Raw genomic sequence first — 57,671 nt, forward strand, 5'->3', positions numbered from 1 at the left:
TTCTGATAACGATTTTCGATCGAAGTCGACTCTTAACTGACATCGTTTATATTGTTGTGTATTCGGTACTCGAATATCTAAAACATAGTTCCATGTTTTGGGTGCAAATATGCCTTCATTAAATTGTGGGTCGCCTAAAATATGTCGAAATTGATTTTTATCCAAACCGACATCAAGTCGAGCAATATCATTCACTTCATAACGTTTAACTTGTTTTAAATAACTTTTTTTTAAATCTGGAAAATTAACTTGCTGTCCCGTCGACACAACTGTTTCCGCAGCCATAGTCGATAAAGGAACACATAGCATCACACTATAAAGAAAGGTTTTTTTCATAGCAGTTATTCTCATTCATATTCTAATTAAAATGGACAAAACTTGAGGACCTCACTGAGAGGTCTAATCAATCACACCACTAAATCCAATACGTACACTTGGATCCCCTTGTGATGCTGCAGCCATACCTCCTGTAAATGACCAACGCCCATTATCTGCTGTCTTACGCAAGGTGACACCAACCGCATTTTCCCCACCATGGTATGCAGCCCCAGCAGCATAGGTGAATTTCCCTGCTACAAATGGTGCGCCTTCCATTGCCATAGCTGCTGCAATACCTGCGTTTGCCTTTTTCTCTACATCATCAATTCGTCCATTCGTGTTGTAGAATACCTGCTCGATTCGATCTCCTAAATTGGTAATTCTGTCGCCCAAATCAATATCGGCTTGATTGAGTGCGCCTAAAGCATCTCCTACATTATGGTATGTCCCCTTGTTTACATTATAAGTAGGGGCTGTGAATTGTCCGTTTTCATATTTTGCGCCTCCACCTAATGAGGTCGTAATATATTGATTTGAAGTATTCAGTTGTGAGCCATTCACAGCATCTTTAGACGTACTTGATACTTCTCCAGCCGCAACATTGGTAATTTTTTTGTTGCCTGCATTAATACCATTTTGGTCGATCGTGACATCTCCAACTTTGACGGTATTTGCGGTAACTGTATTAGAAGTAACTGAATTAAATTTCACATCATTCGCAGTGGCGACAATAAACTCTTTACCACCTGCGCTGTTCTTGGTCTCCGTCACTGTAATATTTTGACCCGAAACAACTGTCGAATGCTGTCCTGCTTTTTGGTTGATCGAACTAATTGCATCATTAATATTGGTTGCGCCTGTTCCTCCAATATTAACAATAGTGTTACCATCTCCACCTTGGAAAGCTCCATCCCCAATAAGATCATGAAGCTGACTACCATTCACGGCATCCTTACTGTTCTGCGCGATACTTCCATCAGCAACATTTGTTACTTTATTTCCAGCGGCATCAATGCCATTTTTGGTAACGCTTGGTCCACCTGCGATGGTAAGTCCATTATTATTGATGACTGTATCGCCTGTAGTTACACTATCAACTTTAATATCTTTAGCGAGTTCGACACTGACGTTATTTCCGCTATTACTTATATTAATATTTCCGTCTTTATTGCCAAAATCTACAGTATCCTCAGACTTTACTTGACTGCTATTTGCTCCATTGGTTGTTAAGTTCCACCCTTTATTGGCTGTTTGTATACTGTCGCTGACCGCTTTAAGTTGGTCCTCTGTAGCAGCCTGCCCACTGACATAATTATTCGGATCGAAAGTTTTATTGGTTAATCCACCAATGGTTCCTGTTGAGCCATTTACAATGACAGGGTTTGCTCCACCTACAATAATCTGCGTAGGCCCTAGTTGAGTTTGGAACAGACCATTGCTGAGATTAATACTTCCTGCGCCAATCAGACTACTATTGGTTCCATCACTGACTAACGTTCCATCTAAGGTACTGGTATTGGTTTTATTGCCATCTTTTAGCTCAACTTTGCCATCAGTGACCTTACTTTTTCCAACCGTTAAACTACCTGCACTGGTTAGATCAATATTTTTAGATAATTCGACTTGGACTTTTCCACCTGAAACTTTGGTACTGATATTACTATCTGCACCAATCACCTCAATGCTTTCCCCCAACGTCTTGGTTACGGTATTACCATCTTCCGCGGTTAAAGCAAAGCCCGCATTGTTTAAACCTGTTTGGATTTCTTTAAGCTGTTCTTCTGTGGCTGCACGACCTACGGTCGCAAAGTCACCACTGGTTGTGGTTTTATTGGTTAGACCTGTAATCTCACCAGTATTACCATTCACCGTCACAGGATTTCCACCAGTTGCAGGTCCAATTTTCACAACTGGCTCTAGCCCAAAAGTAATGCCATTACGGCCTGTATTGGTAATTTTAATATTGCTATCAGTCGCACTAAAATCAACATTTTCACCAAGAGCAATGGTGTCTTTAGCGCCAGTGTCTGCATTCGCACTGACTGTAAAACCTTTATCGATAATCTGTTTAATTTGACTGCCGTTTACAGCATCCATTGAACTATCTGTAATATCACCCGCAGCAACATTGGTAATTTTATTGGTTCCTGCATTGATACCTGTCACCGTGACACTTGGTGAATTCGGGACTGCACCACCACTTGAGCTGACAAAGGTTAAGCCTTTGCTGTCAATAACCGTCCCCCCAGCATTAACACTATCGAGCTTAATATCTTTGGCAAGTTTTACGGTCAGTTTATTATCCGTACTGTCTGCTACTACTCCAATATTGTTATCCGTCAGATTAGCTCCAACAGACTCTCCACCCACAATACTTAAGCGTTGACCCAATCTCCGATCGACATTTACACCCGCATTGTCACCCACAAATGTAAGCGGCGTTGCCAATTGATCTTCTGTTGCAGCCCGTCCAGACACATAATTAAGTGGATCAAAGGTGGTATTGCTCAAACCTGTAATCGTGCCATTTTTGCCATTAATTGCAATCGTTGCACCACCTGGCAAACCACCAATATTCACAACTTCGGCCAGTTTCAAATCAAGGTCAGCTCCGATATTACTAATCAAGAAGTTATTGTCGCTATTTGAGAAATCTACAGTCGCATCAGGTGCGATATTGGTAAGGCTACTTCCATTTTTATTGGTTGTTAAATTCCATCCTTTATTGGCATTCTGCGCCGTATCATTTACTAATTTAAGTTGTTCTTCTGTCGCTGCTCGTCCAACCGTTGCAAAATCTGCTTCTGTGAGCGTCTTGTTGGTTAATCCTGTTAAAGTCCCTGTTGTACCACTCAGCAATACATTATTAGTCGCATTTTTTAAATTAATATTACTGGCATTACTGGTGTTACTGTTTGCTCCAGAGGTGATCACATTTTGGGTAGATGTGCTTATATTACTGTTATTTACACCATCTCTAATTTCAACCTGACCATCGGTCACTTTGCTTGTTCCGACAGTTAAACTACCTTGTGGGGTAAGATTGATATCCTTCGCCAATTTAAGCTGTAAAGTATCCGTACCATCTGCGACCACACCAATATTGTCATCGGTAAGCACTCCTGTGGCTCCCCCTTTAAGATTGAGTTGCTCTCCTAATTTGCGGTCTACCTTGGTACCACTATCACCTGCAAAACTCAGTGCCGTATCTGCCAAATCTGTAATGGCTTGGTTGGTTTGATAGAGCTGACTGCCATTAATAGCATCTGTACTTGAACGACTAATCCGTCCTGCTGCAACATTTACAATGGTGCGTTCAGACCCAACATCTCCCACACTCACACTCGAAGAGAGTGTCGGAGTACCTGCGAAATTATAGGTTTTGCCATTAATGGTTGTAGATGGTGTCGCTACATAGGCAGCAGAAACTGAGTTATTACCTAAAACCACTGCATTTTCATGCGAAGCCGTTGCAGATTTACCGAATACAGAAGCACCTTTAGCCGTCACAGAAGCACTGTTCCCAATAGCAACTGCATCTTCCTGAAGTGCAGTCGAACTGGTACCTATAGCAATTGAATTTAATGCATTTGCATTGGACTGTTTACCTAATGCAATTGCATTAATGCCATTAGAAGTCGCATTGTTACCTATCGCGGTTGCATCTCGAGCTCGGCTAATGCTGTTTACCCCGAAAGCAATTGCATTTTCACCCGCACTTTCAGCATTTTGCCCAATTGCGGTCGCTTTGGCGGCAAAACTCTTTGATTGTGAACCGATTGCTAAACCATCTTGTGCTGTACTATTTGCATCCGATCCTATAGAGGTGGAACTAATACCCGAAGCTTTAGAGTTATCCCCATAGGCCATACTATCTTCTTCACTTGCATTAGCAAATCGTCCCAACGCTACACCCTGCGCACCACTAGCTTTGGACTGGTATCCAATTGCTGTAGCATTATCTCCTTGTGAAAGTGCTTGACGACCAATCGCAATACCTTGGTTCGCCGTATTCACCTCCGCATCACTCCCGATAACAACGGCATAATCGGACTTGGTACCATCTGCCTCGGAACCTTTCCCAATCACAATAGTATCGATACCTCGGCTTTCACTATTTTTACCAAAGGCAATATTATTTGCACCTGATGCTACCGCAGCATCCCCAATCGCAATCGATGAAATTCCAATTGCTCCAGTTCCTGAACCGATAGCAATCGCTTGCTCTCTGGCTGCAATGACTGAATTTCCCAAAGCAACACTATTGGACGCAGTCGAAGATGTGCTTGCACTTGGCCCAATGGCTAAAGAATTGGTACCTTGGGCACCAGTATTGTTTTCGTTATTTAAATCAGTTGTATTGACAGAAAAATAATGCGGTCCAGCCTCTGCGACTGCATTTTGCAACTGCCCTAAATTCACCGCAGAAGTTAAATCGTTTTCATCTGCTTTCACATTGCGAATAATGGTTCCATCTGTACCGACCAAATTCACCACAGATTTATCTGAGTTATACAACACGGCATCGGGTACGATACCTCCAATTTGTCCACTACCGAGTAAATCAAACGCATCTTGAATGGTGGTTGGTAGTTTACTTGTATTACCCGTTGAAGGATCTATAACATTCACTTGTATGAGTGGAAGTGTTCCATCACTACTAATACTGGCAGGGTTACCACTTGAATCTGTTGCCCCCATAACGCGAATAATATCATTCTGCAATGCTTTAATCTGATTGACGGTCACCGCATCTTGTAGATCTGAACCATCTGCAACATTGATAATGCGACGGAGTGTATTACCACTCCCAACCGATACAACGTTGTATCCTCCCACACCTGCGGATGCATTAGTGATATAGCCATTACCAAATGAATTCACATCCGCAATACTTCCAGCACCTAAGGCGACATCATTTTGTCCAGCTAATGCATCTGACCCTAGAGCAACGCCAAAGGTTCCGTTCACAATAGCGTCATACCCTAAAGCAACACCAGCTTGTGCGACATTGGCACGAGACCCCACAGCAACCCCCAAACTATCTGAGGTTGTTGAGGAGCCAATTGCTACTGAATTTTGTATGGTTGCATTTCTGTCCGTATTACTTTGATAACCAATCGAAATATTTTGATTACCAGATAAATTTGCTCCTGCTGCTGTCCCTAAGGCAATGTTGTAATCCGAACTGGTCGTATTCACACTAGAATTACTACCAGCTCCAACACCTATTGAAATTGCTTGATTACCACCAATATTTTGCCCTGCATTTGCACCTATCGCGATATGTCCATTTCTATCTTCTGTTCCTGAACCAACTGAGCCTGATCCTGCCAAACTACCAATAGAGACACCGTTTGATACACTTGATTTTGCACCATTTCCTAAAGCAATTGCATTGGTACCAGAAGATGTCGTCTGATTACCAATCGCAACACTGGAACCTCCACTCGCAGAAGCAGAGTTCCCTATTGCATTGGCATTTGTAGAAGCTGAAGCTAAAGTTCCGATCGCATTCGCATTCGATCCAAAAGCATTCGCTCCTTTACCGATTGCATTCGCATTGGTTCCTGTTGCCTGAACTGCATCACCAATCGCTACACTAGATGGCCCACCTGCCAATGCTGATGCACCTAATGCAAGACTTTTATCACCCACAGCCATATTGGCGCCATTTTGCAAAGCGGTTAAAAATTGCGTTACTTGGTCTGGAGAAACAGCCACCCCATTAATTTCAGAAATTGTACTGGTATCTGTACCTGTTGCAGTGACAGGAATACCATTGATTGCAATAATTTGAGTATTTGAAACATTATAAGTTGGTGTAAGGGTACGTGCCTGACCACCATTACCAATAGAGGTTGAATTGGTGCCTAAAGCACCCGTTTCCTTACCAAAGGCAATAGAATTGTCATTAAGTGCATTTGCTGTATCCCCAACTGCAATACTGTTCAATCCTGCTGCGTTGGAGAAATGCCCAACTGCAATCGAGGAATCCCCTATTGATTTTGCAATAGGACCAATGGCAACAGAATTCAGCCCTGTCGCTTCTGAATCAGCCAAGGTGGAATTGCTATGAAAATATTTTATTCCCTGCCCACTCTGAAACAGCAAATCATTAATTTGCCCGCCTGTAACAGCATCGCTTGAACCCGCCGAGATATCTCCATCTGCAATATTAGTGAGCTTGTCCCCACCAAGATCTAGACCATTTGCTGTACTAGACACCATGGTATTATTGGTCGTATTGCCAATTTTCACCGTATTAAATTCAGGATTGTCGACTGTTGCGATTGAAATATTAGTGCCTGTATTAGTCACAGCAATATTCTTTCCATTCACAAAATTCACGGTATCAGATGATTTGACAGCGGTTGCACTACCACCATTCGTTTGCAAACTCCAAGTTTGATCTTTTAGCGCATTCAAATCTGCTGCGGATGCTTTGGTGGTCAAACCTGTTGAGGCATCATTCACTTGATTATTCAGAGTATTTAAATTGTTTTGAGTTTGAACTAAATCTGATTGCGCTGCCTTAGTAGCTAATCCAGTACTTGCATTATTCACTTGATTATTTAAAGTATCAAAATCTGTTTGCGACACCTTGGTTGCTAATCCTGTTGAAGTATTATTGACTTGATTATCCAGTGTCGTTAGATCGTTCTGCGTTTGTGTTAATTCACTACCCACTGTTGATAATGATACTCCATTTGCAACAACGTCTCCTGTAGAAGTTAAAGTGCCTGTCAGGGTAGTATCTCCAACTACCGATAAATTGCCATTAATGTTCAAATCATCATTAATATCTTGTGCTAATGCAACACCAGAACTCAACAGTGACAAGATTAAGACAGAGTTTTTAATAGTTTTATTTGTTGAAGATTTTTTCTTACCTTTTGAATTTTCAGAAACTACAATCCAAGTTCCCAAAATACTACTCCACACCAACTTATACACTTTATTCATATTTTTACCTATATTTATAAAACGTTTTTTATTTATTAGAAGAAGCAATTTTTTTATAGATAATAAAATGCACAATTTCTTCACATTTTTCTTTATTGTTTACCAAATGATACAATTTTAAAACAAATTAATAATAATTATCGTTTATCAAAAAAATAAAAATTAAATATAAATCAATATATTAAATAACATTAACCACCCAATTTATAAAACAAATTCTCACATTTAGAGCAATTAAATTAAAAAATAATGATGAAATTAAAGTGCAATACGAACCATAAATTGATTATATTTATCAATTACTTAATAACCAGATAATTTTATATAGCTCACCTAAAAAATAATTTTTTAATTAAAAATCAACAATTAGCAAAACTATTAAATAAAGCAAAAAAAATTTAAATGAGATTGTAAATATATTTGCTTAACACCTATTCCCAGAGTATTTTTAAAAACACTAAAAATAAATAAATTCAAATAAACAATATTAACCAAATGATAAAGTGAGACTATCCACATGATTGAATGGTTACAGAATGAATTAAAGCATAGTCCTGAAATACTCTTATTTTTATCCCTTGCAATTGGTTTTTGGATTGGTCAATTCCAATTTGGAAAATTTCAATTTGGAGGAGTTGCAGGCTCGTTACTTGTCGCAGTTGTATTAAGCCTAATTGGTGTCCCTGTAGACAATGGCGTAAAAGCTATTCTATTTGCCCTATTTATTTATGCTGTCGGTTTTGAAAGTGGTCCCCAGTTTTTTAAATCGCTGGGACCACAATCAATCAAAGAAATCTTACTTGCAGTATTTATGGCAATTAGTGGACTTATTACTGTTTTGCTGATGGCAAAAATGTTTAATCTAGATAAAGGTCTAGCTGCTGGTTTAGCTGCAGGTGGAATGACGCAATCTGCAATTATTGGTACTGCTGGTGATGCCCTATCTCGACTAGACTTACCGCTTGCAGAAATTCAAAAACTTCAAGCGAATGTTGCTATTGGCTATGCTGTCACCTACATTTTTGGATCATTGGGCGCAATTATTATCTGTGTGAATATCTTGCCGAAATTTATGGGTCGAGAAATTCACGATGATGCTCTTAAAGCAGAAGCTGAACGCCTTAAAGGTGCGTTTGAACTCGCACCAGGCCAAGAACTTGCAATGCCTGAAATCGTGGGTCGCATTTACAAAGTCAAACAAGCAGCAGGACAAACGCTAGCAGAAATTGAAAACCAAACACCTAGCCTGACTATTGAGCGGTTGAAACGAAATGATAAATTTATTGATGTGAGCCCTGAACTCACGCTTCAAAATGATGATGTCGTGCTTGTGGTAGGTCGTCGTGCCAGTGTCGTTGCCGCCGCAGATCATATCGGGACCGAACTCCAGTCTTCACAAGGAATGGAAATGGTCATGGAAACCACCGATGTCATTCTTAGAAATTCTAAATATATTGACCGAACACTGGGTGATATTAAAGCTAATACCCCCGCTTATTTAAAACATGGCATTTATGTTCTCGGGATTAAACGTAATGAAGAAACTCAACCCTTAAGTGATGACACGATTCTTCGCCAAGGCGATGTTGTGACAGTTTATGGGACAAAAAGTGATTTAGAACGTTTAATCAAAGAAGCTGGTAAAGCATTACCAGAAAGTCTCAAAACAGACTGGATTTTTCATGGTGCGGGTTTAGTTGTTGGCTTACTGATTGGCTTATTTGTCATTCGAATTGGTGGTGTTCCTCTTACGTTAGGTGCAGGCGGTGGCGCATTATTATCGGGTCTTTTATTTGGCTGGCTACGTAGTCGAAATAAAGTCCACGGCAATATGCCTTTAGCCGCATCACAACTACTTAAAGATTTAGGCTTGGCAGGTTTTGTCGCTGCAGTCGGCTTACAATCAGGTTTACAAGCAATTCAAACCATTAAAGAAAGCGGTCTGTCTTTATTTATGATTGGTATGGTTGTCACGCTAGTACCTTTAATTTTATCCATGCTGTTTGCACGCTATGTGCTTCGTTATGACAACGTTGCAGTTATGGCTGGTGCTCTTTCGGGTGCGCGAAGTGCAAATCCAGCATTCGGTGGAGTATTGGATAAAGCAGGAAACTCTATTCCAACCGTACCATTTGCTATTACTTATGCATTAGCAAATGTATTTCTGACCTTACTCGGACCACTGATTGTGGGTCTGGCTTAAACTTTTTATATCTAAAAACACTTACTCTTCAACATAATTAAGGAGACTTCCCATGGGGAATGTTGATTACTCAAAATATGCAAAACTAAGCCCATTTGAACTTAAAGATGAACTGATTGCACTGGCTTTAAGCCATACAGATCGTATGATGCTCAATGCGGGTCGCGGAAATCCAAACTTTCTTGCAACCGTACCACGCCGTGCTTTTTTTCAGCTTGGTTTATTCTCGGCAACTGAGTCTGAATTTTCATTTTCCTACATGCCAGAAGGGCTAGGTGGTTTTCCTAGAGCCGAAGGGCTACAGTCACGCTTTGATCATTTCGTACTAGAAAATCGTGATAAACCTGGTGTCGTCTTTTTAGGTAAAGCAATTTCCTATGTCCGTGATCAATTGGGTTTAGATCCTGATGCTTTCTTGCTAGAGATGGTTGAAGGTATTCTCGGTTGTAACTACCCCGTACCAGATCGAATGCTTAAAGTCAGTGAAAAAATTATTAAAGAATATGTTTTACGTGAAATGGGTGTTCAAGGAATGCCACAAGAAGGGTTAGATTTGTTTGCCGTTGAAGGTGGTACAGCTGCAATGGCCTATATTTTTAATTCGCTGAAAGAAAATAAAATTATTTCTACTGGAGACCGAATTGCAATTGGTTCTCCAATTTTCACCCCTTATTTAGAAATCCCAAAACTCAATGATTATCAACTTGAAGAAGTGCTGATTGAAGCAGATGCTAACCTTGGCTGGCAGTATCCAGAATCTGAATTACGTAAATTAGAAGACCCCTCTATCAAGGCATTCTTTTTAGTTAACCCAAGCAACCCGCCATCAGTGAAAATGAGTGATGAAGGCTTAGCAATTTTGGCGGATATCGTCAAAAAACGTCCAGACCTGATTATTCTAACAGATGACGTATATGGCACATTTGCAGATAACTTTAAATCCTTATTTGCGATATGCCCAGACAATACAATTTTGGTTTATTCATTCTCGAAATATTTTGGAGCTACGGGTTGGAGACTCGGTGTAATTGCACTCAGTAACAATAATATTTTAGATAAGAAAATTGCGAATCTCTCTAAAAAAGATAAGTTAGAACTCGAAGAACGTTATTCATCTTTGACCACAGATCCATCAAGCATCAAGTTTATTGATCGTCTTGTAGCTGACAGTCGCAATGTCGCCTTAAATCATACTGCGGGATTATCAACGCCGCAGCAAGTTCAAATGGTGCTTTTTGCATTATTTAATATGATGGATTCACGTCAAAGCTACAAAAAAGCGGTGAAATCTGTGGTACGTGAACGTGATGCCACTTTATATCGTCAACTTGGTGTTGAAATTCCACAAGACCCAAATTCTGTCAATTATTACACATTGGTGAATTTGGAAAAAACCGCTCGTACCTTATATGGCGATGAGTTTGCTGAATGGATTATGAAAAATAAGAATCCAACAGAATTATTATTCCGTGTTGCGGATGAAACCGGTGTTGTACTTTTACCTGGTTCTGGCTTCGGCGTTCAACATCCATCTGCTCGAGCATCATTGGCAAATTTAAATGAGTTTCAATATGCGGCCATAGGAACATCTTTACGTAAATTTGCCGAAGAAGCCTATGAGGAATTTAAAAAAGCCAATAAGAAGAAAGCGAAATAGTTTTACTTTTTTCTTCTAAAAAAAGGGCTTAATAAATTTGTTATCAAGCCCTTTTTTAAACTCACTAGAAATTCTCATTAGTAAAAAATATTTTCAAAATATCCCTTTCTACTCTGTACACGACAAATTTCATAGGGCCCTTGTCCTATCAGGCTTTTTCTTTCTTAAAATTGCTAGCACTTTCTTAAATTCTTCTTTTTTTCCAAAACCAATCAAACGTAGAATAGCCATCTGAACATAGTCCAAACCGTAGCGAAATAAACTTACTGAAAGTCGTCCATGCTTCTTTAGTTTTATCGCTTTTTTTCGATCATGTTGCCATTCACCTGTTAAATAGCACCAACAGAAACCGATCGCTAGCACTGCTATCAATTTCTTGACTCGTCTAGGGTCTGTTAAACGAGTATTTTCAAGATTGAATCCACGTCCTTTGAGACAACTAAATAAGGTTTCGATTTCCCAGCGTAATGCATAATCACCAATAGCAGAAGCATTAAACATAGGAGAAACAACAAGTAAAAGTTCTCCATCTTCTAATCGTAGCGCACTAATATACAGTTTCACTCGACCAACCCAAATACGTCGTTTACGACATTCTGTTTGACCAACTTGAAGATGACGAAATAAATCACTAATTTTATGATTCTTGGCTAAGTGATTGGTCACAATAAAGTTTTTTTAACACGTATACAGAAGTTAATGTCATTTTCAATTAACCATGTAAACCATTTCTCACCGATAAATTCTCTGTCTGCGAACACATTCACAATACGATCTTTACCAAAAATGGAGATAAAGCGTTGAATCAAAGCAATACGCTCTTTTGTATCTGAATTTCCACGTTTATTGAGCAATGTCCAAACAATAGGTATCGCTATTCCACGATAGACGATGGCTAACATCAAGATATTGATATCTCGTTTTCCCCATTTCCAGTTGGTTCTATCCAAAGTTAATTGGACTTTATCGAATGAAAATATATTGAAAATTAACTGAGAAATTTGACGATAATCGAAATACTGATCTGCAAAGAAGCGTTGTATACGTCGATAAAATGATTGTGGTAAGCACGTGATGGGTAAGGCTTTAGATGCAGAAGAAAGATTACATGTCTGTTTTACAATTAATGCCAGCATAATCAGTGTAAAACATTTTACACGTGACTTGTTCCACTTTAGATATTTGTTTAAGATGAGATGTAACTCATTGAAATGTGTCATCATATTCGTCGTCAGAAAACAAGTATTATGCCATTATTTCAATGAGTTGTCTTTTTTTGTCGTGTACAAAGCCCTTTCTATAAAAAAACATATTAACAAATTCATTCATCATAGAATTTCTACTCGCCCAAATCTCCTAAAATTGATATGAATAATTGATTAACACACGATGCTGTGCCCAATCTTTGCGCATCATACCGTTAATTTTTTCTCCCAGCTCGCCATGTTTAAATCTTGAGTCGTAATTCAAATAAGAATAGCGAACATCTACATTCTGCATCCAGGGAATTGCATAACTCAATGTTAAATCTAAGAACTGTTCTTTTCCTTCAAGATCACTACTTATATTGCTTTGATGAGCCCCAAAACCATATATATATTTAGCTTCAGTTTTTAAACCTTTAATCTTATCTTTCCAATCGTATTTAAGCCGTAGTGCAATCGCTGTCTCATCATTATTGCTAAAATCAGGGCCTATTGCAGAAGCCGTAGGAAATGGATGGGTACCATGGTCCTGCGTTAGTACATTTTCCCGATCCGAATATGTGGAAAAATTGTCTTCTATCCAAAATCCATCAAATTTGGAAACCGCAAACCCTGCCTCTATGTTATGCCTTAGCCAGTTCAGCTCTAAAAAATATCCACTGCCACGGTTATCAATGTCTTGCCCTTTCACACAATCTAAATCAAATTCAGCACTGCACTTAAATAAGTTACCATCATCACGAGAAAAAAAGGCTCCTCCACTCCAGCGCCATATATGGTCTGCAACTGGTAATTTATATTGAAGAATTGCTCCATATTTTTCTAAGTAATTTTTACTCTTTAAATATTCCGCTGAGATATTTAAATTTTGAATCTGATACGAACCACCAATCAGACCCACATAAGAAATTCGTTCATTACTGTCTGTGACTAATTTTTCAAAAGAATCCATACTACGTGGCTTCCATTGGTCATAATAAGAAATGTACGTTTTCACTTGATCATTGAGTTTAAACTTGGCACTTGCCCCTGAGAATGTGTCAGGAACTGCTCGGTTGGTTGTACTTTTAAGTAGCAAAGAATCGTGCATTTGACGCCCGACTTTAATCTCCCCCATATCTAAGATTTTGGCTTTTAGATACAGTTGTCCTAGCGTGGCAAAATTTTGATCTAATTTTCCATTTGATTGGACTTCTAACAATTGAGTTGTGGGTTTACCAGAGTCAAATATTTTCGTCACAGCATACAAAGATCCATCCATTCCCAACCAGTTTTCCCAATATTTAGAGCGATAATTCAGTTCAACCCCTAAAGCACTTTGTTCATAGCTGACTTTCGAAGGATTGATGTTCGTTACATTTGGATGAGCGGTCCCTTCATCATTCCAATAACGAGTATTCAGTTTTAGTTGCAATGTCCCCAAATCGGATGGCTGTGCGGCATAACTCCATGTACAGAAAAAACAGCCGACCACCCCACATAAAATATATGGATTCATTTAAAGTTCCTTTTTTAGACATGAATGACCTTTTGCCTAACTTCTAGAGTTAGGCAAAATTCACTGTAGAGAATATAAAAGTGATTTAAGGAGAGAGTTTTTCGAGCATTTGTCCTTTGGTTTCAATTGCAAACCAGAACGTGACAAGACCACCAACTAAAGCAACCACGGCCAAAACACTAAAAACATACTGGATGCCATAACCCGACACCACAAGCCCAACCATAAGTGGTCCAATGGCAGAGCCTGCACGTAACCAAGCGGTACTAAACCCTATACCCATAGCTCTTAATCTTGTCGGATATAATTCGGCGGCATATAAGTACAAGGAGAAAGAAATTGTCTGTAAAATTGCGTAGCTTAATGTCGCCAGAACAACAACTTCTGTAGCGGTTTTAGCCCCCAATATAGACAGACTCATTAATGGAATAATCGCCAGAAAGAATGCCACAGTGTACCAAGGGCGACGTCCCACTTTATCAATCATTAATGCACAAATAATCGAAGCAATAACGCCAACACCTGAAGTAATCCAACCGTAACCCAAACTGGTTTGTAATGACAAACCGAAATGCTGTTTATATAGCGAAGGGAGCCATGTCACCATTGCATTGTTCACCATATAGACACAGAACCACATGCCCCAAAGTGTGAATGTGCGTTTCCGGTAAATCCCTCTAAAGAGTTCACGCCAGTCTGTTTTTGCCATAGATTGTGGATTAATTTCCTTCACTATAGGCTCAGGTAAAGCTTTTCCACTTTTTATTGCGCCTTGTTCAAAGAGCGTAACAACTTGGTCGGCTTCTTCAAAACGTCCTTTCGATGCTAACCAGCGTGGTGATTCTTTTAAGAAAAATCGCAAAGGAATGACCAATAACGAAGGAATAAGTCCGACAATAAACATCACTTTCCAGCCATAAATAGGCATTAAGAAATAAGCTGCCATTCCCGCAAACATTAATCCTAAAGGAAATAAAACTTCGTACAATAAGAAAAATTTCCCTCGTTTCTCAGCCCCAATAAATTCATTAATATAGGCACTTGCAACAGGTACCTCACCACCTGTTCCTACACCCTGAAAAAATCGAAAAACTAATAAAGATAAACCACTCCAAGCAAACAAGCAGGCGATGTCCATCGCAACAAAAAGTAGAATAGTAAATGAGAGAACTTTTAATCGACCAACTTTTTCAGCCAATGATCCAAAGAAAACAGCACCAAATAATTGTCCCACATATCCAGCAGCAATAATTGCACCTACATATGCAGGGGTTAAATGCCATTCACTAATCAGTTGAGGTAAAGCGAAGGCAATCGCGAGAACAGTATAGGCATCAAAAAATGTCGCTATACCAATAGTGACCCGCATGAACTGCAATCGTCGTGTCACAGGAATTCGTTCTAGTCTTGCAATAATTTCAGCATTTTTTTGTTGATGATGATGAATTAACTCCATATCCGCTAGATTTGTCATCCTCAATCTCCTTATCAACTACGTTCCTCGTAGTTTCTTTGTTATTCGCTGCAACTGCCTGTCGCCAGCAATGTCGTACTTTTTAATTATTATTTTTAATTCATGTGCGAACTTTGCCTCAGGCAGCGTACATGATAAAAGGGCTAACGTAAAACGTTAGCCCTAATGGTGTTAGGCAACTGCCTGTTTTTCATCCACCTTACCAATACCTGCTAAACGCATCGCTTCATGAATTTCTTGCTCTGCCCCTTCCGCTAGCGGTAACAACGGTGAGCGTACAGTTGCATGGCCTAAAATACCACGTGCAACCAAGGCATGTTTAAGTGCAACTGTACCTTCCATATGTGAACCACGATGGTACACATTGCGTGTTACTGGTAAAAGTTGATCATGAAGCGCACGAGCTTTTGCATAGTCTTTTGCCTTACCTGCTTTAATCATTTCGATTAAAAGCTCAGGTGCAATATTGCCATAACCCACTAACGCACCATCTACATCAAACATCGTGTGTAATAAGTATTCATCATGGCAAGTAAGGATTTGAAGATCAGGGCGTTCACGACGAATAATTGGGATTTCTACATCCCAACGACGCATATTACGCACACCATTTTTCATTGCAAAAACGCCGGGTTGAGCCGAGATATCTAATAAAGTATCTAAGTCATACGTTGCTTTTGTTGCATCTGGGTATTGGAACAAAATAGAAGGTAAACCACTTTGCTCATAAATTGCCTTATAACGGTCTTGCGGTGCACCCTTTTGATAACCAAAACGCAACCAACCATGTGACGGATAAATGAGACCAGCAGCAGCGCCTGCTGCAACTGCACGCTTAGCTTCTTGCGCAGCAACTTCAGTTCCTTCTAGGGTAATACCTGCAATTACTGGAATTTTGTTGTCTACAGACTTCACAAAACTTTCGATAACTTGTTGCTGTTCTTTTTGAGAGAGGAATGTACCTTCCCCTGCATGCCCTAAAACAACTAAACCTTTCACGCCATCAATACTGCCAAGCCAAGAACCTAGTCGTTGGATTGCTGCATGGTCAACTGCACCATCACGAGTAAATGGAGTCACAGGGGCTGGTGTTAAACCACGTAAATCAATGCTCATCTTTTGCATCCTTGTATATCATCAAATTAAAGTTATAAAATTAATATAATTCAATAATTTAATTGAATATTTAAACTTTATGATTAAAGTATAGGCTGTATAAAATTCTTCGAGAATCCGTAATTTCCTTATTTCAGCTATACTGAATTTGTATATCTCACAGGAGTGATTAAATGAATTACATGCAATGGAAATTATTTTTAGATGCAAATGACTTAGGCAGTTTAAGTAAAGTGGCTCAGTTTTATAACACCAGCCAACCGCACATTAGTCGTCAATTACAAGAGTTAGAAGATTTCTGTGGTGGTCGGTTATTTCATCGTACAGGTCGTGGAGTCACCCTTACCGATTTAGGCGCATTCTTACTTCCCAAAATTCGTCATTGGGTCAAACTGACGGAACAATTGCAAAATGATATTCACCATTCCAGTAAAAACTTAATCGGTAAAGTAAGAATTGACAGTATCCCCTCTACAGCACATCCATTACTCACAACGGTGAGCCATCGTCTTAAAAAGGAATATCCTCAAATCGAGCTTTCTGTACGTGAAGGACAAGGCGTGCAATTAGAAAAATGGCTTGAAGAAGGATCGGTAGATTTATCTTTACACTATCGTTTTCATTCATCCTCTCAGAATGGTGATTTATATTTGGCTGAAGTAGAAACTTATTTAGTCGGTAAAAAAGAAGACCCTTTATTAAAAGACCCAAGTATCGATTTCACCCAGTTGGATGGCTTACCTTTAGTGACTTTTTGCCGCCCAAGTAGTTGGGTCACTCATTTAGAAAATATTGCGCGCCAAAAACAAACGACCCTCAACATTGCGTTTGAAGCGGATTCAATCAGTATGCAAATGCACTTAATAGAAAGTGGACATTACTATGGAATTTTAAGTCCTCAAGCGATAAAGAATCATGCTCAAGGTAAAAAGCTGACCGCGGTTAAAATTACTCAACCCAATATTAAGCGCTATTTATCATTATCCATGTCTCCACATACTTACTTAACCCCTCCTTGCAGAAAAGTAATTGAGATAATTAAAGATATATTAAAGTCGGGTGATCTTGATTTTTCTAGTGTAAATGATGATCTATTTAGTTGATAAAAGAACCACTCAACGGAACTTTTCCAATTTGCTAAACATAAGGTAATGGTGCCTGATTACCCGCTTAATCCTCTATTATCTTTTTTGTAAATACGTGGATTATGTAAAAAACTACACATATCTTAAACCTGAATCGGTCTAAATGAACGCCATTGATTAATGTGTATCTAACCTATTTCGAAACATCCAATCTGGACAGCTCTATTTAAATCAACATGATTGTTAGAACACTAAGTCTAACTATTGAATTTAATTTTATTATGTATAATGAATTTTATAAATATTATTTAAGTCATAAATACTGATGCAATCATTATCAACCATCGCATTATATCTTGCAGCAACATTGACATTATGTGCTGCCCTACTTCATTTCATTTGTATTCTTTGGGGGGCAAATGGTTATCGTTTTTTAGGGGCAGGTAAAAGCATGGTCGATATGGTTGAAAGTGGAAAACTATATCCACATTTAATCACTATCGCTGTAGGTTTAATGCTCTTGCTATGCTCAACGTATGCATATTTTGCTGCAAGAGGAATAACCCTATTACCATTTAGTAAACCCATACTCTCAATTTTTGCAGCTATACTTCTTATACGTGGTCTTTCTTTTCCAATTTTGAAATCAAAATTCGTTGGTAATAGTGATTTATTTTGGTATATCAGCTCAGCTTTTTGTTTACTCTTAGGTGGGCTGTATGCAGTAGGTATATCTTTAAGTTGAAAAAGAAAACTAATGTTTTATGTCAGGACAACTATTGTTAGTCTGATAGCGTCCAGAATTTTATGACGTTGTTTCACAAGATGTTTATCTGCTTTTGATCACTGAATAGATTGCGTGTTCTTTCGCTACTAAGTTATTAAATCAGAGCCTTGTACGTTTAATCTACTCATTAATTCCCGATGCATTCATTATTAACCGTAGCTGACAGGCAATGAGCCACACCATAGAGTTTGTCCATGTTTAACAATTGCTGCTTTAAATTTATCTCATTTTTAATATTGTAAAGAATATTTTATAAATGATGATCAACAAGTTTGTGCAACCAAGTTCATCAAAAATATCATTTTAAAATGACTCACCTATTATCATGACTTAAGACTCTCATAAAGAAACCGTATGTTTATACGGTTTCTTTATTCGTATATTTTAAGCGGCAATTTCTTTTTGATTAAGCACTGGACTGTTTCCAATTTGCCAAACATAAGGTAAAGGTGCCTGATTTACCACCCAATCTCCTATCACTTTCTGTTTGTAAATAAGTGGATTATGGGAAGAAACCACACGTGCATTGCGCCAGAATCGGTCTAGTTGCTTTTCTGTTGTACTAGCAGATGCACCGAGTGCATTAAACAGTTCTGTCGTTAAATTTAGCACCAATTCCGAAATGACTACCTGTCCTTGTGAAGATGCGAGTTCAGCAGAGTCATTCGCTTGTAATTCCGTATTTTCATCATTTTGGAAATGACTCAAATACGCTTGATCTAATGCATCAGCAGTGCTTAAAGCAATTGCTTCAGCCGCATATGCCTGTGCAGAGGCTTTGCCAATCACTTGTAAAATTTGTGCATCATTACGAACCAACTCTGCATTGCCATGACTGAAGATGCGGGTACGTTTACGAACTTCATGCGTAAAAACTTCTACCGCATTTTGTGCAATACCAGCCAAAGTCGCTAAATGCACGACTTGATAAAATGCAGTTTGATATTTAAATCTCTCTTGAAATGGCAAGATATGGTCACGAGCAATTTGTACATTATCAATTTTTAATGTTCCACTACCCGTGGTTTTTTGGCCAAAACCATCCCAATCATCAACAATATGAATACCTTCTACCTGTGTTGAAACAGCAGCAATAACGTGCTGATTTGTTGTTTCATCAAAGGCAAATAAATCAATCCAATCTGCGAAAATAGTCCCTGTCGAATAATATTTCTGGCCATTCACGACGAGATTTCCACTTTGTGACTCTGTCACACGCGTGACGACATCACCTATTTCTACGTTGCCTATTTCCGTCCATGCATTTCCTACAAGGTCACCTTTTACAAAGCGCTCAAACCATAAGGTTTGTGGCTCTGTCTTATGGGCATTTAAACGATCTTCCACAAAAGCAAAATGTCCACGCAATGCCTGAACCACATTAGAATCCGCTTTTGCCAGCTCAATTAAGAGTTGGAATAATTGTCTTTGCGACACGCCATCTCCACCAAAAGCGACAGGAACACGTACCGCGCCAAAACCCGCCTGCTTTAACCATTGGATCGGTTCATAAGGCAATATTCGGTTTTTTTCACGCTCTAGTGCACCTTCTGCGATGCGCTGAAAAATAGCACGGAATTTTCCTGCCACTTGCTCGTAATGAGCACCTAAAGACAAGTTTTGATTATTTTGAATAGTCATAATATTTTCCTATTAACTCCATGCATGACGTGGTGGAGGAACATCATTTAAATAATAATTCCCAACAATATTCAGTTTCCAACGGACGGGGTCATGTAAAGTATGTGTACGCGCATTGCGCCAATGACGGTCTAAATTCAGTTCCGATAGTGTTGAACGTGTACCCGAAAGTTCAAATAGTTTATTGGCTGCCAATAAGGCAATCTCTGTGGTCAGCACTTTAGATTCTGCTGTAATTAAAGTTGCTTCAGACACAGTTTCTTCTGTTGGATTCAACAACGCGTGATCAATTGCTTCACCCGCTAAAGCCAAAACAGCTTCTGCTGCACGCAGTTTAATTTTTAACTCACCAATATTGGCAATGGTGTACGGATCTTGAGATGCCTGTTCTAAGCCCGAATCAATCCACGGGCGTGCATGAGCACGGACATACGCAATCGTTTCATCAATTGCACCACGTGCGATGCCAGCATCAATAGCAGATTGAATAAATTGCGAAATTGCCCCTGCTGCGGTTGGACGTTCAAAGGCTTGATGAATTGGTACAATGTATTTTAAATCGACTTGAACATTGTTTAAGTGTACTGAACCACTGACTGTAGTACGCTGACCAAATCCGCTCCAATCATTTACAATCGTCAAGCCTGGCGTATGTTGAGGCACTAATGCAGCAAACGGCTTACCCTCTTCACTTACAGCCACTACAGGTATCCAATGGGCGAGTAATGCGCCTGTGGCAAAAAATTTCTGGCCATTAATAACAGCGTGCCCATCTTTAAATTCAATTTTTGTTGTTAAGTCTGCAACAGTTTTAGAACCTTTTTCAGAAAATGCATTGCCAAAACGTTTTCCCTGCAAAACTTGAACAAAGAAAAAATCTTGCTGCTCCAATGAAGCATCCAAACGAATATGTTCTAAAAACGCCCAATGGTTTTGTGCAATTTGCCCTAAAGATGAATCTGCACTTGAAATAATTTTGACCACTTCTGCAAGCGTTTTATAGCTGACACCCGCACCGCCAAATTGTTTAGGAATAGTAATGCCCCAAAGACCAGAAGCTGAATATTGTTGCACCTCTCGCAAAGGCAATTGTCGCTGATAGTCACGTTGAGAGGCTTCTTTCGCAAATTCGACTGCCAGCGTTTTAGCAACTTGTATGGCTTCTTCATCTGAGCGTATGACATGAGCCAGACGCTCTTGTTGATAAAAATCCCTTGGAATGTTTTGCGCGTCTTCCAATTTTATTTCAATTTTTGAAGTCATTATAAAAACTCAGCGAGATGGTTATAAAACCTAAGCTAGCACTATTTTTTTCTTATATTTATAATTTAATCCGAAAATAAAATCATTTTTTAAAATATAATCCATGGTTTTATTCACATTCAAATTTATATATTTACAAGTTTTAATTTATTTTACCTTTATCACCAAAAATTCAATAAAAACCCCTCATCTTCATAAACATTATTTATGATAAAGATTTATTTTTTTATTATGAAAGTTTGCATATTTTCTTATTAAGATTATTCATTATTTTTGTTAAAAATCTTAAACCAATATGACCAAAAAAATTAGATTTAATGCTTTTGAAATGAATTGTATCGCCCACCAATCACCTGGCTTATGGCGTCATCCGCTAGACCGCTCTACAGAATATAAAGACTTAGAATATTGGACAGATTTAGCCCAAATTTTAGAACGTGGGAAATTTGATGGCATTTTTCTGGCAGATGTCTTGGGAATCTATGATGTCTATCATCAATCCGCTGAACATGCACTGACTGGTGCGGTACAAGTGCCTGTCAATGATCCGCTACAAATTGTTCCCGCGATGGCGGCTGTCACCAAGCACTTGGGATTTGGTGTAACCACCTCTATCTCCTTTGAACATCCCTACCCATTTGCACGCCGTATGAGCACGCTGGATCATCTGACCAAAGGTCGTGCGGGTTGGAATATTGTGACTTCATATTTAGAAAGTGGTTCTAAAAACTTAGGTTTAAAAAATCAGGTCAGCCATGATAATCGTTATGACATAGCCGATGAATACCTTGAAGTTCTGTATAAGCTTTGGGAAGGGTCTTGGGAACAAGACGCTGTGCTTCGTGACAAAGAAAAAGGGATTTTTGCTGACCCTAAAAAAGTGCATCCGATTCATCATGAGGGGGAATATTTTACCGTTCCAGGTATTCATATTTGTGAGCCTTCTCCACAACGGACTCCAGTTCTTTATCAAGCTGGTGCATCACACCGTGGACAAACTTTTGCCTGCCAAAATGCCGAATGTGTTTTTATTTCTGCACCAACCAAAGCGGCAGTAAAAAAACTTGTTCAAGGCATCCGCACTAAACTTGTAGAAAATGGCAAGGATCCTTCTTCAATTTTAATTTACACCATGCTGTCTATTGTTGTAGATGAAACAGATGCAAAAGCTCAAGCTAAATTTAAGGAATATCAACAATATGGAAGTTATCATGGTGGATTAACCCTAGCTTCTGGCTGGTCTGGGGTCGACTTCTCACAATTTAATGCTGCTGATCAGGTTGAATACATTCAAACCAATGCTATTCAATCTATGCTGGACTCCTATGTAAAAGCTGATCCTGATCGTATTTGGACAATTGAAGAAATTGCTAAATTTATTAGTGTGGGTGGTAATGGACCCGTACTCGTCGGCTCACCAACAACTATCGCGGACCGTCTACAAGAGTGGGTAGAAGATACGGGTGTTGATGGTTTTAATCTTGCCTATATCTTGGCGCATAAAACATTTGAAGATGTTGTTGAATTTGTGGTTCCAGAACTTCAGAAACGCGGTGTTTATCAGACTGAATATGCCACTGGAACTTTACGCGACAAACTGTTTGGACAAGGTCCTTTGTTGCCTGAAAATCATAGAGGAGCTAGCTTCCGCTATCATCCACAAAAGAAGAAAGCCGTAATTCAGGCATAAAGCATTGACAATAAATAGTTTAAATTATTCAAAATGCTAATGCTCTATATTGAATCGATCATATTACTGCAGGTTTTCTTAGCATTCACTCTTAGAAACTTAGCCTGCAGTAGCCCATACTCATTTCCATGTCCTTATCATCATAAGTACGCCCCTTTCAACGCCCCGAAAATACTTGGCTTGGTTCCATCTTCAATACAGGGCGCACGCTCAATGCAGCAGCAACCAAGCAGACCAGTATAACAGTCACTGCTCCTAACACAGGGGTAAACCACATCATCCGAAATGGATATCCTGCCATAATTGCCAACTGCCCAATCATGGCACAAAGCCCCAGCCCGAGACCTGTGCCCAGCAGCCCACACAAACCCGCCTGAGCAAATACCATGGTCAAAAGAAGTCTTGGTGTGGCCCCCATCGCACTAAGTACCGCATAATTACGCAGGTTCTCATTCGTAAACATGTAAAGCATAACGCCTGTTACACCAAAGCCGACAGAGATTGCCAAGGTTAGCATTGCCCCAATGTCTCCCACATCTTCAGAGTTCAGCAGAAACCAATGCACAGTATCCGATTTAAACTGTGCAGATGTCCGTGCACGTAAACCTGTGGCTGACTCGATGCGCGCTGCTAAGTCTTCGGGCGCTACCTTCGGTGCAGCGTTGACCAGCACGAATGTGAGCTGACGTCGTTCTGGTGGCAAAATTCGAGTCGCGTTCGAAAAAGTCGTATATAGCAACGGACGTGGTGGAAATCTAGGAAGTCCTTGCGATTGACCGAGAATTCGCAAGCTATGATCATTCAGAAGTAATTCATCACCTGTGGTCAGTTCACGGGTTGGCGCATCAAAATCTATTTTACCTTGTGGCAATTGCTCCGAAATTTGCAATGTGGTTTCCAACTTACCATTGGTTCCTCCTGCATCAATCACCACTGCATCAGGAACTCTCAATAAGCTAGGCATCACCTTATTTTGGATAGTCGGCATGCCGAGCAATGTTGCATCATCAACACCAATCACCTGAAAGGGCTGATAACGCCCATCTGGAAAACGGACATCTGCTGTGGCAAACATGAGGGGGACTGCTGACTGCACCCCTGCTACACTGCGAACTCTTGCCAATGCTTGCAAGGACATATTGGTGGTTTGCTCAACTGAAGTTACCGCAGGTTCCATCACCCATACATCTACAGTACCATTCTCGGAAATAGGTGCGTAACCTCGCGTCATAATTCCAGCAAAGTAGGATGCTGCAAAAGTCACCAAGAACGATGTAAAGGTAATACCAAAGATTAAACCCACATATTTAGCGCGGTCACCCAGCAGCATTTTTAAGGCTATACGTAACATTTTGGTACTCCTTTTTAATGCATGCAGACGGACTGGATCATTACAAAATCTTCGCGGAAGACAGTGTTGCTGTGGATTGCGAAGGCTTACTCTTTGAAGATTTGTCTACTGTGGTCTCAATGAATACATCAACTTGTTGCCCAACATAAATTGGCAAGGTGGTGTGATCAAAACTATAAATGACCTGCAAGGCACGGGTATCGACCCGCTCGGTGCTATCGCCCGTCAGTGAGGTTTTAGGCAGCACATACGGATCCACCCGTTCAAATTTCAGTGTGGTGTGTAAATTTGGATTACCCCGCACAAATGCCACAGCATGTGCCTCTGGCTGGATTCGCCATGCATCATTCTCATCAATGTCAGCACGTACGAATAGCCGATCATCATTACCAATCAACATCGAAGAGTCACTAGGCACACCACCTTGCACGAATGCGCCGATACGAATCTTGTTTTGTAATACTCGTCCATGGATTAAAGCACGTATAGTATAGCGCTCAATATCCATTTGAATTTGCTTAACCTGAGCTTGAGCAGATGCCAACTCAGCTTCAGCAAGCTGGACTGCAAAGCGCCGATTGTTGAGCTCCTCGACGCTAATCGCACGTTTATCCGATAAGCTGTTCGCAAGTTCAAATTGGCTCTTGGCTTGTGCCAAACGCGCTGCAATTTCTTTGATTTTCGCCATTGCAGGTAGAAGTTGGGCTTGAAGTTCACGATCATCAATCTTAAATAACTTATCGCCAACCCTTACCTCGCTGCCTTCGTGTACATACAGTTCAACCACAACACCAGACACAGGCGTGCCGACAACGATATTTCCTGTACTTGCCTCGATAATACCTGCGCCAGCCACATAGCTCGGAAAAGGTGATTTGGGTGACTGAACTACGGGTTGAGATGGAGGTGATTGCCTATTGCCAATCAGTACCATCGTGACAGCAAGCAACAGACCGATCAGTGCGAGTATTGGGAGCAAATATTTACGCATCATTGTACTTTGTCTCCTCGATTTGATTGCTTATATCGGCAATCTTCCCATCATCCATATGCGCGATACGATCAGCAAACTCATAAATACGAGTGTCATGTGTTACCACTACTAGTGCGCGATCTGGAGCTTGTGCCACATTGCGCAAGATCTCCATCATGGCATGTCCCGTGGCATGATCCAAACTACTCGTTGGTTCGTCACAAATAATGATTTTAGGTTCATGCACAAGTGCACGCGCAATTGCTACACGCTGCTGTTGCCCACCACTGAGCTGGCTTGGAAGTGCATCTTCACGTCCCGAAAGTCCAACCTGATCTAGAATGACCCGAGCACGTTGAAGCGCAACTTTACGCTCTTTGCCACTGATTAACAAAGGCACAGCCACATTTTCAGCGGCAGTCAATGAAGCGAGTAAGTTAAAGGTCTGGAAAACAAAACCGATTGAATTTCCTCGAAAACGTGCTCGCTCGGCTGTATCCATATTCTCTAAGTCTTTACCGAGTATCGTGCATATGCCTGCATCTCGTTTTAGGATCCCCCCGATAATTGAAATTAGGGTTGTTTTTCCACAGCCTGAAGGACCAGCCAGAATAAGTAACTCCCCTCGGTAGACATCAAGATTGACACCTCGTAAGGCGGTCACTTTCGTTTCACCAACACCATATTCCTTCATGACACCAGAACACTGGATGAGGACATCCTGACTCGACTTCATTATTTTTGTCCTTATGTCTGGTCGCTGAAAACTCAGTTTAACTTGTCTAATCTCTACGTTGCCTAACCAACAACTTCTTTACCATCGTGAACGCAGCCTATGCGGAAAAATACTTCCTCTAATCAACCTTAATTTTAGGGCTTTGTTATCAATGTCCGCTACGCTTTTGCGAAGAGTTCTAGCAGATCAAGCTATATATTTTAAAGGCTAAAATTTATTCTAATTCATACAATATACTATGGCATAAGCACAGGCTGTAATACCACATAAAACTATGAAAATGATGCTCTTTAGACATATATCTAATGCTATAAAAGGCAATGTACGGATATTAAAAAATAAAGTTGCGCTGAAAAGTATCCCAATTGAGCTTAAACTTTTCGTGATCACCATGTGATTGAAATATTGAGGTGATACAAAAGAATTTTATTTAAATATGATTTTAAAAATACAAATTCGAGGCTTAATTGAAACAAATGAACTCATTGGACATTCCCAATAAATCTTTTTAAATTCAGGCATCTTGAATCTTATTTATTCTTGATGCCTATTTATCTCCACTTTCAAATTATATCGGGTCAATGTGAGTAACCACATCAATCACATTATGGTTTTTGAGGACTTCATTTCTGGCATCTACTGCTATTTTATGTCCTTCTCTTACACTTTGCTCGCCACTGACTTCTAAATGAACATCCACAATAATCATATCACCCATTTTACGGGTTCTGAGTTGATGTAAGCCCAATATACCCTCTTTATTCAATAAGGTTTCTTTAATAGCAGCAATCTCATCTTCATTTGCAGACTTGTCCATCAAATCATGTAAGCCCCTCCAACTAAAGTCGAAACCCATTTTAGCAATCATCAAACCAACAATTAACGCCGCGATTGGATCAAGAATTGGGTACCCCGCAAGATTCCCTATAATCCCTAATGCTACAACAAAAGAAGATGCCGCATCCGAACGTGCGTGCCAAGCATTCGCAATCAATAAACTCGATTTTACTTTTTTGGCAATAGCGAGCATATAACGGAACAATAGTTCCTTACAGATCAATGCGGTTATTGCTATCCAAAGCGCTATGCTATGAACTTGGGGAATTTGCTCAGGATGAAGAATTTTATGGGTTGCCGTCCATAGCATTCCGACCCCAACCGACAGTAAAATTAAACCCAGTATAAAAGATGCTGCATTCTCAAAACGAAGATAACCATAAGGATGAACGTCATCTGGTGCTTTTTTACTATGACGATTGGCCACTAATACAATAAAGTCCGCGACTAAATCACTTAAAGTATGAATACCATCTGCAACTAAACCTTGTGATTTAGAAAACAGACCAATCCAGATCTGCCCAATCGATAAGAAAACATTTACAGCAACACTGATCCATGTTGACTTTGAAGCAGCTTTTGACCTTAACTCAAGATCAATATTTGACTCAATCATAATCTTTTAAGCTCTTGGTTCACTTTTTAAAATAAAGCATACTTTTCAAAACGTTATCTTTAAATACATAATGATGAATTAATGCAGCCAATGCATGAAAGCCTATCAGCACCATGAAAGAATTACCTAGAAATTCATGGATTTCTCCAATTTTTTCAACATCCCATGAATTACTTATGAGAGGTAAACTCATTCCAAAAAACTGATAACTCTCTGTTAAACCTGATAAAGTAACCCAGCCCAATACAGGAATTAAAAACAACAATGAATAAAGCGTGTATTTCACCATCAAAAATAAAGTTCGTTGATATTTACTCATCGGCTTGTTCAGCGGAATATCTTTTCTATAAGTAAAAATCATTATAATTCTGATAAAAAATAGCAAAAATACGGATACCCCAGCGAAAACATGAAGTTCTCCACTTTTTAGATGTACGGTTGGGTCTCCACCTGTGAGATACGCCAACACCACAAGGCAAAGTGTAAGCCAATGCATAATCATTATTGGAAAAGGATATTTATTTTTCATAACAACCCCAAAATTCAAAAATATAAATCGATATTAATACCTTACAAAAGTGACCTTAAATTTAAATTAATTTTTTTAAATATTTAAAAAATCAAATAATAAAAAATACCATCCAGCACCTAATAAAAATAATCATTCTTAATTACATTAATCTTATCCTATAAAATAAACATCAGACTAGACTAAGTTTCAAGGATTCTATTCTGTTTAATTCGAAAATATTTCAGATGTAACTTTTATGTATAAAAATTCAAGAATAAAATGTGCCTACAGTTCTTCTGTTTTATGAAAAAAGGATAAGTAAAATCTGCCTAATCCTACACATCTATTTAAAACGGAAATATATTTCATTAATCCTAAATTTAAAAATCCTACACTTAAGTTTATCTTCAAATAAGCCAAGCTCATTTATTTTTGCTTGAGACAAACTACGACAAGGATCCACCTATTTATATAGTTCACACTAGTACCTTATCCATTTTCGATAACTCATGTCGTTCAGCCGAGCTACACCTTTTCTATTTGTGCAGTCTTTTCTGGTAAATGAATTGTATTGGCATACTGACATGGAATCTTTTGACCACAAAAGTCCATATCATCAACAGCTTTTGTATATATTGAATCTATCATGTCATCTGTGATAATTTGATTCAAAAACACCATAAGCAACTAAATTTATTAAATATTTTCATAAAATTCAGTTTTAAAAAACCAAAAATGAATAGGCACTTGCATTGAAGTCGATTAATCAGTGTACTATTTTTCCCTGTTTAAGCTTATATATCTGAAAATTGTATTGTTCATGCTCTACTGGAAAAATTGGTTCATTCGACAACACTGTTTCACATAAAATTCACTATTAAATGCATATTATCTAATTGAAAGTTTAATTCAGCGTATTTTATCTATTATCAAGATATAGGTGGATCCTTCAGTGGCTATAGAATTTGTTTCCAAATCAAAGTTACCTACTGCGTTTGGCGATTTTGAAATTATAGCGTTTCAAGACCAAAGTACTGGTGAAGAACATATCGCTCTTGCCAAAGGCATGGATACTATTTCTAATCAACCTGTACTCGTCAGAATTCATTCGGAATGCTTAACAGGTGACGCTTTTGGATCACTCAAATGTGATTGTGGCCCCCAATTACATTCAACCATGAAAATGATTAATGATGCAGGTCAAGGTGTGATCTTATACTTGCGCCAAGAAGGTCGCGGCATAGGACTAACCAATAAAATTCGAGCTTACGCCCTTCAAGACCAAGGACATGATACTCTTGACGCCAATTTATTATTAAATTTACCAGCAGATGCTCGTAAATATGATATGTGTACCATTATGTTAGATTATTTAAAAATAAAGAATGTAAAACTCATTACAAATAATCCACTTAAAATTAAATCTTTAACTGATTTAGGAATTAATGTTGTTGAACGTATTCCTTTAAAAGTTGGTTTAAATATCTTTAACAAAGCTTATCTAGAGACAAAGCAAAAACGTATGTCACATCTGTATGATAATAGTGATTTCTAAAAACGATCACTTTCGGTAAAAATCCAGATATAAAGTTCCATCTCCCTTACGGGAGAGGGTTTTATCACATATAATTCTTGATAAATTAACTTTAAATATACGGATTAAAAAAAGGATATTATTTATTTTCTCTAAGTATTTGCGAAAAAGCTGTGACTTTTTCTAAAGTCGCATTCATACCCTTATTAAAAAAAGTATCGACGAGCGCTGAACCGATAACAATAAGTTCTACTTTATTGGCTAATGCTTTAACATGACTCTCATTTTTGATCCCAAAGCCAATTGCAACTGGAATATTAAAAATAGGCTTGATTTCAGCAATCTTTTTCTCAAGATTAGCCAAATTTAAGTCTCCTCCTGTTAAGCCATTTTCTGCAACATGATATAAAAAACCTGTCGCGCGCGTTGAGATTTGCTCTAACCTTTCAACTGGGGTGGTCGGCGCTGTCATTGCAATTAAATGCATATTTTTTTTATTTAACTGCACTTCAAATTTTTCTCGATATCCATATGGAGCATCTAAAATCAATATTCCATCTATAAGATTTTCTGTTTCGACGATAAGTGTCTCGAAACCATATTGCATCATCGGATTTAAATAAGTCATGAAAATTATTGATGTCTGGTCATCATGTAGCCTTATTGCTTTTACCAACTCAATGGTCTGTTTTACCGTTTGACCTGCACCTAAAGCCCTAAGATGCGCTGCCTGAATGATCTCTCCATCTGCCACTGGATCTGAAAATGGAATGCCAACTTCAATAATGTCGGCTCCAGCTTGACCCAATTGACTTAACAAACGACAACTTTCTGCGAAATTAGGATCTCCAGCAGTAAAATAACATACCAGACCACTTCGATTTTCCAGTTTTAATTGCTCTAATTTTTGATCTAGACGGTTCATGCTGTAGCTCCTGCAAGATATTTTTTGACCGTGTTTAAGTCTTTGTCACCTCTGCCGCTTAAATTGACAATAATGATCTGTTCTGGCTGCATTTCTTGAGCAAGTTGAATCGCATACGCAATCGCATGAGAACTCTCAAGAGCAGGAATAATGCCCTCCTGTTGGCTTAAAAGCTGAAATGCATTTACGGCTTCTTGATCGGTTATAGCCGTATATGTCACACGTCCTGTTTCAAACAGAAGGCCATGTTCAGGGCCAACACCAGGATAATCTAAGCCCGCTGATATAGAGTGCCCCTCTAAAATCTGTCCATCTAAATCTTGTAGCAAATAGGTTAAATTGCCATGCAGCACACCAACTTGACCTTTGCAAATAGAGGCGGCATGTTCACCAGTATGTGTTCCTTTTCCCCCAGCCTCAACGGCAAACATTTTGACATTCAGGTCTTCTAGAAAAGGATGCATCAATCCTAATGCATTTGATCCACCACCAACGCAAGCAACCAAAGCATCAGGCAGCTTATGTTCTTTGAGGAGTATTTGGTTTCTGGCTTCTAGACCAATAATTTTTTGAAATTCTCTGACCATAGTCGGATATGGATGAGGACCCGCACCAGTACCTAACAGATAATAGTTTGTATCAACATGACTAATCCAGTCACGTAATGCTTCGTTCATCGCATCTTTTAAAGTCCCACGACCTTTTTGAACACTTCTGACTTCAGCTCCGAGTAATTTCATGCGTTCAACATTCATTTGTTGGCGCTGAATGTCTGTTTCTCCCATAAAAATGGTACATTTCATCTTAAACAGTGCGCAAACAGTTGCTGTTGCAACACCATGTTGTCCAGCACCAGTTTCTGCAATGATTCTGGTTTTCCCCATAAATTTGGCTAATAAGATTTGCCCAACACAATTATTGATCTTATGCGCACCCGTATGGTTCAAATCTTCTCGCTTGAGATATATTCGAGCACCTCCCGCATAAGCTGTTAGGTTTTTTGCATAAAAAAGAGGACTAGGGCGACCAACGAAGTCCGTTAAAATCTGCTGATATTCAGCCCAAAATTCAGGTTTGTGCCGAACAGTATTAAAGGCTTGCTCTAATTCTTGAAGTGCGGGCATTAAGCTTTCTGGCATGTAACATCCGCCAAATTTACCAAAAAATCCCAAGTCATCAGGACCATTACCTGTATAAGGGGTTGTCATCTCATATCTCTTTTACTATCAAAACTTGTTTGATCTTAAAATATTTTCATTTTTCTGATAATTGATATATTTTGAGCTCATGGTGTTAGAAAATTTTACAACATGAAACGCAGAACATTACCTCCCCTTAATGCTTTAAAAGCATTCGAGGCAGTCGCCAGAAATAAAAGTTTCAGCTTAGCTGCGGAAGAATTATGTGTAACCCATAGTGCGATTAGCCATCAAATAAAGCAGTTAGAAGAATGGTTAGATAAAAAATTATTTATTCGACATTCCTCTACCATCTCTCTGACAAAGGATGCAGAAGAATTATCGCTAGTTTGTACGCAACTTTTTAATAATTTAGAACAATGCGTCTTTGAGTTAACAAATAAAACATCAGAGGTAGAAGTTGTAATAGGCGCTTCTCATAGTTTTATGGCAAATTGGCTGATTCCCCGATTAGAAAAAATCGAAATAATCTATCCCAATATTCATATCAAATTAATGACATGTAATGACTTAAAATTGTTAGAAAAAGAGAAGGTTGACATATTTATCAATAGCATAAATGAAAACCATACACTTCCTAACTTTTTGAATAAATATCTTTTATTTCCCGATAACATGGGGCCTATTTGTAATCGTGAAATAAATCCTCTCCATACAAAACATGATCTTTTAAATTATCCATTACTTCATACCCACTCAAATAAAAGTGCATGGCATACATGGTTTGATCAGTCCAAAATTAACTTTTCCCCAAAAGCGAATGATCGTTATTTTGATAGTCTCAATTTGATGATAGAAGCTGCTGTGTCTGGGTTAGGAATTGCCATAGCACCTCAAATTCTAATAGAAAAAGAAATATTAAATGGTAGGGTCATTGCCCCTTTTGGTTTTATCTATTGTGACTATAATTTTTATGCAATGGTCAGAAAAAATAATGAAAATCATGATGTAATGAATATCATTCATTGGTTAATAGCTGAAGAAAAAGGTTAAAAATTATTTTTTGATTTAAAAATTCTATTCAATGAATATTTTTTCGCTTATATCATCATATTTTATTCGCTTAAACCTATTTAAAGTATAAGAATAAACTGTAAAAGTAACCGCACCGAGACAAGTGTTGGTAAATAAAGTTTTTTAGGCTATCGATATTACAATGGCAATAATATTGATAGCCAAGCAATGCCGTGATTAAATTTGTTGGGCTATTCAAATACTCAGATAAATCTAAATACAAACCTGAACATGTCTATCTAAATCTCCTCCAGATAGGACACATCCAATAGAATAAAAAGTAAAATCTCAGTCATTGAGTTTTGTAATTTTCATTAATTTTAGCTGTTTTATTCTGAATTTACTGTCTTTGATCACATCAGACTTTTCAACGAAGTTTCACCCTAATTTCAGCTTAGGACTATCCTTCTGTTTAGAGTTAAACTTGTGAGATATTAATTTCAAGTGAAAAAAAAACCGAACTGTAGAGAGAATATTCAGTTCGGCAAAAGGGTAGCAAATAAATACAATACTTTGATTAATTCTGTGTCGTTACACGCATAATGCCTCGTAATTTGAAAATACGCCTAGAGCTCCACTTTATACTCTCAGCCTGTAGGCCGAGTCGTAGTACCTCGTCATTCTCTTTTGCAAAAAACATATATTAGCTTTAGACAAAAGCTGAACTTCAATTCACTCATCTTGATGCTGTGATTATGATAAACAAATTACATGTGAACTAAGTGTGAAAATAAGATGACGAAATTCAATAATTGACACTTCAGAAAAGGTATTCTGCCAATTTTTCCTTCAAAGCCATTCTTTCGTATCATCCGCCACTGGGGTGCCATTTATCACATGATTAATCATGGCATACGCAATACTGCCTTTAAATGGAATCTCAGGTAAATTATCAAACTTGAAAAATTGAGCATCACTGAGTTCCTCTTCCTGAATCTGAATTTCCCCTGAGTGATATTCTGCTTTGAATGCCATCATCAAATTGCTGGGAAATGGCCATGGCTGACTTGCAAGATATTGAATATTTCTAATCTGAAGCCCAACTTCTTCCAAAGTTTCACGACGTACAGCATCTTCCAAGGTTTCCCCGACTTCAATGAAACCAGCAATCAAACTGTACATCTGAGATTTGTTACGCGCATTTTTTGCTAATAGAATTTCATTTTCACCCCGGGTAATGATGGTAATCACACAAGGATTAACACGCGGATATTGGTTGTAACCACAAGATGGACAGCACATTACATACTGATTCGTAGGTTGAAAGGTTGCATGACCACATTTACTACAAAAACGGTGATTACGATGCCATTCTAATAACTGTACTGCGCGGCTAGCTTCTGCAAATTCGTTTTGGTTCCATACTTGTACCAATTGTCGGATCGGAATCAACTGATAACCTTCTGGCACAGGCTCATCCTCTTTTAAATCCCTTGCAATGATCTTGCCATTTTCTGACAGGTTCAAATCATGCTGAAGACTTTCTACCTGCGGTAATTGAAAATTTTCATCTACCAGCAACTTCTGCTCTCTAAAAATATACGCTTTTGAATGTATGCTCATACAACCCTCAGATTAAAAAAAATCCCATACTAAAAGTGTATGGGATGAAACCAAGGAAGCTTACATGGAGTAACTTCAAGAAGAATACTAGGCACTAAATGTCAGAATTACAATCATAATAATTTGTATCTTTTTGATTAAAATCACAAAATTTTCACACCAACTATGCATCAAGGCATCACTAAAATTAGACTGATAAAATAACTGATGTTTTAGTCTGATCAATGAACTTTACATTCTAGAGAAGGAGTTTTGCTCATTATTTCTTTCAATATAAAAACTTCATCTGCTCCAGTGATAAGCAAATGTTGAATTCTATATAAAGCTTACTTGCTTGATGACTGGATGCAAAATCAATAACTACTTGGACATCTATTCTTATTTTATCTGGACATTTTTTTCTGTTTTAAGGTTAAATGAGACTACATAAAGCCGTGGAGTTTTGATTATTTATTGACCACGGAATATGAAAAATCACTAAAAAGCTGTTCCAGTGCGCTGAACCCTAGAACAGCTTTGACTAAGATATTGATGCTTAAAGGAAAATTTCAAGCATTATGTATAACGTGCATTATGTTAATTTTAGAGAAACTTGAAAATAATTAATCAAATTCCCAAACTAAAGCAAGCTTTGTTCCTAAAATATTTTCTAATTCTTGCATTACTTTTGGACGAAGCTGAGTATCAAACTCTAATTCATCATAATCATCTTCATCAGCATCTTCTGCACTTTCATCTTCATTAATTAACCAATATTTATTAGAACCAGACAAAAAACCCGCTGTTAATGCAAAAGGGCTTTCCACGCTTGAACCATCTTCAAGCGTAATAGAGGCATTATCCCAACCACAAGGAAAATGTTCTGCTTCTGGTACTATTAACTCAAAAAATGATACTGCTTTATCTTTTTGGTCTTGTGATGGTTGATACTCTTGATCTAAAACATAGATGTAAACTTTATGTTCGTGCATTTTTATTTTCCAAAAATTTTGTATATATTTTAATGTAATAGTCTCAGTTTACTTATATAGAACAAGTAAATATTAACTCTAGGATACATAACCTTATTTAGCATCATTTGAAGTTATACAACTTCTGAATGATCATATTTAATATGCTTAATGTGATTCAGTCATACTTGAATTAGCCGAAGATGGTGGGTTAAACACCGCTTGTTTAACGCTAACTAGTACCAGCAATGCAATTAGAAAAACCCAACGTGATATTGGTTTCTCACCTGTATATTTTTCAATTAAACTTGGTTTAATGAGACATGCAAGACTTGCAATAACAAGAACATTAAAAATTATATGAATAATAACCATAATGAAGGACTCAAAGTTTAGAATTATTTAAGCAAAAAGAATGACTTTTTGAGTGATGAGCGTCTCAAATGCTATCATTTTTTTGCTGAAAAAAAAAAGAATTCACGTCTCCTAATAATGATGGACTCTAGTCCCAAAAGCGAACCTTATCCTCCCATTTAACATAATGGTGCTTATACGAAATTGAGTTGTTATTCCCATTTAAAGTGTCCAAGTTAGATACGACTCTCTGTTCATTTGTTTGTGAAATTTGGTGTCCATTAGAAAAAGAATATGCAACTGAATACAACAGCCAATAAAACCCCTTGAAAGAACATAAAAAATATGACTTTGAATTAGGTTCATAATCACAAAATTTCGGGTTTCAATACTCAATTTATAAACAAATTTAAGCTCACTAATTTTTTCTCATCATTGAAGTGATTGAATGGATTTTAAAGATCTTATTAGTTCAGCCTTTTTTGGGAGGCTTAATTTAATTATAGTTTTAACGTTCTTGCATCGATTGGTAGATAAGTAGCATTTTTTGGACAATTTATACGATTTAAAGAAATTTTAAATTATCCCATTGAAAGACTAATACACTAGATTTACGCTGAAATTATTCTAAATTATTGATTTTATAAAAAATATGGTGCGGCCAGCGGGAATCGAACCCACGACCCCAAGCTTCGGAAACTTGTACTCTATCCAACTGAGCTATGGCCGCGCGTGCACATCATAGCAAAAAAATAAAGAAGTGAAAGCAACTATATAGAAATCATGCATTTTTATGCTTAGAGTTTAATCAATGTTCTAAGCATGCAACGCAGTATTCCCTGTAATTTACTTGGTTTATTAATCAAGATCGCTCACAATAGCCACACTCTATATGCTGTGAGAACTTCATGACCGATGCATTACTGATCAGAGATTTGTCCAAAACTTATCGAAATGGCTTTCAAGCCCTGAAAGGGATCAATTTAACCGTCCCAGAAGGCGAGTTTTATGCGCTTTTAGGACCAAACGGTGCAGGCAAATCGACGACCATCGGGATTATTAGTTCTTTAACCAAAAAGACGTGTGGGACAGTCGAAATTTTTGGTCATAATCTTGATACTCACCCATCGCAGGCTAAACAATGTTTAGGTGTTGTACCGCAAGAATTTAACTTTGGGCAGTTTGAAAAAACCTTCGATATTTTAGTCACTCAGGCAGGTTATTACGGTATTCCCCGTAAAATTGCAGAGCAACGTGCTGAACATTATTTAGAAAAGTTAGGGCTTTGGGAAAAACGTAATACCCAAGGTCGAATGTTGTCAGGTGGTATGAAACGCCGATTGATGATTGCGCGTGCCATGATGCATGAACCAAAACTTTTGATTCTGGATGAACCTACTGCGGGTGTCGATATTGAACTGCGTCGTTCGATGTGGGATTTCCTGACTGAAATGAATGAAAATGGTACATCCATCATTCTAACAACACACTATTTAGAAGAAGCTGAAATGTTGTGTCGCCGTATTGCCATTATCGACCGCGGCGTGATTAAAGAAGATACCACGATGAAAGCCTTCCTTAATCAATTACACGAAGAATCCTTTATTTTTGACTTGGCTGAGCCAATTCAACCACTGCATCTTGATATTATTGGTGTTCGCTTCAATTTAATTGATCCTGTCACGCTTGAAGTCACCATGGACAAAGCGCATACCTTAAATCAATTATTCCAGTTACTTGAAGCACAAGGCATTCAAGTGCGTAGTATGCGCAATAAATCCAACCGCCTTGAAGAATTGTTTGTCAGACTTGTGGAGAAAAATTTGGAGGGAACTACACCATGAATATGACTCAAATGCGTGTTGCTCTTTTCACATTAGTGCATAAAGAAGTTCGCCGCTTTATGCGCATCTGGCCACAAACCCTATTACCACCTGCCATTACCATGAGTCTATATTTTGTTATTTTTGGTAATTTAGTCGGTTCTCGTATTGGGCAAATGGGTGGCTTTAGCTATATGCAATTCATTGTGCCTGGCTTAATCATGATGGCGGTGATTACTAATAGCTATGCGAATGTTTCCTCTAGTTTCTTCAGTGCTAAATTTCAAAAAAGTATCGAAGAGTTGATTATGAGTCCAGTTCCTTTACATTTAGTTCTTTGGGGCTATGTCTTGGGCGGATTATGTCGCGGGGTCTTGGTTGGGATTATTGTGACGGCTATGAGTCTGTTTTTTACTGACTTATATATCACCAATTGGTTTGTGACTATATATACAGTCATTGTGACATCGTTGTTATTTTCATTGGGCGGCTTTATTAATGCTGTTTATGCCAAATCTTTTGATGATATTTCTATTATTCCAACGTTCGTACTGACTCCACTGACCTATTTAGGCGGTGTATTTTATGCGATTAGCGCACTTAGTCCATTTTGGCAAAATCTGTCTTTAATTAACCCCATTGTCTATATGGTTAATGCCTTCCGTTTCGGAATTCTTGGTCATAGTGATGTGAATGTTTCGATTTCACTCACCGTGATTACTTTATGTTGTGCTGTGCTTTACGGTATAGCGTATTATTTACTTTCTCGTGGCTCAGGAATGCGTGAATAATGAGTGTAGAACATTCTTTACTTGGTAAAGACACCCAATATCCATCAACATATCAACCAGATATTCTTTTTCCAATTGCGCGTGCTCAGGCACGTTCAAGCTATGCTCATATTGAGGGCATTCAACAGGGTAAAGACTGGTGGCATGTGTTTGAAATTTCTTGGCTTAATGCTCAGGGTATTCCGCAAGTTGCAATTGGTCGTTTAACCCTACCTGCTTCTTCACCCAATTTAGTTGAGTCCAAATCACTCAAGCTTTACTTTAATAGCCTTAACTTTACCCAATTCGATTCTGAATCTGCATTTGTCGCCACTGTAGAAAAAGATTTATCCGCAGCTGCGGGCGCTACAGTAACGATTCAATTGTTCCAAGTAGATGCCTTGACTATTGATCAACCTGAGGGCATCTGTATCGATGACTTGGTTCCTGACCGCTTAGAAAATCAACCTGATGCATCGTTACTCAGTTTAGATCGTGAAAATACGGATAATCTGGAAATCCGACTCTATTCACATTTACTTCGTAGTAACTGCCCTGTGACGGGTCAACCCGATTGGGGTACAGTTTTTATCCGTTATCAGGGTAAAAAGCCTTGTTATCGCTCACTTTTAGCCTATATTATTTCCTACCGTCAGCATAATGGCTTTCATGAGCAATGCGTGGAACAGATCTATGCCGATATCTGGCAAAATCTGCAACCCGAAAAGCTTATGGTTTATGCGGCTTATACTCGCCGAGGTGGTTTAGATATCAACCCTTGTCGTGTATCGGATTTAACATGGATGCCTCGCCCAATTCGCTTGGCGCGACAATAAAATGAATAATATTGAGGTTAAATAACAATGCCTTTTTTTGGTTTTGTCCCTTCTGAAACACTATTAAATAGTATTCAAACAGGTCAGCAGAAAAAAAATTCAAGTGAAGCTCTCTACCCTTTGCGCGATCAAACTGCTTTATTGATTAACGATGAAATTATTGACGCCATTTTAACGGAGTTAGTTCGTCGTTTTCCGCCAAGTGATAAACGTGATACTGCGGAAAAATTAGCAGGTTACATTAAATCAACTGTCGCAGTGTTATTGAAACAACTTTTAAGTAAAGCTCCAAATGATGTGGTGAAACAATCAATTGAGTTTTCTGAAAAAAGCTTGTTCAAAGATGCGCAAGGTCAATATCGCGTAGGTGAAAGTTTAGATGCCAGCTTGGTGACTAATTTAAAAACCACATTTGCTGATATTCGTGCAGGTGGTGATACCAATAAAGCCGTTTTGATCGAATTATACAAACAGTTCGCAGAAGCCACTGTACGTCATTTCATGAATGATTTTAACAAAACCCTCGATTTGGGCATGATTAAGCGTAAAGCAGCGGATATCGGCTCTGCGTCCGTAATTAAAGCCGTACATATCGCAATTGATAAAATCTTCCCACATTTAACCAAGGAAGAATTGATTATTTTGGCTGAGTATCACGATACTCTGTTCCATCATTGATAGAAATTTACACTATCGGAAACCTAGCTTTTGCTAGGTTTTTTTATTGCAAAATATTGATGTACAGCATCAATACACAAGTATAAGGTAGCAGGCGCAAAATACGGCCTAAGACTTTATTCTACAAATATCTTCCATGACTACTCCTCCTCAGTCCAAATTCTTACGACATGCCCCCCGTGACGGTTTAAGCACCACTTTATTGCCATCGAAGTGGCATAAATTACACCTCGATCCATGGTTATGCCTCTATTTATTGCTTACAGCACTATTAGGTTTAACAGTGCTATATAGCGCTTCGGAGCAAGACTGGGGTTTAGTGTCAAAACAAGCGATTAGTTTTACCATTGGTTTTTTCACCATGTTAGGTTTGGCACAAGTTCCTCCGAAAGTTTATCAATCTTTTGCACCTTATCTATATATAGTGGCACTGTTGTCACTTGTTGGGGTCAAACTCTTTGGGGAAGTTCGTTTAGGTGCACAACGTTGGATTGATATTCCGGGACTGGGCAGTGTGCAACCCAGCGAATTTATGAAAATTGCCATGCCCTTGATGATTGCATGGTTTTTAGCAAGACGCCCTCTGCCCCCAAAAATTGGGCAGATTGGCATTTGTCTAATCTTTATTGGCATTCCCTTTATTTTAATTGCTGAACAGCCCGATCTTGGTACTTCATTACTGGTACTTTCCAGTGGGATCTTTGTTTTATTCCTCAGTGGCTTGTCTTGGCGTTTAATTGCAACTGCAATCGGACTCGCAGCACTGATTATTCCTATTGCTTGGCAATTTTTACTGCATGATTATCAACGACAACGAGTGTTAACTTTGATCCATCCCGAAGCTGATGCACTCGGTACAGGTTGGAATATTATTCAATCAGAAACTGCTATTGGATCTGGCGGTATTTTAGGCAAAGGCTATCTCTTAGGGACACAATCTCATCTGCATTTTTTACCAGAAGGTCATACCGATTTTATTATTGCAGCATTTTCTGAGGAATTTGGGCTAATTGGTATTATCATATTGATTGTATTGTACTTTGCGATCATTAGCCGAACGTTTCAAATTGGATTAAACAGTTTTCATAACTTTGGCCGTTTAGTGGCAAGCAGTTTTGCTTTGTCATTTTTTGTATATGTCTTTGTCAATGCGGGCATGGTCAGTGGTATTTTACCCGTAGTGGGTGTGCCTTTACCTTTTATGAGTTATGGCGGTACTGCAATTATTACTTTAATGGCCACTTTTGGCGTTGTGATGTCAATTCATACACATCGATAATTTTTTAGGATTTAACCTATATGACACATTTGTCTATTAATAAAAAACTGAAGCGTTTATTTTTACTTATTGGTACATTTTCAGCTACCAGTTTTTGCCAAGCCAATGATTTTGCAAATTATCCTCAATATTCCAATTTTAAAGAAAAAACTATGCGGAGCTATGGTCTCACAGCAGAACAAGTCGACTGGGCGATGAATGGTTCACGTAATCTTCCAAATATTATCAATATTATGAACCGACCTGGTGAAAGTAAGCCATGGTATGACTATAAAACCAATTTCATGTCGGAAAGTACCATTCAGCGTGGAGTTCTATTCAAGAATCAATATGCAGATACCTTAAACCGTGCGGAACAGCAATTTGGTGTTCCACAATCTGTGATTTTAGGCATTTTGGGGGTAGAAACAGGTTTTGGTGCAAATAAAGGCAATTTCATCACCCGAGATGCCTTAGCAACCCTTGCATTTGGCTATGAACGTCGTGCTGCTTATTTCCAAGACGAACTGTCTGCACTGATTGCATGGACATATAAAGATGGCGTACCAACTAACTCTATTGTAGGGTCGTATGCAGGTGCAATTGGCTATCCACAATTCATGCCTAGCAACATTCCTAAATATGGTGTGGACTACGATGGCAATGGGCATGTTGACCTAAGAAATTCAGCAGTCGATGCGATTGGTTCTATTGCCAACTATCTCGCTCAACATGGTTGGCAAAGAAATCAACCTATTGGTTTTGCGGCGCGTTACACAGGTTCGACCCCTGATGCCGTTATTGCTAAGAACCTTGAACAACCTACACCTTATGGTGTGTTAAAATCGCAGGGTATTTCCCCCATCAATCCAGTGGTAAAAATTGATGATTTAGATATGGTTAACGTCATTCAACTTCAAGAGAGTTATGGCTCAATTTACTATATTACTTACCCAAATTTTCAAGTGATTACTACCTATAATAAGAGCCGTATGTATGCCACCGCTGTATGGCAATTAGGCACTGAAATTGCTAGCCGCTAAGGCTAGCTTTTTACAAAAAATAAATAAGTCAATCTTTTTTTTAATAAAAAAGCACACAAAATAGGCAAATTACATACTATGTTACAATATTGTATATTTATTAATCATAAAACAATTTAATTACCTACTTTTTGTAAAGAATTCGGTATAAAGACTAGACACCTTCACTGCGGCATGAATATTATCCATCTCGTCAAATGTAGTTGCACAAGTGAATAAATCGACCCGTTTGCTTGTAATTCAATGTTTTACTGCTGAATTACTACTCCGCAAACCCGTCTTTAGGAGATTTTATGCATTCTTCAATGAAATATATTCTTGCCATAGCGACCACGTTCGCCCTGACACAGTCACAGGCCGAATTGGTTCAATCATCGTCATTAAACAATGACAATGATAATTCACGTCTAGCAGCACGTGTATTAAACAAAGATGCTCAGAGCTTTAACTCTCACTTTTCAAATCTAAATAGCCTTTCAATTACTGAGAGTTCTGGAGATAAAATTCGTCGCGAAACGATTGCAGCGAAAATCGAAATCCCAGCAAATGAGCCTTCAGTCATTGACAAGTTAAATGATGTTGCATCCAACACTGTCCGCCAATTTAGCCAAACTGGTGTGGCTTCATGGTATGGTCGTCAGTTTCATGGTCGTAAAACAGCAAACGGTGAAACGTTTGACATGAACGCATTAACGGCAGCTCATCGTAGCCTGCCATTAAACTGCTACATTCGTGTGACCAATAAAAATAACGGCAAAAGTGTGGTTGTAAAAGTGAATGATCGTGGTCCATTCCATGGCAACCGTGTAGTCGATCTTTCTTATGGTGCTGCTAAACAACTTGGTATCACCAATGCAGGGACAGCAAAAGTAAGCATTGAACGCGTTGCAGGTCCTAACTCTTAATTCACGAGTGCAGAATACATTTGACAAAAAGCCACGTTTAAGTGGCTTTTTTTATTTTCTAATTTAATTAATATGTTATTTTAAAAAAGATAAGAAATCGACAACCTGTGGGGGAAAACGATCAAATGACAAAATCAACCCAATATTTAACAACTTCACATTTAAAAACTTTTGCACTGCTAAGTACGGTTTTATTGTCAGCTTGTAGCTACTCCATTTCCAAACACACTCATCGTGGTCAAAAAATAGACCCTAGACAGAATTCCACATTTATTTTACATGGTGGGCCTATTCTTACAATGCAGGGAGATACCCCAACATACGTAGAAGCCATGCTAGTCGAAAATGGCGTAATCAAATTTACAGGCACTCTTGCCAATGCAAAACAAATCAATCCACTTGCACAGCGCTTTAATTTAAAAAACCACACCGTTATTCCAGGGCTCATCGATGCACATAGCCATGCCAACAGCGTTGGATTACAACAAACCGTTGCTAATCTTTATTCACCACCCGATGGCAAAGTTACAGACATCCCCTCCCTGATTCAAGCAATGCAAGCATGGAAAAATAATAATCCTACTTTCATCCAACAAGCTTCAGGCTGGATTATCGGCAACGGATATGATGATGCCCAATTAACTGAAAAGCGCCACCCTACCGCGACTGAACTAGATAAAATCTCAACCGACCAACCTGTCATTATTTTGCATCAATCTGGTCATTTGGCTACGGTCAACACCAAAGCACTCGAACTACTCAAAATTGATGCCAAAACACCAAACCCAACTGGCGGTGTTATCCGTCGTAAAGCAAATTCTAAAGAACCAAATGGCGTACTTGAGGAAAGTGTGGTTTTTAAAGCCATGATTCAAATTTTCCAGCATATGCCGCCCGAAACCATGGAAAAAATGGCACTCACTGCGGTACAAACCTATGCCCAAAATGGTTATACCACCATTCAGGAAGGTCGAGCCGATGCTGGCACTTCAGAAATGTGGCGCAATTTAGCCCAAAATGGAAAATTACCTATCGATTTGGTGGTCTACCCAGACATCAGCACAGAAAAAAACTATATGCTGCAACACGGAACCAATCGAGAATATAAACACCACTATAGAATTGGGGGCGTTAAAATTAGCCTAGATGGATCTCCACAAGGTAAAACCGCTTGGCTGACCAAACCCTATGTCATACCACCTGAAGGTCAAAAAAAATCTTACCGTGGCTATGCCGCTTTTCCGCAACAGAGCACAGTACAAAATCTGATTGACTTGGCTTTCCAGAATAATTGGCAAGGCTCTAGACTAGCAGATTTATACTTAATTTTATCTAATGATGTTCCACAACTCAGTTGCTAACTCATTAGGTTCTCTCATCCAACGCCATTCAGACTCCTTCAGATGGTAGTCAAAATAATCTTTTGAGATACCATTGAACTTGGATAATCTTCGTTTACAGAAACTCCAAAATGATTCTATTCCATTTATGTGACATTGTCCTCTAGCAAACTCATTTGCTCCGTGATTTACCCTGAAATGCTTTGAATAACCAACATCAACTAGACCATTATAGCCTCGCCATCCATCACTATAAATGACACTTTCTAGTGCCACCTTACCTAAGATAACCTTTTGTAAAGTCTTCATTTTACAGTCAGGAACGATTTCAGTATAAACACGCCCATCCCGTTCAAATATTCCAAATACGGGTTGTTTTAAAGTGCCACGACCACGTTTTAACTTCCCATGAAAACCACGTTGTCGTTTAGCGCCAAAATAGCTTTCATCCACTTCAATAGAACCTACAAATTTAGTTCTTAAATCTGTTTGATGATCATAAATAGCTTCCCTAAAAAGCATGTACCAATAGTTGATCGTATTACGATTTAAATTGAGTAATAATGCAGTTTTAGAAGCGGGTATATCAATGCAAAAGCATTGAATGATTTTTTTAATCTTGTAGTGGCTTAATTTACTGTTTTTAATCATGATTACAGACCAACATAACTAGTCTGCTAGTCTAGAGCCTTGGCAAATTTTAGCGCATGCCAATGGTGATGCTGCTATTGATCAGTATTTGAACACCATTGAAAAAGCTACTGCTAAATTTCCAATCCAAGATCGACGTAATGTGATTATTCATGCACAAACCATGCGTGAAGACCAACTAGACAAAGCTAAAGAACTAAAACTCATTCCTTCTTTCTTCTCGCTACATACTTATTACTGGGGAGACTGGCACGCTCATGAAACTTTAGGTTTACAACGTGCTCAAAATATTTCCCCTACAGGCTCCGCCTTAAGAAAAGGAATTTTATTTACTGAACATCATGATGCACCTGTCATTCCTCCAAATAGCATGATGACTTTGGATACCACCGTAAACCGCGTGACCCGTAGCGGTAAAATTTTAGGTGAAGATCAACGTGTCAGTCCTTATCTTGCACTGAAAAGCATGACCAGCTGGGCCGCCTATCAATATTTTGAAGAAGACAGCAAAGGTACACTAGCTCCTGGGAAATTAGCTGATTTTGTCATTCTGGATCAGAACCCCATGACTGTACCGAGTAATCAAATTAAAAATATTAAAGTGCTTGCTACTTTCAAAGAAGGCAAAGAAGTTTTTCACGCAGGAAATTAGATTTGTAAATGCATACCTAAACGCAGTTCAAAATCATTGAGCTGCGTTAATGGATAACAAAAAAAATGATAGAAATGAACTAAAATTTAATTTCAAATTTTGACCTCATTTGTTTTCTATTTTATAGTCTCTCAGGAACAAGGATATAAAAAATACAATAAGCATTTGCAGGAGCAACACATGAAAACAATAAATCAATGGTTCGATGAATATGGTGAAAGTCACCAAAATAAAACCAATAAAATGATTCACTGGCTTTGTGTCCCCACAATTTTATTTTCCATTATTGGTATTTTGGCGCATTTCAGTGTGCTACTTACCGCCCTCATTGTGACCCTCACTCTTATTTTTTATAGTCGACTGGATCTTGTTTTAGCCGTGGCAATGGCAGCCCTAATTTTTGTAATGGCATGGCTGATTTTGATTTTACCTGTCGGTGTAGGTTTTTATATTGCATTGTTCATTTTTGCTTGGATTGGACAATTTTATGGGCATAAAATTGAAGGAAAGAAACCTTCTTTCTTTAAAGACCTCCTATTCCTCCTCATTGGCCCAATTTGGTGTATGGATGCATATCTAAATAAACTGGTGCCCAAATTAAAAACCCATGCTAGAGCGCAAATGAACGCCATTTAGCGCACAAATACAATTTTCACAGTGGAATTTGATCTTCCTGATGTTTTCCACTGTGAACTCGATTAAAACACCCAAGCTTCTAATGCATAAAAAAACAGCAAACTCAAAGCCAAACTGATTAAAATTTTTCTTAAAAATAAGGATACAAGAACACAAAATATCGTGGCATAAAAATAACTATTGCCCTGCAACGATCTCCATTCACCGTGATCAAAAAATATAATCGGCATACAAATTGCGCTCAATAAACACGGTGCTGAATATTTCAACATGCGTTCAAAAAACATTGGAAACTGAATAGCAACTTTAGGTTCTAAAAATAGATAACGATTAAAAAATACAATTGCAGCCAATAAAAAAATAAATGACCAACTCATATTTTTTGCTCCCAATGCTCCAGACACACCGCAACAAACATTCCCAACATGCCTGAGAGTAAAATTGAGGCTTCTACATGCAATGCGGTTAAACACAATGAGCTTAAAATGGTGATGATGACACCGATCAAACTCCTCCAATTTTTAATAAAAGGAACAATAATCGCCACCAAAACTGCAACGATAGAAAAATCTAAATGCAAGCCCGACAAATTCGGAACGGTCGAAGCCAAATAAATTCCTAATAGGCTAAATAGCACCCACGCGAGATAAAAACATAAGCCTGCACCCAATAAATAATATGGTCGACGCAGTTGCTTGGTCATCGCAACTGCAAATAACTCATCCGTCAATAAAAATCCCAAAGGAATTCGGTAATAACTCGCCAAAACCGAAATATCTTTGCGCAAGGTTAAGGCATAAATAAAATGCTGACTGGTTAAGAAAAACACTGTAATTGCAATTGTAAGTATGGTTGCATCGGCAGACCACATTCCCAAACTTACCAGTTGTGCCGCACCCGCAAACACAACCGCCGACATCGCTACTGCCTGTGGAATGCTTAGTCCTGCATCAATGGCAACTGAACCCGCCAAAATCCCCCATGGCAATACTGCAATCGATAAAGGAACGATATCGATTGCACCTTGGATAAAATCTTGTGACTTATGATAGGCCCTAGCCCTTAATTGCTGTTGAGAAAGATCCATAACAACATCTACTGAATAAACACACCAATAAAATAGGTTTTTGCAGCATGCTGATCTTGTACAAAATTGCTGAATAATCATGAAATAATCAAGGCATGGAACGAAGCAAACAATCTTCATTAAATTTATAAATTTTAATTATTTAAATAACACATTAAAGTGAGAGTCACTTCTTCTAACGTAGACTCATCACGTATTGCAAAGGTGTCACCCCCACCGATTTTTTGAAATGCCGATTAAAATGACTCTGATCTGAAAAGCCACATAAATCTGCTACCAAAGCAATATTTTCACCACGTTTTAAAAGCTGTTTCGCTTGGTGCAAACGAAACTGAATGAGCCATGCGTGGGGTGGAAGACCCGTATATTTTTTAAATTGTCGCAAAAAATGCCAAGGGCTTAAACCTGCTGTTTCAGCCAACTCATTCAGGGAATAATCTTTTTCAGGTGCACTCGCTAATAAATCTTTAATCATCAATATACGATTCTGAGCTTCAGGTAATGGCAACTCACCTAGCTTAGTGCGGCTATGATGTGACATTAAATAAGCCAGCGTAGATAGATATAATGTCTGTTTAAATAGTTGATTATCTTTATTTTCTAATAAATCGAACAGCAAGCTAAGTTGTTGTGCCAAGCCTTCATCCTGAATCACTGCGTGGGGAAACCACGGCATGGTTCCTGAAGGTTGAAAAAAATCCTGACTCACATCCCTTAACATTTCAGGTGTTGGATAAATAGCACGATAGCGCCACCCTGTTTCTACTGCAGATGAACCTGTATGCACTTCATCAGCATTCACCAAAATGATATGCCCTTTAGGTGCAATATGCAGTGCACCTGTTCGATAAAACGACTGTGCCCCTTCTTCTATTACCCCAATGCAATAGCCTTCATGCACATGTTTAGAAAATTGTTTTTGTACATAAGAAGCATTCAGTAATTCCAAGCCGCCCAATTCTTGAACGTGCTTAAATTTAACAAACTCATGCTTCACTTCGCTCATACAATCAATTCTTTATTCATGCCAGTCAAATCTATTTCACATGCAAAATATCATGTTTATTTTTACTGTATAGAACAAAATTGCTCTCTAATTCCCTATTGGTACATTCTGCCCTGATATTTTAACCAGCCATCAATATGCTGCCGCTGCGGATCATGATGCGTCCAATGAATAACACCTCCCTTTGAGTTGTATTCATATTCACCATAAAACTCAACCGTATCGCCTTTTTGCAGATTTTCTATTCTAGGCGCCAAATCAATATTATGTGCAACCAATACTGTTAATCCATCCTTTAATAACAATATAAATTTCTGGTGTCTGGAGCCTTCATGATCATCAGCCAGAATTGCTTTAACTACGCCACTCGCACGGACTTGCACATTATTTTGTTGCTGTTGAAATGCCTGTTGTATTTTCTGATGGTCATCAACCGTAAATACTGATTCCGGAGAAGTTGCAATTGGAGATTCATTTTTAGGAGGCGTCTGCTGTTGTTGATTTATGCCAAGATATGCAGCAATAAGAACCAGAATCACCACAACAATTCTAAAATTTGTTTTATTCATCATTTTTTATCCTTTTTATTCGATATAAAAAAAGCCCCTTTTGGGGCTTTTTTTTGCAAAATAAAATTATTTTGCAGCAGCTTGAGCAGCAGCAACTTCTTCAGCAAAAGAAAGTTCAGCTTTTTTCTCAATGCCTTCACCCACTTCGAAACGTACGAATTGAGCAACAGTTGTACCAGTCGCTTTTAATACGTCAGCAACTTTCTTATCGTTGTCGATTACGTACATTTGACGCTCAAGAACAACTTCGTTCAAGTATTTCTCAACTGAACCAGTAACCATCTTCTCAACGATGTTTGCTGGCTTGCCAGACTCAATCGCTTTCGCTTCAGCAATTTCTTTCTCTTTCGCGATAAGCTCAGCAGAAACGCCTTCAGCAGTTACAGCAACTGGGTTGAACGCAGCAACGTGCATTGCAACACCTTTACCAGTGTCAGCTTGACCAGTATAAGCAACTACAACACCAATTTTTAAACCGTGTTTGTAAACTGCAAGGTTTTCACCTTCAACAATTTTAGCACGACGTACTTGGATGTTTTCACCGATTTTTTGAACAAGAGCAATACGCGCTTCTTCAACAGTCGTGCCATCTTCAAGTTTAAGTTCAGCAATTTTAGCAGCATCAGTTTCGCCAGCAGCAAGTGCAGCAGCAGCAACTTTAGCAGAGAAGCCAGCAAAGTTTTCGTCTTTAGCAACGAAGTCAGTTTGGCAGTTTACTTCTAAAAGAATAGCTTTGTTGCCTTCTTGAGCGATAGTAATCGCGCCGTCAGCAGCGATGTTACCCGCTTTTTTAGCAGCTTTAGCTTGACCAGATTTACGTAGGTTATCAATCGCTAATTCGATGTCACCATTCGCTTCTGTTAATGCTTTTTTACATTCCATCATTGCTAAACCAGTACGGTCACGCAATTCTTTAACCATGCTTGCAGTAATAGCAGTCATGTGTATCTCCTAAAAATCGGTAGAAAATGAATTCTTTTTAGAACAGAAACGGCCCAGAGGGATGCTCATGGGCCGTCTGCATACATGACGCTTACTTTGCCACCATCACATGTCGCAAAAATGACAAGCTTGCGTCAAAACGCATTAAGCCTCAGGAGCTTCTTTAGCAGCTTCGTCGCCTTTTGCTTGTGCATTTGCTTGAGTTTGAGCGTACTCTTTACCAGCAAGGATCGCATCAGCCATCGCAGAAGCGTAAAGTGTTACTGCACGGATCGCATCGTCATTACCCGGGATAACGAAATCAACGTTGTCTGGGTTAGAGTTTGTATCAACGATACCGATTACAGGAATACCAAGGTTTTTAGCTTCTTTAATCGCGATTGATTCATGATCAACGTCGATTACGAATAATGCGTCAGGTAAACCACCCATGTTTTTCACGCCGCCTAAAGCACGCTCAAGTTTTTCCATCTCACGAGTACGCTCTAAAGCTTCACGTTTAGTAAGCTTAGCGAAAGTACCGTCTTGAGATTGAGTTTGAAGGTCTTTTAAACGGTTGATAGATTGGCGAAGTGTTTTCCAGTTCGTCAACATACCACCTAACCAACGGTGATCTACATATGGTTGACCAGCGCGTTGAGCTTGTTCACGGATGATGTTAGAAGCAGCACGTTTAGTACCAACGAACAATACTTTGTTCTTTTTGCTTGCAAGATTGTTAACAAAGTTCAAAGCATCATTTAACGCAGGAACAGTGTGCTCAAGGTTGATGATGTGAATTTTGTTACGCGCGCCAAAAATGTATTGACGCATTTTTGGGTTCCAGAAACGAGTTTGGTGACCAAAGTGCGCACCTGCTTGAAGAAGGTCGCGCATGCTTACGTTGTAATCTGCCATTTTCTTTACCTTAAAGTTTGGGTTAGGCCTCCATATATCCGCATTCTCCACCCTTTTAGGGCACCCAGAGTAATGTGTCGATATATGTGCGGATTTTATTGCCCCATCGCACAAAGCCCGTGAAATTTATTCACGAAAAAGCATTTGATAAAATGGGCGGCTATTTATACCATAGTCACATACAAATTTCCAAAAGTTTTTAGAGATCATGAATACAACTTATCAAGCTCCCCGTCGATTAATTAAAACTGCCGATGAAATTGAAAAAATGCGCGTGGCAGGACGACTGGCGGCAGAAGTGTTGGATATGATCAAACCGCATATCAAACCAGGGGTAACAACCCTCGAATTAGACACGATTTGTCACGATTATATTGTGAATGTACAAAATGCGATCCCTGCATGTTTAGGTTATGGTGCGGCACCTGGTCGTCCAGCATTTCAACATACCATTTGCACTTCAGTGAACCATGTGGTATGTCACGGTATTCCATCTGAAAGCAAAATCTTAAAGAAAGGTGATATTTTAAATATTGACGTCACTGTAATTAAAGATGGTTATCACGGCGATACCAATATGATGTACGTGGTGGGTGAAGAGACATCTATTCTTGCTGACCGCTTATGTAAAGTTGCTCAAGAAGCCATGTACCGTGGTATTGCGACGGTTAAACCAGGTTCGACCATTGGTGATATTGGTCTGGCTATTCAAAAATATGTTGAATCTGAACGCTTTAGCGTTGTACGTGAATACTGTGGTCACGGTATTGGTACGGTGTTCCATGATGAACCACAAGTATTGCATTATGGTCAAGGCAACAGCGGTATGATTCTTGAAGAAGGCATGACCTTTACCATTGAGCCAATGGTAAATGCAGGCGTATGGCAAACCAAGTTGCTGGGTGATAAATGGACAGTTGTGACCAAAGATCATAAATTGTCTGCGCAATATGAACACACCATTTTAGTCACTAAAGATGGTGTGGAAATTTTAACTGCACGCCCTGAAGAAGATTTATCACGTTTTCAAACTGAAGCAGTGTCATTGGCTTAAAATCTAAGTCAGTTGTCAAAAAGGTCACCTTCGGGTGATCTTTTTTTTATATCCAAAAACAACCACCCCAAACCATTTCTTTTTCATTAATAAGTATTTAGAAAAGACTCAAACAAGATTTATCACGCCCTATCACGCTTTTTATAAATAACATGATTGATTGATAAGTAACAGAACCATAAAAAAATTACGGTAATTTTCACAATTTTTTAAAACTATGCCTGTTTTAAAACAACAGTTTTCTTTCGCCGCGCTATTGAATAATGCCCTGAATAAAAATGATGAAAATGGACATGGAGTCCCCTATGCAAAAAACAGGATTAGCATTTTCAATTGCGATTACCCTTATTCCTACATTTAGCCATGCTACATCCCCCTATTTCAGCCTAGAAGATGGTGATGGCTTTAAACGTTTTTCCATTTCTGTGGGTGCATTACATGTTATGCCACAAGGTCAAGTTCAACCGTTTCGAGTCAATACAGCAGTCAAGGAAGGTGAAACCGCAAAGGTCGGCAATATTCAGGCACAAACTGTTTTAGACAATATTCGGCCAGGCAGTGACGTTAATCCACTGTTAAAGGCAGCTCTTAAAGGATTGGCTGCAATTGATGCTCCCGTCCCTTCAAGTCTCAGTGGTACTGCCGAAATACACGGCTTAAGCCAATGGGATAATGCAGGTACTGGACTTCAAGCAGATGATGTTACAACTTTAGGCATCATGAGCAATTATTTCTTTACCGACCATGTTTCAGTTGAGGTCAAAGCAGGGATTCCCCCTAAGGTCGATTTACAAGGTCAAGGAAAAATCTATGCTCCCTTTTCTGCTATTGCCAGTCCTTTAGGCAGTGTTTTAGGTCAACTGAAACTTGAAAATGATATTTTGATTACTGATTTGTCAGCTCACGGCGCTGCTGCTTCGGCTCGGGCATGGACACCAGCATTTGAATTGCAATATCACTTTGGCAAAACTGGGGTGAATAAATTTCGTCCCTATGTTGGTTTAGGCGTCATGTATGCTTATTTTAATGAATTAGAAATGAACCCACGCATTGAACAAGATTTAATTGCCGCTGGTCATATGATTGCCAATATTAAAGAAGGTCATGCTGGCGGATCTTTAGAAGGTAAAACCAGTTCAGCCAATCCTCAAGTGGATCTTGAAGCATCTGATGCCTTTGCACCGATTGCCACAGTTGGATTTACCTACGATTTTAATAGCAATTGGTTTGCTGTTGGCTCGGTCAGTTACGCTCAACTCAGTAATGACACCACCATTACCGTGACCGATGCCAAACTCGGTGAACTTATCCGCTCTAAAGCCGATATTGAAATTAATCCAATTCTCGCTTATGCCGGTATTGGCTATCGCTTCTAAAATACTAGAACTCATTCGGATTTATCTTCACGGTATTCATTAAAATAGTATGAAGACCGTGGATTAACTCCTGAGTTTTATCCCTCCAACTTCTCATCTAAAGTGCATTGTTCTGATGCACTTTTATTGAATGATTTAAAGAATGTATTATTTTTGATCAGATTTTATCCTTTTTATCCAGCGTCATTTTCTCAGAATTTCATAATCTCTGAACCTATATTAACCAATAGACTCAAATGTTTAATCATTGTATCTGTTAAATCAATGCAAAATCGTACTTTTGGCATATTGCTTGCATTTTAATCTATAAGATGAATCAACGTCGATTCACATAATACATAGACGGCCAACGATGTCCGTTCTGATCGGATTACAAGTCACTCGAAAAGCTTGTAAACAAAATTACGCTCAGTTCAGGGGATGGTTATGTCTTCAGCAATAAATAGCGATGCAAAAAAAGCGACACAAATTAAACTTTTTAATTTTTCTACACCCGCCATGCGTGCGTTCCATATGACTTGGCTCGCATTCTTTGTTTGCTTCTTCGCATGGTTTGCTTGCGCACCGCTCATGCCTATAATTAAAGGCGAATTTAATTTAACCAAAGATCAAATTGCCAACATTAATATTGCAGCCGTTGCGATTACTATTTTAATTCGCCTGATTGTCGGTCCATTGTGTGATAAATATGGACCGAGAAAGACCTATACGGCCCTTTTATTACTCGGCAGTATTCCTGTATTTGGCGTTGCAGCCGCCAATACCTACGAATCTTTTTTATTTTTCCGTTTACTGATTGGTGCCATTGGCGCGAGTTTTGTGATTACCCAATATCATACCAGTATTATGTTTGCACCGAATGTGGTGGGTACAGCAAACGCGGCAGCGGCTGGTTGGGGTAATGCAGGCGGCGGTGCAACACAAGCCCTCATGCCACTTCTTCTTGGGGCAATTGTAATGTTTGGTGTAGAACAAAGCATGGGATGGCGCATTGCTCTGCTTGTACCGGGCATCATGATGGTGATTGTGGGCATCTTATATTGGAAGCTCACTCAAGATTGCCCTCAAGGGAATTTTAAAGAAGTCCGTGCGCAAGGTATTAAAGTCGGTAGCGGTAAAAAAGGTGGTACAGCAATTTTGCTGCAAGCTGCACGCAATTATCGCGTTTGGATTCTGTTCGTGTCTTATGCTGCATGTTTTGGTATTGAAATTTTCATTCATAATGTTGCTGCAATGTATTATGTAGATCACTTCAATATAGGCCTTAAAGAGGCAGGTTTAACTGCGGGTATCTTTGGGCTATTGGCACTTTTTGCTCGTGCTTTGGGTGGCATTGTTTCAGATAAAATTGCAATCGCAAAAGGCCTAGATGGACGCACCAAAGTGTTATTCACGCTAGTCTTACTTGAAGGTTTATTCTTAATCGTATTCTCTCAAATGAATACCATCACACTCGCTATTATCAGCATGACCATATTTGCACTCTTTACCCATATGGCATGTGGGGCTACTTATGCACTGGTGCCTTTTATTGACCGTGATGCTTTAGGAGGTGTTGCAGGAATTATTGGTGCTGGGGGTAATGTGGGTGCAGTAGCCGCTGGCTTTTTATTGAAAGGTGTATTAGACGTACAAACTTGCCTATTCATCCTTGGCGGTTTAGTCACAGTTGCAGCCTTTAGTGTCATTTTAATTCGCTTTTCAGTTGAACATAAAACCAAAGAAAAACAACTTTTTGATCAAGCTGTATTAGAGCGAAATAGTTTAGCGTAAAACTTTAAATCCTCAGGTACAGATGAGGGTGTATTCACTCTCTGTACCTGATCAAAATAAACTACTGTTTCTTATGTAAAATATTCACTTGATTCGTAGAACCAAAAATCACTCATGCATATAAAATTAATTCTTGAATGTATAAATCCAGCGAAATGACAAATCTGCGTTACCAAATGTTGAACTATTTCTAATCCAACAATGTCCTAAATATGCAAATAATGACTATTTCAGTAGCTCTCACATATTCATAAGTCTGCACTAATCCCCCAATCATTACGTCACTTTTCAAATGTTTTAATCAAATATCGAAATTAATCGATATATTGCGTACAATACAGCCAAACTCATATTTCAAAGACGAATGCGGCAATGACCCAAAGTCAATTTTCAAAACCTCTTATTTATATGCTGATTGGCAGCGCTATCATTTTGGCGCTTTCGCTAGGTGTTCGACATGCATTTGGACTCTATTTGGTTCCTATGAGCCATGAATTTGGTTGGGGGCATAACGTCTTTAGTTTAGCAATCGCATTACAAAACCTGATTTGGGGTGCTGTACAGCCAATTACGGGAGCTTTTGCCGACAAATATGGCAGTAAAGTTGTTGTCACTGTAGGAGGTATTCTCTACGCGATTGGCTTATTACTCATGTCCGTCAGCTCAACTGGCTTTATGCTGAATGTCAGTGTTGGTCTGATTTTAGGTTTAGCTTTATCTGCAACTTCTTTTCCTGTGTTACTTTCTGCGGTTGGGCGTGCAGCCCCACCTGAAAAACGTAGTTTGGCTATGGGCATTGCCAGTGCAGCAGGCTCTTTTGGACAATTTATTATGCTGCCGTCAACCTTATTGCTATTGCAAAATATTGGTTGGTCAGCCGCTTTAATTGTCAGTGCTATTTTAATTGCCTTTATTGTTCCACTTGCTTGGATGCTAAAAGCACCCATGTATGTTGCACCGAATAGCCAAACCACAAGTAGTGCACCTGCCCTCAGTTTTAAACAAATTTTGAACATTGCAAAAGCACATAAACCTTTCTGGTTTTTATCTTTAGGTTTTATGGTGTGTGGCTTCCAAGTGGTGTTTATTGGTATTCACCTGCCTGGTTATCTGATTGATCACGGTTTTGATGCGACCACGGGCACGGTGTTTTTAGCCCTTGTTGGGTTATTCAATATCTTTGGTACGTACGGCGCGGGCTGGTTAGGGGGTAAATTTTCCAAACCTAAACTGCTCATGGGTTTATATGCGCTGCGCGGCATCACTATTATTGCTTTTCTAGCCTTACCGTTAAGTACATGGACAATCTATAGTTTTGGCGTCATTATGGGTTTATTATGGTTATCTACCGTCCCATTAACCAACGGGATTGTCGCCAATATGTTCGGCATTCGCTATTTGTCTATGCTCAGCGGTATTGTATTTTTTACCCATCAAGTCGGATCTTTTTTTGGTGGATGGCTCGGTGGCGTGAATCATGACATGACAGGAAATTATCAAGCAGTTTGGATGATTTCAATTGCGCTCAGTGTTTTAGGTGTACTGGTTCATTTCTTTGTCGATGAAAAGGCGGTGGTCCATGAATAATTCATCTCTGTTTTGGCTTAAGACATCGATTAGCGTGGTTGTACTGGGACTCAGTATTGCTGCCATTGCACTCTGGCTACAAACACCGCAACTCTTCGAGTACTTTAATCAAGCATTCTGCCCACACTAATCTCTTCAAGACTGGCTCTAGTTTTCATAAACTCAGCATTTATTCTTATTTCAAAAAATGCTGGGTTTTTCTTAGTTTAAAACAACAAGAAATTTAGAGTAATAACAATGACCAGTCTTACACAACTTTCTCAAGCTATTCATGATGCACCACAATGGCATTTAGCTGAAGCTCTTCAACATCCAAATGAAATTCAAATTATCCCATTGAAAGATCAAGCTTTAGGCGCGGTTGTGACAGGTTTAGATGCACGTAAAGCACAGTCAGGCGAAACCATTTTCCGTCTTAAACAAGCCCTAGCAGAGCATTTAGTTTTGATCTTTAAACAACAAAGTTTAGATGATTTACAGTATCTAGCTTTTGCCAGCTACTTTGGTTCCATTTTCCGCCCAAGTGCAGATAATCCCGTACTTGCCAGCCAATCGGATACTGGCGTCCCACCTGATGTTGTACCTGTATCAAATGCAGTGGGGCAAGGAGACTACACAGGACACGGCGAGCTAAGCCCACATGCCGATCACCAATGGACACCTCTTCCCTCTTTCGGCTCACTGCTTTATGCCATTGAACTTCCACAAAGCGGTGGACAAACCACTTGGTTCAATACCATTAAAGCCTATGATGCCCTCTCAGATGAGATTAAAAAGAAAATCGACGCGTTACAGCTCATTACCTATAACCCCTTTGTCCGTGCACAAAGTAATAAAGGGACAAGTGGTTACGCAGATTCACCTTACTACCGCTTTAAAGATCAACCTATTCTAGGACATGCCTATCCACATCCACTTGTACGCATTCACCCTGAAACGGGACGTAAAGCATTGTGGCTGAATACACGTTCGGAAGTTGAATTGGTCAATGTCGATGATATTGAAGGCAGTAAACTCATCGCAGAGCTACGCGCGCATATTCTAAAACCAGAGTTCCGTTACGAACATCATTGGGAAACGGGAGATATCGTGTTTTGGGACAATCAAGTCACATTACATTCGAGAACACCCTTTCCCGCAGAACAACGTCGCCTATTAAAACGTATTAGCTTGGCAGGTGCTCGACCTTTCTAAACGATATTCATCATTTCTCAGCGCATAAAAAAGCCCATTAATTAAAATGGGCTTTTATTCACTTCACTGAATGTTTAGAACAAACGGTTCATACCATTCAAAGTCGCTACACGGTAGGCTTCAGCCAT

General features: G+C 38.9%; 45 protein-coding genes, 1 tRNA gene and 3 pseudogenes (2 of these 49 cut by a window edge). 23 read left to right on the plus strand and 26 right to left on the minus strand.

Going from position 1 to position 57,671, the window contains the following annotated elements; genetic code table 11:
• Both tpgA and C3F34_RS00985 read right to left on the minus strand, forming a co-directional pair.
• Positions 1-309: the start of a trimeric autotransporter adhesin/peptidogylcan-associated protein TpgA gene (tpgA, locus tag C3F34_RS00980; protein WP_104442273.1), read on the minus strand. The gene continues 462 nt to the left of window position 1, outside the view; only the first 309 of its 771 coding nucleotides appear in the window; the start codon lies at positions 307-309; its stop codon lies beyond the left edge, outside the window.
• Between the two features lie 90 nt (positions 310-399).
• A complete protein-coding gene (locus tag C3F34_RS00985) occupies positions 400-7,284 on the minus strand; it encodes an ESPR-type extended signal peptide-containing protein (protein WP_104440880.1) in 6,885 nt (2,294 codons plus the stop codon).
• Between the two features lie 517 nt (positions 7,285-7,801).
• On the opposite strand from C3F34_RS00985, the gene aspT reads away from it, so the two are divergent.
• Together aspT and C3F34_RS00995 are read left to right on the plus strand one after the other, a co-directional pair.
• Positions 7,802-9,487 (plus strand): aspartate-alanine antiporter, encoded by a 1,686-nt coding sequence (gene aspT, locus C3F34_RS00990; protein ID WP_104440881.1) that lies wholly within the window; start codon positions 7,802-7,804, stop codon positions 9,485-9,487.
• 52 nt (positions 9,488-9,539) lie between these two features.
• Positions 9,540-11,144, plus strand: coding sequence for a bifunctional aspartate transaminase/aspartate 4-decarboxylase (locus tag C3F34_RS00995; protein WP_044739397.1), 1,605 nt, complete (start codon positions 9,540-9,542; stop codon positions 11,142-11,144).
• Between the two features lie 129 nt (positions 11,145-11,273).
• Here the strand turns inward: C3F34_RS00995 and C3F34_RS01000 are convergent.
• The 4 genes from C3F34_RS01000 to C3F34_RS01015 all read right to left on the minus strand — a co-directional run bounded on the left by C3F34_RS01000 (position 11,274) and on the right by C3F34_RS01015 (position 16,437).
• Positions 11,274-12,364 (minus strand): IS4 family transposase gene (locus C3F34_RS01000; protein ID WP_104442269.1). Its coding sequence is split into 2 segments (ribosomal slippage): positions 11,274-11,824 and positions 11,824-12,364, totalling 1,092 coding nucleotides; the frame shifts between segments, so codons are not numbered across the junction.
• 136 nt (positions 12,365-12,500) lie between these two features.
• Positions 12,501-13,847, minus strand: a complete 1,347-nt coding sequence (locus C3F34_RS01005; RefSeq protein ID WP_104440882.1) for an OprD family outer membrane porin — start codon at positions 13,845-13,847, stop codon at positions 12,501-12,503.
• Positions 13,848-13,932: 85 nt separating this feature from the next.
• Complete coding sequence (locus tag C3F34_RS01010) at positions 13,933-15,321, minus strand: MFS transporter (RefSeq protein ID WP_044739395.1); 1,389 nt, start codon at positions 15,319-15,321, stop codon at positions 13,933-13,935.
• A 171-nt stretch (positions 15,322-15,492) separates the two neighbouring features.
• On the minus strand, positions 15,493-16,437 hold the full coding sequence (locus C3F34_RS01015) for a dihydrodipicolinate synthase family protein (protein ID WP_044739394.1): 945 nt from the start codon (positions 16,435-16,437) through the stop codon (positions 15,493-15,495).
• 173 nt (positions 16,438-16,610) lie between these two features.
• Here C3F34_RS01015 and C3F34_RS01020 point away from each other — a divergent pair, with 173 nt between their 5' ends.
• Both C3F34_RS01020 and C3F34_RS01025 read left to right on the plus strand, forming a co-directional pair.
• The gene (locus C3F34_RS01020; protein WP_104440883.1) at positions 16,611-17,540 is read left to right on the plus strand and encodes a LysR family transcriptional regulator; all 930 of its coding nucleotides are present in this window, start codon (positions 16,611-16,613) and stop codon (positions 17,538-17,540) included.
• A gap of 307 nt (positions 17,541-17,847) precedes the next feature.
• Entirely contained in the window at positions 17,848-18,267 is a 420-nt protein-coding gene (locus tag C3F34_RS01025; protein WP_044739392.1) for a hypothetical protein, read from the plus strand.
• A gap of 426 nt (positions 18,268-18,693) precedes the next feature.
• Here the strand turns inward: C3F34_RS01025 and C3F34_RS01030 are convergent, their stop codons facing one another.
• Together C3F34_RS01030 and C3F34_RS01035 are read right to left on the minus strand one after the other, a co-directional pair.
• Complete coding sequence (locus tag C3F34_RS01030) at positions 18,694-19,950, minus strand: acyl-CoA dehydrogenase family protein (RefSeq protein ID WP_044739391.1); 1,257 nt, start codon at positions 19,948-19,950, stop codon at positions 18,694-18,696.
• 12 nt (positions 19,951-19,962) lie between these two features.
• A pseudogene (locus tag C3F34_RS01035) lies at positions 19,963-21,144 on the minus strand (SfnB family sulfur acquisition oxidoreductase); the annotation flags it as partial.
• Positions 21,145-21,508: 364 nt separating this feature from the next.
• On the opposite strand from C3F34_RS01035, the gene C3F34_RS01040 reads away from it, so the two are divergent.
• Positions 21,509-22,903: an LLM class flavin-dependent oxidoreductase gene (locus C3F34_RS01040; RefSeq protein ID WP_104440884.1), complete on the plus strand. Its 1,395-nt coding sequence runs from the start codon at positions 21,509-21,511 to the stop codon at positions 22,901-22,903.
• Positions 22,904-23,060: 157 nt separating this feature from the next.
• Here C3F34_RS01040 and C3F34_RS01045 read toward each other — a convergent pair whose 3' ends face one another.
• The 5 genes from C3F34_RS01045 to C3F34_RS01065 form a co-directional block, all read right to left on the minus strand.
• Positions 23,061-24,254: an FtsX-like permease family protein gene (locus C3F34_RS01045; RefSeq protein WP_104440885.1), complete on the minus strand. Its 1,194-nt coding sequence runs from the start codon at positions 24,252-24,254 to the stop codon at positions 23,061-23,063.
• Between the two features lie 40 nt (positions 24,255-24,294).
• Positions 24,295-25,248: an efflux RND transporter periplasmic adaptor subunit gene (locus C3F34_RS01050; protein WP_044739387.1), complete on the minus strand. Its 954-nt coding sequence runs from the start codon at positions 25,246-25,248 to the stop codon at positions 24,295-24,297.
• Entirely contained in the window at positions 25,238-25,963 is a 726-nt protein-coding gene (locus C3F34_RS01055; RefSeq protein ID WP_044739386.1) for an ABC transporter ATP-binding protein, read from the minus strand. Before C3F34_RS01055 ends, C3F34_RS01050 begins: the two co-directional genes overlap by 11 nt.
• A 568-nt stretch (positions 25,964-26,531) precedes the next feature.
• Entirely contained in the window at positions 26,532-27,416 is an 885-nt protein-coding gene (locus C3F34_RS01060) for a cation diffusion facilitator family transporter (RefSeq protein WP_044739385.1), read from the minus strand.
• A 19-nt stretch (positions 27,417-27,435) separates the two neighbouring features.
• Entirely contained in the window at positions 27,436-27,945 is a 510-nt protein-coding gene (locus tag C3F34_RS01065) for a cytochrome b (protein WP_016167416.1), read from the minus strand.
• 934 nt (positions 27,946-28,879) lie between these two features.
• Between C3F34_RS01065 and ribA the strand changes: the two genes are divergently transcribed.
• A complete protein-coding gene (ribA, locus tag C3F34_RS01070; protein ID WP_104440886.1) occupies positions 28,880-29,482 on the plus strand; it encodes a GTP cyclohydrolase II in 603 nt (200 codons plus the stop codon).
• 118 nt (positions 29,483-29,600) lie between these two features.
• Here ribA and trpA read toward each other — a convergent pair whose 3' ends face one another.
• Together trpA and trpB are read right to left on the minus strand one after the other, a co-directional pair.
• On the minus strand, positions 29,601-30,386 hold the full coding sequence (gene trpA / locus C3F34_RS01075; RefSeq protein ID WP_104440887.1) for a tryptophan synthase subunit alpha: 786 nt from the start codon (positions 30,384-30,386) through the stop codon (positions 29,601-29,603).
• Positions 30,383-31,594 (minus strand): tryptophan synthase subunit beta, encoded by a 1,212-nt coding sequence (gene trpB / locus C3F34_RS01080; protein WP_044739383.1) that lies wholly within the window; start codon positions 31,592-31,594, stop codon positions 30,383-30,385. Before trpB ends, trpA begins: the two co-directional genes overlap by 4 nt.
• 102 nt (positions 31,595-31,696) lie before the next feature.
• Between trpB and C3F34_RS01085 the strand changes: the two genes are divergently transcribed.
• Entirely contained in the window at positions 31,697-32,578 is an 882-nt protein-coding gene (locus C3F34_RS01085; RefSeq protein ID WP_104440888.1) for a LysR family transcriptional regulator, read from the plus strand.
• An 810-nt stretch (positions 32,579-33,388) separates the two neighbouring features.
• Here the strand turns inward: C3F34_RS01085 and nudC are convergent.
• From nudC to C3F34_RS01105, 3 genes are all read right to left on the minus strand, one after another.
• Positions 33,389-34,162 carry an NAD(+) diphosphatase gene (nudC, locus tag C3F34_RS01090; RefSeq protein WP_104440889.1) on the minus strand — a complete coding sequence of 258 codons (774 nt, stop codon included), beginning with the start codon at positions 34,160-34,162 and terminating at the stop codon, positions 33,389-33,391.
• A gap of 602 nt (positions 34,163-34,764) precedes the next feature.
• Positions 34,765-35,133 carry a hypothetical protein gene (locus C3F34_RS01095; protein ID WP_104440890.1) on the minus strand — a complete coding sequence of 123 codons (369 nt, stop codon included), beginning with the start codon at positions 35,131-35,133 and terminating at the stop codon, positions 34,765-34,767.
• A 986-nt stretch (positions 35,134-36,119) separates the two neighbouring features.
• Positions 36,120-36,196: transfer RNA gene (locus tag C3F34_RS01105), tRNA-Arg, on the minus strand.
• Positions 36,197-36,374: 178 nt separating this feature from the next.
• On the opposite strand from C3F34_RS01105, the gene C3F34_RS01110 reads away from it, so the two are divergent.
• The 8 genes and pseudogenes from C3F34_RS01110 to C3F34_RS01145 form a co-directional block, all read left to right on the plus strand.
• On the plus strand, positions 36,375-37,310 hold the full coding sequence (locus tag C3F34_RS01110; RefSeq protein ID WP_044739378.1) for an ABC transporter ATP-binding protein: 936 nt from the start codon (positions 36,375-36,377) through the stop codon (positions 37,308-37,310).
• Positions 37,307-38,080, plus strand: a complete 774-nt coding sequence (locus C3F34_RS01115; RefSeq protein WP_016167408.1) for an ABC transporter permease — start codon at positions 37,307-37,309, stop codon at positions 38,078-38,080. The genes C3F34_RS01110 and C3F34_RS01115 overlap by 4 nt, the downstream gene beginning before the upstream one ends.
• On the plus strand, positions 38,080-38,895 hold the full coding sequence (queF, locus tag C3F34_RS01120) for an NADPH-dependent 7-cyano-7-deazaguanine reductase QueF (protein WP_104440892.1): 816 nt from the start codon (positions 38,080-38,082) through the stop codon (positions 38,893-38,895). Before C3F34_RS01115 ends, queF begins: the two co-directional genes overlap by 1 nt.
• 27 nt (positions 38,896-38,922) lie before the next feature.
• The gene (locus C3F34_RS01125) at positions 38,923-39,573 is read left to right on the plus strand and encodes a hypothetical protein (RefSeq protein ID WP_104440893.1); all 651 of its coding nucleotides are present in this window, start codon (positions 38,923-38,925) and stop codon (positions 39,571-39,573) included.
• A 136-nt stretch (positions 39,574-39,709) separates the two neighbouring features.
• Complete coding sequence (gene rodA, locus C3F34_RS01130; RefSeq protein ID WP_104440894.1) at positions 39,710-40,852, plus strand: rod shape-determining protein RodA; 1,143 nt, start codon at positions 39,710-39,712, stop codon at positions 40,850-40,852.
• Positions 40,853-40,872: 20 nt separating this feature from the next.
• Positions 40,873-41,874: a lytic murein transglycosylase B gene (mltB, locus tag C3F34_RS01135; protein WP_104440895.1), complete on the plus strand. Its 1,002-nt coding sequence runs from the start codon at positions 40,873-40,875 to the stop codon at positions 41,872-41,874.
• 293 nt (positions 41,875-42,167) lie between these two features.
• Positions 42,168-42,779, plus strand: a complete 612-nt coding sequence (locus C3F34_RS01140) for a septal ring lytic transglycosylase RlpA family protein (protein WP_016167403.1) — start codon at positions 42,168-42,170, stop codon at positions 42,777-42,779.
• Between the two features lie 125 nt (positions 42,780-42,904).
• Positions 42,905-44,104, plus strand: a pseudogene (locus C3F34_RS01145) (amidohydrolase); the annotation flags it as partial.
• Positions 44,105-44,107: 3 nt separating this feature from the next.
• Here the strand turns inward: C3F34_RS01145 and C3F34_RS01150 are convergent.
• Positions 44,108-44,770: an IS1595 family transposase gene (locus tag C3F34_RS01150; RefSeq protein ID WP_104440784.1), complete on the minus strand. Its 663-nt coding sequence runs from the start codon at positions 44,768-44,770 to the stop codon at positions 44,108-44,110.
• Between the two features lie 40 nt (positions 44,771-44,810).
• On the opposite strand from C3F34_RS01150, the pseudogene C3F34_RS01155 reads away from it, so the two are divergent.
• Positions 44,811-45,422: pseudogene (locus C3F34_RS01155) on the plus strand (amidohydrolase); the annotation flags it as partial.
• A 180-nt stretch (positions 45,423-45,602) separates the two neighbouring features.
• Entirely contained in the window at positions 45,603-46,058 is a 456-nt protein-coding gene (locus C3F34_RS01160) for a DUF962 domain-containing protein (protein WP_104440897.1), read from the plus strand.
• A 62-nt stretch (positions 46,059-46,120) separates the two neighbouring features.
• Here C3F34_RS01160 and C3F34_RS01165 read toward each other — a convergent pair whose 3' ends face one another.
• The 6 genes from C3F34_RS01165 to rpsB all read right to left on the minus strand — a co-directional run bounded on the left by C3F34_RS01165 (position 46,121) and on the right by rpsB (position 50,559).
• Positions 46,121-46,435, minus strand: a complete 315-nt coding sequence (locus C3F34_RS01165; protein WP_044739371.1) for an AzlD domain-containing protein — start codon at positions 46,433-46,435, stop codon at positions 46,121-46,123.
• Positions 46,432-47,145 (minus strand): AzlC family ABC transporter permease, encoded by a 714-nt coding sequence (locus C3F34_RS01170; RefSeq protein WP_044739370.1) that lies wholly within the window; start codon positions 47,143-47,145, stop codon positions 46,432-46,434. The genes C3F34_RS01165 and C3F34_RS01170 overlap by 4 nt, the downstream gene beginning before the upstream one ends.
• A 175-nt stretch (positions 47,146-47,320) precedes the next feature.
• Positions 47,321-48,151, minus strand: a complete 831-nt coding sequence (locus C3F34_RS01175; protein WP_044739369.1) for a helix-turn-helix transcriptional regulator — start codon at positions 48,149-48,151, stop codon at positions 47,321-47,323.
• Positions 48,152-48,246: 95 nt separating this feature from the next.
• A complete protein-coding gene (locus tag C3F34_RS01180; protein ID WP_104440898.1) occupies positions 48,247-48,723 on the minus strand; it encodes a DUF3465 domain-containing protein in 477 nt (158 codons plus the stop codon).
• Between the two features lie 63 nt (positions 48,724-48,786).
• A complete protein-coding gene (tsf, locus tag C3F34_RS01185) occupies positions 48,787-49,662 on the minus strand; it encodes a translation elongation factor Ts (protein ID WP_016167396.1) in 876 nt (291 codons plus the stop codon).
• A gap of 144 nt (positions 49,663-49,806) precedes the next feature.
• On the minus strand, positions 49,807-50,559 hold the full coding sequence (gene rpsB, locus C3F34_RS01190) for a 30S ribosomal protein S2 (RefSeq protein ID WP_016167395.1): 753 nt from the start codon (positions 50,557-50,559) through the stop codon (positions 49,807-49,809).
• Positions 50,560-50,767: 208 nt separating this feature from the next.
• Between rpsB and map the strand changes: the two genes are divergently transcribed.
• The 6 genes from map to C3F34_RS01215 all read left to right on the plus strand — a co-directional run bounded on the left by map (position 50,768) and on the right by C3F34_RS01215 (position 57,543).
• Entirely contained in the window at positions 50,768-51,613 is an 846-nt protein-coding gene (map, locus tag C3F34_RS01195; protein WP_016167394.1) for a type I methionyl aminopeptidase, read from the plus strand.
• A 305-nt stretch (positions 51,614-51,918) separates the two neighbouring features.
• On the plus strand, positions 51,919-52,989 hold the full coding sequence (locus C3F34_RS01200; RefSeq protein WP_104440899.1) for an OmpW/AlkL family protein: 1,071 nt from the start codon (positions 51,919-51,921) through the stop codon (positions 52,987-52,989).
• Positions 52,990-53,415: 426 nt separating this feature from the next.
• A complete protein-coding gene (locus C3F34_RS01205; RefSeq protein ID WP_104440900.1) occupies positions 53,416-54,762 on the plus strand; it encodes an MFS transporter in 1,347 nt (448 codons plus the stop codon).
• Between the two features lie 372 nt (positions 54,763-55,134).
• Positions 55,135-56,349, plus strand: coding sequence for an MFS transporter (locus C3F34_RS01210; RefSeq protein ID WP_016167391.1), 1,215 nt, complete (start codon positions 55,135-55,137; stop codon positions 56,347-56,349).
• Entirely contained in the window at positions 56,342-56,479 is a 138-nt protein-coding gene (locus tag C3F34_RS20375; protein ID WP_044739364.1) for a hypothetical protein, read from the plus strand. The genes C3F34_RS01210 and C3F34_RS20375 overlap by 8 nt, the downstream gene beginning before the upstream one ends.
• A gap of 107 nt (positions 56,480-56,586) precedes the next feature.
• Entirely contained in the window at positions 56,587-57,543 is a 957-nt protein-coding gene (locus C3F34_RS01215) for a TauD/TfdA dioxygenase family protein (protein WP_044739363.1), read from the plus strand.
• A gap of 74 nt (positions 57,544-57,617) precedes the next feature.
• Here the strand turns inward: C3F34_RS01215 and sthA are convergent, their stop codons facing one another.
• Positions 57,618-57,671 carry the end of a Si-specific NAD(P)(+) transhydrogenase gene (sthA, locus tag C3F34_RS01220; RefSeq protein WP_016167388.1) on the minus strand. 1,362 nt of this gene lie beyond the right edge of the window, so only the last 54 of its 1,416 coding nucleotides appear in the window; the start codon falls outside the window, past its right edge — the gene reads right to left on this strand; its stop codon occupies positions 57,618-57,620.

It is taken from the genome of Acinetobacter sp. ACNIH2 (genome assembly GCF_002934965.1).
Classification (GTDB): Bacteria; Pseudomonadota; Gammaproteobacteria; order Pseudomonadales; family Moraxellaceae; genus Acinetobacter; species Acinetobacter tandoii.

What these genes read in the sequence shown, in the direction of transcription:
- C3F34_RS00985 (WP_104440880.1), bottom strand. Translation starts at nt 7,284, where the DNA reads ATGAATAAAGTGTATAAGTTGGTGTGGAGTAGTATTTTGGGAACTTGG.
- aspT (WP_104440881.1), top strand. Translation starts at nt 7,802, where the DNA reads ATGATTGAATGGTTACAGAATGAATTAAAGCATAGTCCTGAAATACTC.
- C3F34_RS00995 (WP_044739397.1), top strand. Translation starts at nt 9,540, where the DNA reads ATGGGGAATGTTGATTACTCAAAATATGCAAAACTAAGCCCATTTGAA.
- C3F34_RS01005 (WP_104440882.1), bottom strand. Translation starts at nt 13,847, where the DNA reads ATGAATCCATATATTTTATGTGGGGTGGTCGGCTGTTTTTTCTGTACA.
- C3F34_RS01010 (WP_044739395.1), bottom strand. Translation starts at nt 15,321, where the DNA reads ATGACAAATCTAGCGGATATGGAGTTAATTCATCATCATCAACAAAAA.
- C3F34_RS01015 (WP_044739394.1), bottom strand. Translation starts at nt 16,437, where the DNA reads ATGAGCATTGATTTACGTGGTTTAACACCAGCCCCTGTGACTCCATTT.
- C3F34_RS01020 (WP_104440883.1), top strand. Translation starts at nt 16,611, where the DNA reads ATGAATTACATGCAATGGAAATTATTTTTAGATGCAAATGACTTAGGC.
- C3F34_RS01025 (WP_044739392.1), top strand. Translation starts at nt 17,848, where the DNA reads ATGCAATCATTATCAACCATCGCATTATATCTTGCAGCAACATTGACA.
- C3F34_RS01030 (WP_044739391.1), bottom strand. Translation starts at nt 19,950, where the DNA reads ATGACTATTCAAAATAATCAAAACTTGTCTTTAGGTGCTCATTACGAG.
- C3F34_RS01040 (WP_104440884.1), top strand. Translation starts at nt 21,509, where the DNA reads ATGACCAAAAAAATTAGATTTAATGCTTTTGAAATGAATTGTATCGCC.
- C3F34_RS01045 (WP_104440885.1), bottom strand. Translation starts at nt 24,254, where the DNA reads ATGTTACGTATAGCCTTAAAAATGCTGCTGGGTGACCGCGCTAAATAT.
- C3F34_RS01050 (WP_044739387.1), bottom strand. Translation starts at nt 25,248, where the DNA reads ATGATGCGTAAATATTTGCTCCCAATACTCGCACTGATCGGTCTGTTG.
- C3F34_RS01055 (WP_044739386.1), bottom strand. Translation starts at nt 25,963, where the DNA reads ATGAAGTCGAGTCAGGATGTCCTCATCCAGTGTTCTGGTGTCATGAAG.
- C3F34_RS01060 (WP_044739385.1), bottom strand. Translation starts at nt 27,416, where the DNA reads ATGATTGAGTCAAATATTGATCTTGAGTTAAGGTCAAAAGCTGCTTCA.
- C3F34_RS01065 (WP_016167416.1), bottom strand. Translation starts at nt 27,945, where the DNA reads ATGAAAAATAAATATCCTTTTCCAATAATGATTATGCATTGGCTTACA.
- trpA (WP_104440887.1), bottom strand. Translation starts at nt 30,386, where the DNA reads ATGAACCGTCTAGATCAAAAATTAGAGCAATTAAAACTGGAAAATCGA.
- trpB (WP_044739383.1), bottom strand. Translation starts at nt 31,594, where the DNA reads ATGACAACCCCTTATACAGGTAATGGTCCTGATGACTTGGGATTTTTT.
- C3F34_RS01085 (WP_104440888.1), top strand. Translation starts at nt 31,697, where the DNA reads ATGAAACGCAGAACATTACCTCCCCTTAATGCTTTAAAAGCATTCGAG.
- nudC (WP_104440889.1), bottom strand. Translation starts at nt 34,162, where the DNA reads ATGAGCATACATTCAAAAGCGTATATTTTTAGAGAGCAGAAGTTGCTG.
- C3F34_RS01095 (WP_104440890.1), bottom strand. Translation starts at nt 35,133, where the DNA reads ATGCACGAACATAAAGTTTACATCTATGTTTTAGATCAAGAGTATCAA.
- C3F34_RS01110 (WP_044739378.1), top strand. Translation starts at nt 36,375, where the DNA reads ATGACCGATGCATTACTGATCAGAGATTTGTCCAAAACTTATCGAAAT.
- C3F34_RS01115 (WP_016167408.1), top strand. Translation starts at nt 37,307, where the DNA reads ATGAATATGACTCAAATGCGTGTTGCTCTTTTCACATTAGTGCATAAA.
- queF (WP_104440892.1), top strand. Translation starts at nt 38,080, where the DNA reads ATGAGTGTAGAACATTCTTTACTTGGTAAAGACACCCAATATCCATCA.
- C3F34_RS01125 (WP_104440893.1), top strand. Translation starts at nt 38,923, where the DNA reads ATGCCTTTTTTTGGTTTTGTCCCTTCTGAAACACTATTAAATAGTATT.
- rodA (WP_104440894.1), top strand. Translation starts at nt 39,710, where the DNA reads ATGACTACTCCTCCTCAGTCCAAATTCTTACGACATGCCCCCCGTGAC.
- mltB (WP_104440895.1), top strand. Translation starts at nt 40,873, where the DNA reads ATGACACATTTGTCTATTAATAAAAAACTGAAGCGTTTATTTTTACTT.
- C3F34_RS01140 (WP_016167403.1), top strand. Translation starts at nt 42,168, where the DNA reads ATGCATTCTTCAATGAAATATATTCTTGCCATAGCGACCACGTTCGCC.
- C3F34_RS01150 (WP_104440784.1), bottom strand. Translation starts at nt 44,770, where the DNA reads ATGATTAAAAACAGTAAATTAAGCCACTACAAGATTAAAAAAATCATT.
- C3F34_RS01160 (WP_104440897.1), top strand. Translation starts at nt 45,603, where the DNA reads ATGAAAACAATAAATCAATGGTTCGATGAATATGGTGAAAGTCACCAA.
- C3F34_RS01165 (WP_044739371.1), bottom strand. Translation starts at nt 46,435, where the DNA reads ATGAGTTGGTCATTTATTTTTTTATTGGCTGCAATTGTATTTTTTAAT.
- C3F34_RS01170 (WP_044739370.1), bottom strand. Translation starts at nt 47,145, where the DNA reads ATGGATCTTTCTCAACAGCAATTAAGGGCTAGGGCCTATCATAAGTCA.
- C3F34_RS01175 (WP_044739369.1), bottom strand. Translation starts at nt 48,151, where the DNA reads ATGAGCGAAGTGAAGCATGAGTTTGTTAAATTTAAGCACGTTCAAGAA.
- C3F34_RS01180 (WP_104440898.1), bottom strand. Translation starts at nt 48,723, where the DNA reads ATGATGAATAAAACAAATTTTAGAATTGTTGTGGTGATTCTGGTTCTT.
- tsf (WP_016167396.1), bottom strand. Translation starts at nt 49,662, where the DNA reads ATGACTGCTATTACTGCAAGCATGGTTAAAGAATTGCGTGACCGTACT.
- rpsB (WP_016167395.1), bottom strand. Translation starts at nt 50,559, where the DNA reads ATGGCAGATTACAACGTAAGCATGCGCGACCTTCTTCAAGCAGGTGCG.
- map (WP_016167394.1), top strand. Translation starts at nt 50,768, where the DNA reads ATGAATACAACTTATCAAGCTCCCCGTCGATTAATTAAAACTGCCGAT.
- C3F34_RS01200 (WP_104440899.1), top strand. Translation starts at nt 51,919, where the DNA reads ATGCAAAAAACAGGATTAGCATTTTCAATTGCGATTACCCTTATTCCT.
- C3F34_RS01205 (WP_104440900.1), top strand. Translation starts at nt 53,416, where the DNA reads ATGTCTTCAGCAATAAATAGCGATGCAAAAAAAGCGACACAAATTAAA.
- C3F34_RS01210 (WP_016167391.1), top strand. Translation starts at nt 55,135, where the DNA reads ATGACCCAAAGTCAATTTTCAAAACCTCTTATTTATATGCTGATTGGC.
- C3F34_RS20375 (WP_044739364.1), top strand. Translation starts at nt 56,342, where the DNA reads ATGAATAATTCATCTCTGTTTTGGCTTAAGACATCGATTAGCGTGGTT.
- C3F34_RS01215 (WP_044739363.1), top strand. Translation starts at nt 56,587, where the DNA reads ATGACCAGTCTTACACAACTTTCTCAAGCTATTCATGATGCACCACAA.